Annotated in this window: 39 protein-coding genes; 11 read left to right on the forward strand and 28 right to left on the reverse strand. The window is 60.6% G+C overall.

Annotated features, from left to right (window positions below):
* Positions 1–91 precede the first annotated feature (91 nt).
* Entirely contained in the window at positions 92–3,661 is a 3,570-nt protein-coding gene (mobF, locus tag ACFRAU_RS22220) for a MobF family relaxase (protein ID WP_378001506.1), read from the reverse strand.
* An 886-nt stretch (positions 3,662–4,547) separates the two neighbouring features.
* Here mobF and ACFRAU_RS22225 point away from each other — a divergent pair.
* The 3 genes from ACFRAU_RS22225 (at position 4,548) to ACFRAU_RS22235 (ending at position 6,895) form a co-directional block, all read left to right on the forward strand.
* Positions 4,548–4,700, forward strand: coding sequence for a hypothetical protein (locus tag ACFRAU_RS22225; RefSeq protein WP_378001507.1), 153 nt, complete (start codon positions 4,548–4,550; stop codon positions 4,698–4,700).
* A 66-nt stretch (positions 4,701–4,766) separates the two neighbouring features.
* Positions 4,767–5,186 (forward strand): hypothetical protein, encoded by a 420-nt coding sequence (locus ACFRAU_RS22230; RefSeq protein WP_378001508.1) that lies wholly within the window; start codon positions 4,767–4,769, stop codon positions 5,184–5,186.
* A 110-nt stretch (positions 5,187–5,296) separates the two neighbouring features.
* Positions 5,297–6,895, forward strand: coding sequence for an ATP-dependent endonuclease (locus tag ACFRAU_RS22235; protein WP_378001509.1), 1,599 nt, complete (start codon positions 5,297–5,299; stop codon positions 6,893–6,895).
* Positions 6,896–7,265: 370 nt separating this feature from the next.
* Here ACFRAU_RS22235 and ACFRAU_RS22240 read toward each other — a convergent pair whose 3' ends face one another.
* From ACFRAU_RS22240 to ACFRAU_RS22330, 19 genes are all read right to left on the reverse strand, one after another.
* Positions 7,266–8,381 carry a hypothetical protein gene (locus ACFRAU_RS22240; RefSeq protein ID WP_378001510.1) on the reverse strand — a complete coding sequence of 372 codons (1,116 nt, stop codon included), beginning with the start codon at positions 8,379–8,381 and terminating at the stop codon, positions 7,266–7,268.
* A 510-nt stretch (positions 8,382–8,891) separates the two neighbouring features.
* Complete coding sequence (locus ACFRAU_RS22245; RefSeq protein WP_378001511.1) at positions 8,892–9,230, reverse strand: hypothetical protein; 339 nt, start codon at positions 9,228–9,230, stop codon at positions 8,892–8,894.
* A complete protein-coding gene (locus ACFRAU_RS22250; RefSeq protein WP_378001512.1) occupies positions 9,212–9,721 on the reverse strand; it encodes a hypothetical protein in 510 nt (169 codons plus the stop codon). The genes ACFRAU_RS22245 and ACFRAU_RS22250 overlap by 19 nt, the downstream gene beginning before the upstream one ends.
* 791 nt (positions 9,722–10,512) lie before the next feature.
* The gene (locus ACFRAU_RS22255; protein ID WP_378001513.1) at positions 10,513–11,670 is read right to left on the reverse strand and encodes a DUF4192 domain-containing protein; all 1,158 of its coding nucleotides are present in this window, start codon (positions 11,668–11,670) and stop codon (positions 10,513–10,515) included.
* A 286-nt stretch (positions 11,671–11,956) separates the two neighbouring features.
* A complete protein-coding gene (locus tag ACFRAU_RS22260; protein WP_378001514.1) occupies positions 11,957–12,961 on the reverse strand; it encodes a hypothetical protein in 1,005 nt (334 codons plus the stop codon).
* On the reverse strand, positions 12,961–13,443 hold the full coding sequence (locus ACFRAU_RS22265) for a hypothetical protein (RefSeq protein ID WP_378001515.1): 483 nt from the start codon (positions 13,441–13,443) through the stop codon (positions 12,961–12,963). Before ACFRAU_RS22265 ends, ACFRAU_RS22260 begins: the two co-directional genes overlap by 1 nt.
* Positions 13,430–14,323 (reverse strand): oxygenase MpaB family protein, encoded by an 894-nt coding sequence (locus ACFRAU_RS22270; RefSeq protein WP_378001516.1) that lies wholly within the window; start codon positions 14,321–14,323, stop codon positions 13,430–13,432. Before ACFRAU_RS22270 ends, ACFRAU_RS22265 begins: the two co-directional genes overlap by 14 nt.
* Positions 14,324–14,426: 103 nt before the next feature.
* A complete protein-coding gene (locus ACFRAU_RS22275; RefSeq protein ID WP_378001517.1) occupies positions 14,427–14,960 on the reverse strand; it encodes an SRPBCC family protein in 534 nt (177 codons plus the stop codon).
* 290 nt (positions 14,961–15,250) lie between these two features.
* Positions 15,251–17,401 carry an FAD-binding and (Fe-S)-binding domain-containing protein gene (locus tag ACFRAU_RS22280; RefSeq protein ID WP_378001518.1) on the reverse strand — a complete coding sequence of 717 codons (2,151 nt, stop codon included), beginning with the start codon at positions 17,399–17,401 and terminating at the stop codon, positions 15,251–15,253.
* Positions 17,402–17,408: 7 nt separating this feature from the next.
* Positions 17,409–17,969, reverse strand: coding sequence for an FAD-binding oxidoreductase (locus ACFRAU_RS22285; protein ID WP_378001519.1), 561 nt, complete (start codon positions 17,967–17,969; stop codon positions 17,409–17,411).
* A gap of 612 nt (positions 17,970–18,581) precedes the next feature.
* Complete coding sequence (locus tag ACFRAU_RS22290) at positions 18,582–19,544, reverse strand: PDR/VanB family oxidoreductase (protein ID WP_378001520.1); 963 nt, start codon at positions 19,542–19,544, stop codon at positions 18,582–18,584.
* Entirely contained in the window at positions 19,534–20,736 is a 1,203-nt protein-coding gene (locus ACFRAU_RS22295; RefSeq protein ID WP_378001521.1) for an aromatic ring-hydroxylating dioxygenase subunit alpha, read from the reverse strand. The genes ACFRAU_RS22290 and ACFRAU_RS22295 overlap by 11 nt, the downstream gene beginning before the upstream one ends.
* Before the next feature lie 118 nt (positions 20,737–20,854).
* Entirely contained in the window at positions 20,855–21,601 is a 747-nt protein-coding gene (locus tag ACFRAU_RS22300; protein WP_378001522.1) for a VOC family protein, read from the reverse strand.
* Positions 21,594–22,748, reverse strand: coding sequence for a PucR family transcriptional regulator (locus tag ACFRAU_RS22305; RefSeq protein WP_378001523.1), 1,155 nt, complete (start codon positions 22,746–22,748; stop codon positions 21,594–21,596). The genes ACFRAU_RS22300 and ACFRAU_RS22305 overlap by 8 nt, the downstream gene beginning before the upstream one ends.
* Positions 22,749–23,412: 664 nt before the next feature.
* Positions 23,413–24,183 (reverse strand): SDR family NAD(P)-dependent oxidoreductase, encoded by a 771-nt coding sequence (locus tag ACFRAU_RS22310; RefSeq protein ID WP_378001524.1) that lies wholly within the window; start codon positions 24,181–24,183, stop codon positions 23,413–23,415.
* A gap of 1,011 nt (positions 24,184–25,194) precedes the next feature.
* The gene (locus tag ACFRAU_RS22315; RefSeq protein ID WP_378001525.1) at positions 25,195–26,697 is read right to left on the reverse strand and encodes an APC family permease; all 1,503 of its coding nucleotides are present in this window, start codon (positions 26,695–26,697) and stop codon (positions 25,195–25,197) included.
* A 41-nt stretch (positions 26,698–26,738) separates the two neighbouring features.
* Positions 26,739–28,067 (reverse strand): flavin monoamine oxidase family protein, encoded by a 1,329-nt coding sequence (locus ACFRAU_RS22320; protein WP_378001526.1) that lies wholly within the window; start codon positions 28,065–28,067, stop codon positions 26,739–26,741.
* Positions 28,068–28,083: 16 nt separating this feature from the next.
* Complete coding sequence (locus ACFRAU_RS22325) at positions 28,084–28,431, reverse strand: cupin domain-containing protein (protein WP_377992899.1); 348 nt, start codon at positions 28,429–28,431, stop codon at positions 28,084–28,086.
* Between the two features lie 89 nt (positions 28,432–28,520).
* The gene (locus ACFRAU_RS22330; RefSeq protein ID WP_378001527.1) at positions 28,521–29,984 is read right to left on the reverse strand and encodes an aldehyde dehydrogenase family protein; all 1,464 of its coding nucleotides are present in this window, start codon (positions 29,982–29,984) and stop codon (positions 28,521–28,523) included.
* Between the two features lie 361 nt (positions 29,985–30,345).
* Between ACFRAU_RS22330 and ACFRAU_RS22335 the strand changes: the two genes are divergently transcribed.
* Positions 30,346–30,645, forward strand: a complete 300-nt coding sequence (locus ACFRAU_RS22335) for a YciI family protein (RefSeq protein WP_378001528.1) — start codon at positions 30,346–30,348, stop codon at positions 30,643–30,645.
* 128 nt (positions 30,646–30,773) lie between these two features.
* Here ACFRAU_RS22335 and ACFRAU_RS22340 read toward each other — a convergent pair whose 3' ends face one another.
* Positions 30,774–31,643 (reverse strand): LysR family transcriptional regulator, encoded by an 870-nt coding sequence (locus tag ACFRAU_RS22340; protein WP_378001529.1) that lies wholly within the window; start codon positions 31,641–31,643, stop codon positions 30,774–30,776.
* Positions 31,644–31,751: 108 nt separating this feature from the next.
* Here ACFRAU_RS22340 and ACFRAU_RS22345 point away from each other — a divergent pair, with 108 nt between their 5' ends.
* The 6 genes from ACFRAU_RS22345 (at position 31,752) to ACFRAU_RS22370 (ending at position 39,129) form a co-directional block, all read left to right on the forward strand.
* The gene (locus ACFRAU_RS22345; RefSeq protein ID WP_378001530.1) at positions 31,752–32,690 is read left to right on the forward strand and encodes a dihydrodipicolinate synthase family protein; all 939 of its coding nucleotides are present in this window, start codon (positions 31,752–31,754) and stop codon (positions 32,688–32,690) included.
* Positions 32,683–34,470 (forward strand): NAD(P)-binding protein, encoded by a 1,788-nt coding sequence (locus ACFRAU_RS22350; RefSeq protein ID WP_378001531.1) that lies wholly within the window; start codon positions 32,683–32,685, stop codon positions 34,468–34,470. Before ACFRAU_RS22345 ends, ACFRAU_RS22350 begins: the two co-directional genes overlap by 8 nt.
* Complete coding sequence (locus ACFRAU_RS22355) at positions 34,467–35,234, forward strand: SDR family NAD(P)-dependent oxidoreductase (RefSeq protein ID WP_378001532.1); 768 nt, start codon at positions 34,467–34,469, stop codon at positions 35,232–35,234. The genes ACFRAU_RS22350 and ACFRAU_RS22355 overlap by 4 nt, the downstream gene beginning before the upstream one ends.
* A 239-nt stretch (positions 35,235–35,473) precedes the next feature.
* On the forward strand, positions 35,474–36,805 hold the full coding sequence (locus ACFRAU_RS22360) for an MFS transporter (RefSeq protein WP_378001533.1): 1,332 nt from the start codon (positions 35,474–35,476) through the stop codon (positions 36,803–36,805).
* 178 nt (positions 36,806–36,983) lie between these two features.
* On the forward strand, positions 36,984–37,229 hold the full coding sequence (locus ACFRAU_RS22365) for a hypothetical protein (protein ID WP_378001534.1): 246 nt from the start codon (positions 36,984–36,986) through the stop codon (positions 37,227–37,229).
* Between the two features lie 259 nt (positions 37,230–37,488).
* Positions 37,489–39,129 carry a sigma-54-dependent Fis family transcriptional regulator gene (locus ACFRAU_RS22370; RefSeq protein WP_378001535.1) on the forward strand — a complete coding sequence of 547 codons (1,641 nt, stop codon included), beginning with the start codon at positions 37,489–37,491 and terminating at the stop codon, positions 39,127–39,129.
* 1,398 nt (positions 39,130–40,527) lie between these two features.
* Here ACFRAU_RS22370 and pxpA read toward each other — a convergent pair.
* The 5 genes from pxpA to ACFRAU_RS22395 are packed head-to-tail and all read right to left on the reverse strand — an operon-like array spanning position 40,528 to position 46,520.
* Positions 40,528–41,271: a 5-oxoprolinase subunit PxpA gene (pxpA, locus tag ACFRAU_RS22375; RefSeq protein ID WP_378001536.1), complete on the reverse strand. Its 744-nt coding sequence runs from the start codon at positions 41,269–41,271 to the stop codon at positions 40,528–40,530.
* Positions 41,268–42,767 (reverse strand): amidase, encoded by a 1,500-nt coding sequence (locus ACFRAU_RS22380; RefSeq protein ID WP_378001537.1) that lies wholly within the window; start codon positions 42,765–42,767, stop codon positions 41,268–41,270. Before ACFRAU_RS22380 ends, pxpA begins: the two co-directional genes overlap by 4 nt.
* Positions 42,768–42,775: 8 nt before the next feature.
* Entirely contained in the window at positions 42,776–43,825 is a 1,050-nt protein-coding gene (locus tag ACFRAU_RS22385) for an ABC transporter permease (protein WP_378001538.1), read from the reverse strand.
* Positions 43,822–45,423, reverse strand: coding sequence for a sugar ABC transporter ATP-binding protein (locus ACFRAU_RS22390; protein ID WP_378001539.1), 1,602 nt, complete (start codon positions 45,421–45,423; stop codon positions 43,822–43,824). Before ACFRAU_RS22390 ends, ACFRAU_RS22385 begins: the two co-directional genes overlap by 4 nt.
* Complete coding sequence (locus ACFRAU_RS22395; RefSeq protein WP_378001540.1) at positions 45,423–46,520, reverse strand: sugar ABC transporter substrate-binding protein; 1,098 nt, start codon at positions 46,518–46,520, stop codon at positions 45,423–45,425. The genes ACFRAU_RS22390 and ACFRAU_RS22395 overlap by 1 nt, the downstream gene beginning before the upstream one ends.
* A gap of 118 nt (positions 46,521–46,638) precedes the next feature.
* On the opposite strand from ACFRAU_RS22395, the gene ACFRAU_RS22400 reads away from it, so the two are divergent.
* Positions 46,639–47,466, forward strand: coding sequence for a FadR/GntR family transcriptional regulator (locus tag ACFRAU_RS22400; protein WP_378001541.1), 828 nt, complete (start codon positions 46,639–46,641; stop codon positions 47,464–47,466).
* Positions 47,467–47,926: 460 nt separating this feature from the next.
* On the opposite strand, the gene ACFRAU_RS22405 is transcribed toward ACFRAU_RS22400, so the two are convergent.
* Together ACFRAU_RS22405 and ACFRAU_RS22410 are read right to left on the reverse strand one after the other, a co-directional pair.
* Positions 47,927–48,436, reverse strand: coding sequence for a hypothetical protein (locus ACFRAU_RS22405; RefSeq protein ID WP_378001542.1), 510 nt, complete (start codon positions 48,434–48,436; stop codon positions 47,927–47,929).
* Between the two features lie 397 nt (positions 48,437–48,833).
* A complete protein-coding gene (locus tag ACFRAU_RS22410; protein WP_378001543.1) occupies positions 48,834–49,895 on the reverse strand; it encodes a CE1758 family FMN-dependent luciferase-like monooxygenase in 1,062 nt (353 codons plus the stop codon).
* Between the last annotated feature and the right edge of the window lie 182 nt (positions 49,896–50,077).

Here is a 50,077-nt window from a genome sequence, read left to right on the forward strand (position 1 = left end):
GCGATCGGACAGCTCGAGTCCCTGGGCTACCAAGTCATTCTCGAACCCTTGCAACAAGCCGGCTAAGAAACCACAACCGTTAATTTTCATGTCAGAGCTGCCAGCCGACATTGATAAGGCTGTCTGCTTGAGTCACCGGTTCTCCAACCCAGCAGTTCCCCTGAGGCTGCCCGGTAAGCGGGAGAGCCAGCTGGCCGATGAGCTGGTCAATGCCCGCGCGTTGCTCCCGTTGCTCCCACTCATATGGTGCCGGAACCGGCCCCAGCGGAAGCGGCGAATCACCTACGCCCCATCGGTCTCTGAAAATCGCGACTCGGCGTACGATGTCGTGTGCATCCTCCGACCGGATGTCCGGGCCCAAACTCTCCACAAGGTTCCGTTTCCATCCTGGGTCGTGCATGAAGGCATCCCTAGTTATGTTGTCCATTCTTTGTCGTATCCGCTCCTGAATCTGATCGACCATGTGAGCCAGGTCCGGGCGCGCGGAGTTCACAGGCGCCAGCGGATCTTCCTCGATGACAGGCATCGCAGTCAGGAAGCGCCGGAGCCGGGAATGGACCACGGCTGCCAGGTCTTTGGCCGATTCGCTGGTTCCCATGGCGGCCTTCACCACGCGCTGGGTACTTGGACGGCTGACTTGAACAGAGCGGCGCCAGGCCGCAACAGTCGCGCCCCAGGATGGAGACTGCTGCAGCTCAGCCACTGAATCGGGGGAGTACGCCTCGAGGAAAGCCGAAAGGTCCTCGGCAGCGGCGATTTGCGCGAGATAGTCGAACTCAGCACTGAGGCGCTGCAAACTATCCGCTTTCGTCCTCTCCGCGTCGCGGACTTCGTGGGCCGTCCGTTCAGCGCCCTCGGCTGCAAGGACTTCGCCGAGGATCTGCTGCCATGTGGCTTGCAGGGCGGGATCCAGAGGCTCGTCCTCCAGCGGATCGTTCTCGCTGATATAGGCATGGTTTCCCACGCGTCCACGGGTCATGCTCACATACAACAGCTCTCGTGTGAGACGACTCTGCGTAACTAGGGTGTGCCCTGTATCCACGGTGAGCCCCTGTGAACGGTGGGCAGTTGTCGCATATCCGAGCTCAACTGAACTCTCGACGTAGGCGCGGGTCAGGGAAATGGTTGCACCGGTGTCCCGCCGCACGGCGGTGAGGGAACCGTTACGCCGGTCTACACGGACGACGTCGAGCATGGTTCCGTTCCGGATGAAGTCTCCGTTGCTGTCCATGTTTGTGCGGTCGTTCTGGCGGGCGATGACGGAGTCACCTCGGCCTGCGCGTGATCCATCGCAGATCGGCACGGCTTGCTCGGCATCCACGTCACCCTGGATAACCCGGTCGGCCTGGGCGCGCCGATTGAGCATGCTCACCGTGTCGTTCTCGGCTGCAATGAGAATGGAGGACTTCCCCGCTTTAATGTCTGCCTGCCAGCTGAGATACGCCTGATCGACCATGTCCGGGTACGAGCCATGTCGAAGGCGTCCGTGACGGTTGTACTCGGCAACTGCGGAGAAATCGCCCGACCGGAGCATCAGCGATGCACCTTGCTCCCAGGCCTGCTCGAACCGCCAAATAGTTGTCAGCCGGGACGTCTTGCCTTGACGGTCCAGCCAGCCAAGGATTCCGCCGGCATCAATAGCGTCCAATTGTCCCGGGTCGCCCACCAGCAGGACCTTCGCCCCGGCGTCTCGCGCCTGCTGTACCAAGGCGGCTAGCTGAAGAGTGGACACCATCGAGGCCTCGTCGACGACGATCAGCTGATTCCGATGGAAACGCCACCTGTCCTGTTCGGCAGTGAGCCATGCGGCCTTCTGTGCCAGTCGGACGGCGTGGGGGTTCCTGTCGGCCTGGTGACGAGTAAGACGCTGCTCCACATCGAAGAACTGGGCCGCCCGGTTGCCGGCTCCCTGGCCGGCGGACTCGTGGAGCCACTTAGCGACATTCTCGGTGGTCAGCGCTAGCTCTCGCCCCAGAACCTCGGCGCTCGCTGCCGCCGGTGCTAGACCAACGACTGTGCCGGCTCCGAATGCTGTCTCCCATGCTGCTTTGACGGCACCGAGTGTGGTGGTCTTGCCGGTACCGGCGGGGCCGACGATGGCGTCGAGGTGATTGCCGCTGACCAAGGCAGTGGCCGCAGCCGCGCGCTGATCCAGGTGCAGTTCAAGACGCCCGTGGTGCTTGTAGTTGGCAAGCGATTCCATGGTGACGTCCGCGCACACGGCCGGACCGCCGTCGTCGTTCCTTGCATCCATAACAGCATCCTCGGCGGCAAGAGTCCCCGCATCCGTGAATAGGTGGGAGCCTTGGAAATCGAAGACCGAATGTCCCGCGAAATGAAGGTCAGAATGCGCATTGACCGGGACCGTGTAACGACGCTCGTTGAGCGACACGGATTGGGTTTCCGCGGCCGTGGCCACGGCATCGATCATGGCTTTACGATCCTCCGCTGTCTTGCAGCGAATTTCAGCGCAGACACGTTCGGCTTCCGCGAGGAGGTTCCACCGGTTCCAGGTGGCACGTTTCATGGCCACACGCTCCCGTGCCAGTGATCCGACGGCGTCGATCCAGGACGGTGCGAAGTCAGGAGCGCAGAATGGGGTTCTGTGGGAGCGCCGTACGGTTGCGGCGAGAACATGGCTCGGGCTGAAGCCCTGGCTGATTGCCCGTTTCTGCCACTGTGCTGAGAGTTCGTGGAGCGGCGCGACCGTTTCCGATTTGGCTGCACGGGTTGAAAGGGTGGCCTGCTGTCGGAGCTTGATGATGGTTGTCGCGGACGGGGGAGTGCCGTGGCCGGCGGTCCATTCGGCAACGAGCCGGTCGGTTTCGAGATCGATGAGGCGGGAGCGATTGGAGAATTCGCGAATCAGCCCATCGTCGACGCCGGTGAGTTGTTGGCTGGGATTGTGTGTGTTCGCGGCTGGCTTGCGGAAATCGGTCTCGGTGCCGAGGTTCCGGCTGAGAGCGTCGAAGAGGAGGCCGTTGTAGCGCTCGCTGGCCGCGACTGCCGCCTTGTACAGCGTCCGAGAATCCAGTGTCACCCATGCACCGTCGGTGATGCGCTGGATCCGGTTGGCGATGACCATGTGCGTGTGCAGCTGAGGATCGCCTGCACGTGACTCCCAGTGGTCGAAGGCGGCCGCGATAGCCCCACGGGTGCCGATGTGGGCGACGCCGTTGCGGCCCGCCCTTGTGTGGACGACCGACGCTTCGAGCCATTGCAGGGTGGCGGCGACCGCTTGGTGGTGGGTCTCGAGGATCTGGTCCTGGATGCTTCGTGGGCTGAGAGCCCAGAGGACCGAAACGGATTTGGGAACGCTGAAAGTCAGGTCGAATCCGACGACGGCGTGGCGCATTTCGGTTCGTCCCCCGCTCCTTTGGACGAGCGTCGGCTGGCCATGAGGACGGCCCAGGAGAGTGCCGATATCCGGGTGAGCGGCATGGTCGAAGACGGCCTTGGCGTCAGTTTCCGTAACGACGTCCCCGGTAGACCGACCTATTCCTTGTACGCCGGAGCCTATCCAGCGGCCGGGCGGCGTTCCCGACTTCATGTAGTACGTGGTCGCATCTGCGGGAGTGACCCTTAGGTCGTCCATCATGGTGGTTTTGAAGAGATACTTCAGGCCGGACTGGGCCGAAAGCCGGGCAATGGACATGGTCATGGCTGTTGTCCTCTGCCGCCCGTGTTGCTCCATCCCTTGCGGCGGAACAACTCCTTGGACTTCGGGTCGAGTTCCACGCAGGCTGCCCGACTGAGGGCCAGTAGCTTGCTGGCTAGGTGGAGCAAGTCTTGGGCATCAGTCTTCTGAATGGTTTGGAGCCGGTCTAGGTCTCGGTGAAGGTTCTGGACGGTGGCCCGTTGCTCCGCGGCCTCAGCTTCGAGACGGTCGATGTCGACGGCTTGAAGTCGAAGCTGGGCGTGGAGCGAATCCACGACTCTGCTGCCGGGGCCTTGGACGCGAGTCAGTCCGCCTGTTGCTCGGTCGCGACGCGTGGGCGGTGCCGGTTCGGAGCCGTTTCGTGGTGGGGCGGAGGGGGTTGGTGTTGACCCCGAGAGGCGCTTCCGACGTCGACGATCACGCTGTCTGTTTGCGCAGCGCGTAGAGCAGAAGCGTTGCGAAGAGCGGCTCGGCTCGAAACCCTCCCGGCATTCGGCACAAATTCTCTTGCCCACGTCGGTTCATCAGCGGGGACCCACCTCGCGACATGACCTGCCGTGAGTGGACCTCACGGCCACTGCCTTGGATGCCAGAGGTGTGAGGCAGTTGATTCGCTGGCAACAGAACCGGACCGTCGGGCAATCCAGTATTAGGACCGGGGTCGGGTGGGGTCTCGGGGGCCGCTGCTGAGAAGGCATGGCTTCGGCAGATTGGCCAGGAACGGAACGCAGCGGCCGTGCGGGTGCCGGCAGCGCAAGACCGGCCGCAGGCCATGTCCACCTTCGGTAGGCGGTTTGCCGCCGCTTCCTCGTGGCGCTCCCTCGATGCCAGCGGCCTGCTTCTAGGCATGGTCCGCCGGAGACACGGGAGTGTTTAGCGAGGAACTGGAGTGGGCCGCTATGAATACCTGGGGCTGACGCACCTGACTGCCCAGCCGTTCCAACTGCCGCTGTTAGGTAACCACACTGTCGCCCTGACCTCGGCCGGTTCGGGAGCGGCCGACCGGACGCTCGCCGTCGCCCTGCTGGTCCATAGGGGGTAGGCGTCAGCTCTACCAGGTAAAAAGTCGCTTCTTCCGGGGCGGCTTTTTGAGTGGGAACATGTCCGCATGGTCACCGTTTCCAGGGAGTTTTTTCAGGCTGGCGCGACCGCCATTCCGGCCATACTCATTGCTCTGGCAGTTGGAGCTAAGCAGGGCATCAGGTGGGCGCAGGATTTGCAGGGAAAAAGCCGGCTCGGCCGGGTTCTTGTAATCATGATCGTTCTGTTCTGCATACTGGCCGTCTTGGGTGGTGAAGCCGTAGCACTCGTCACTCTGCTCACCCAGAATTACACCGTTGATGCAGCAAATTTGGTGTGGTCTGGGTTGATGATCGGGCTATTGGTGCTCATCACAGAACTGATCAGGCCTGTCTCGGACGGTCTGCCCAAGCGCGAGAGACCATTCCTCTTGGTCGGGGCAATCCTCATATGGGTATTGATCAATGTTACTTACATAGGCGGTTTGTATTTCTTGTATTTCAAATGATCCCGGTGAGGGTTGCCTCGTTATTGCTAAGGACCACGCTCTAGCGCTCGCCGGGGACGACAGGGCCGCGCTAGAGCGGAATCAACCCCAACTCCAATAGGCTTGCGAGCATGAGCGTTCACGTACGGATCGACAGACTGTCATCTAAGGGCAAGCAAGAAATAGTGATGTCCCAAGCTGGCGTGACGTGCATCGTGGGAGGCAACAATGCCGGCAAGTCACAGATTCTCCGTGATCTTCTGGCCTTGCTCCGTAACGAAGATGCGCACACCGTGGTGCTGGACAACATAAAGCTCGCTAGGAACTCGCCGACGCGTGATGAACTAGTCGACTGGCTTGGCGCCAATGCAGTTCAGCACGATGTCGAGATCGGGTACCCGATCATGTACTCGCCGTATCTTGAAGATCTGCACGACCCTGGACACACTACGGTCACTGCCGAGAACTTGATCAGCCTGCAACGAGATAACTCGTTGACCCAAGTGGCGAGTTTTTTTGTCAAGCACCTCACCGCGGGATCTATGGCGGCATCCGTGAGTGTCAGCTATATGCACGGCGGAATGGGAAACCTAGGTACTGCTATGCAGCAGTTATACGCAAACGGTGAGCTCGAACAAGAGCTATCGCAGTTGTCTCAAAAGGTCTTTCAAATGCCCCTCACCTTGGATCGCATCAACCGGGAAGTGATGCTTCGCGTTGGGGAAATCCCCGAAACGGTGACGATTCCTCCGCTGAATCGCCCGACCAAGGAGTACGCTGACGCTGTCTTCGCCTTGCCGTCATTGCACGAGCAGGGGGACGGAGTAAAGAGCTTCATCGGTCTAGCACTCACGGTTCTCACTGGCCACGCACAAATGCTGCTCATTGACGAGCCCGAAGCGTTTCTGCACCCCGCACAGGCCAGGGCCTTGGGCCGATGGATCGGGCAGGAGGCCAAGAAGCGTGATCTGCAGGTCATCATCGCAACTCACGACCGCGATTTCATACTTGGCCTCTTGAATGCCGAAGAAAGCTCACCCGTACATCTGATTCGCGTCGTTCGTGATCAGGACTCCAGCCGGCTCTACGAATTGCCGTCCGAGAAGATTCGAGAAACGTGGACGAACCCGGTGTTGCGGTACTCGAACATTCTCCAGGGCCTCTTCCACAGCCGCGTGGTGGTCTGTGAAGCGGATGCCGATTGTCGTTTCTTCGGCGCTGTCCTCGACCAGCTAGCAGACGAGACCAACCAGAGGAAAGAGGCGGACGACGTCCTATTCGTCCCTGCGGGAGGGAAGCACGGCGTGCCGGCACTGGCGGGCGCCCTGGGTGTGCTCGGCGTTGAGACCCACGCCTTGTTAGATTTCGATGTTCTGCGGTGCAAAAAAGATATCAACGCGATCGTGGAATCAATGGGCCACGACTGGAATGGCTTCGACACTGACTACAACTCATTCTTTAATCCCATGAAGAGTGAGAACAGGGTCGATCTCTCCAAGAAGATTGGTCTGAATGCCGTCCCGGCAGGACCGCCTTCGAGGGCGGTCCTGCGCCTGATGGAGCGGCTGCATGGCAGCGGGATACACGTAATCCCCGCAGGTGAGATGGAGGCTTTTGACCGCACCGTCGACGGGCATGCCTCGCAATGGGTCACGGGGGCGCTAGAGAAAAACCTGCATAAGACTTGCCAGGAGGTCAAAGATTACGTCGGCAAGGTGCTGGCAAACTAAAATAGTAACTATTGCCGCCAATTCGCTATGGTCGCATTAATGTGAGCAATGGCAACCACCCTACAAGCTGATTCATTTGCACCGGCAAACATTAAGGAGTGGGCCGTTCTTGCTGCTGACGTAGCGGGAGGGGCACAACCAAACTGCGCCTCCTCCGTGTAGAGGCGCAAAAAGTATTCAGACACCGTCATCTGGGCGTAGCGCCGCTTGAGATCACCCAGCATTAGCTCGATAGAATCTGCCACCATCCCCCAATAACCCTCTACTTGTCTGCAGCGCGAAAACAACTCTCAGCGCAGACACCTGAATTCACGCCGCACAGAATCGTCTCACAGCGGGAAGAAGACGGTGAGATCTGCTGCGGCGACGACTATTCGTCCGGTGGAGGGCTGAGATGGTCAAAAAGCGATGATCCGTCAGCGCCAGGCTCAGCGAGCCAAGCGCCGATTCCGTGTGCGACCCGGTCCAGACTTCGATCTACCAAGGCTGCGAAGGCCGGAATTTCCAGCTCGGTATAGGCGAAAACCGGGCTGAGGACGTTGGGGAGGCCCGGAAGGGCCGCGGCTATGTCTCCCAGACCAATATGGAGCCAGCCGTTCCGTAGACGGCGGAAGGGCTGCGACGTCACCGTCTTCAAATCCGCAGACCCGGCCAGTGAAGAGACGTGGTCAAGCGCGATAGGAGCAAAGTCATCGGCGCGTGAGTACAGTTGCTGGATCGAGCGGGCCGCGTGGTGCAGCACGACGAAACGATGCTTAAGTGCTGCAGCATCGCAGGACCCGCAGCACTCGACGTTTGCCCACCGTCGGGCGGCCTGCACAGTCGAGTAGATGCTGATCACCCCGAGTGCGAGCTCTGTTGTGAGTTCTCCGCCGAAGGTCGCCGGAATCACCTCGGAGATCTTCCCGTCCCACCAAGCTACTCTCGTGTTGCTGTGGTTGCCGTGCATGGAGAAGTCCCCGACACTCTCGCTGACCAATATCGAGGCCAATTGCCCAATCCCGCTGGCAAGCGTCTTCATATGAGGACCCCATGAGTCCATGTCAATACCGCGATGCGGCGGCAGGCCTGCCATGAAGTGGCCAGTGACGTTGGTGAGCAGCAACTCGGGGCCATCGGAAATGACTGAGAGATCGTCGCGCAGAAAATCGAACCCGCGCCCAGGCCGGTCGTCGGGATAAAAAGCTGCATGCGTGGCCTCAATGAGCTCCCGGAAGTCGGTGACGACGCTATCAAATTGTTTCGCGCGTCCGTCGAAGAACTTTCCCCCGTGCCTGGCCGCAGCTGCAACGTCGTCCTCCCAGTCGAATTCCAGCTCAATTTTATGAACGTCGCGTAGGTTCTTTTGGGCCTCGTAGGTGACCATGGTTCCCCACTGCAGCATCGGCCATGACCGTGGATGGGCTCCTGCGCTGAGAGCGCTGCCCGCCACGTATCGCAGGTCGGTCGCAGCGATGGCCACTGAGACCTGTTCGTGGAGTTCCATGGAATCCGATGCTACATGGAGCGCGGTCGGTCACGGGCCGTGGCTCTGACAACCAGGGCTTACCAGGGCCGCTCTCAAAATTCGATAGGCTTCGACTGGCCCATCGTTCGCCCTGCGGAAGCCTAAGTGCAGCCCAAGATTGCAGGGCCGTAGGGGTCAGGCGACCACACGAATATCGTGATGGCCGGCATATCACCGGCCGGCGGTCTAGCGTTTGCTGCCCACTATGTGTTCGATGGCCTCTGCCTCGCGTTGCGGGTCCCGTTCCGGGGCGATACGCCGCGCACTTGCGCTGGTTCCCGGTACCTGGCTGTAACTGGTGTGCCTCCGGTACTGCCGCTGACACCGATTCCGTCCCCGTTCCGACACCATCGCCCGGCCGCTGACAAGCGCCGGGCGGTGGCGGTAAGAAGCAACATACAAGACCCGCCAACACACATGCCGCGGAGATTGCAATCACGCATCATGGCACTTCCTATAGACGAGGATCCCCCCTTCCACACTCCACTCCTAGCCAGACGTTTCTTGGCTAGCACGGAAGGCTTGCAGGCACGAAAAGCCCTGCCAGTAGTCCTCCACATCCATATTCGCAAGGGCGAAGGCGAAGGTCTGCGATTCGCCGAGGGCAAGGCCAAGCCGGGTGGGACCGACAAATTCCAGCAGGATCCGAAGTACCAGGACCCAGCGCCCGGAGATACTCGCGATGTGATATTGGGTTATTTCTTCCTCATAGAAGTGCTCGAGCAACTGATGGCTCTGATCGTTTCGGATACTTCTCATGGACTTGACCCAGTCCGATAAGTCAGGCCCACAAAGGCCTGGCGCAACTTCTACCACCGGAGATGCCATTTCCAACAAGCGTTGCTGATAGCTTGGCTGTCGATGTTGCTGAGTGCCTCGCTGAAAAGCCTGGCGACAAGGGTCTCGTCATCGAAGCCGTTTTCCACCAGCTTCTGGACGCCGGCCTCCCGCGCTGCTCGGGTTGCTCTCTTCACTGCACCGGCACTAATTGGGGCGAATACCCGGGGATCACCGAGCAGGCGACGGTGCAGACCTTCGAGGGCAGTGGCCACGGCCTGTGCGTCAATCTGGAGTACACCGGCTTTAGCAGAGGCTATGTAGGGCAGCGGATCGAGCCGGAATGCTACAGGGAGCCAGCGTGCCAACGATTGCAGGGTGATTTCATCTAGTGGCAGAAGCTTCGTTCTCGAATATTTTGCCGCATCTGATGGAGGGGCAGAGCACTCGTGCCAATTTCCGTCGCTCAGCCGGATCTCTACGTGGCATGGGGCTATCTCGCACCCTGTCCACAACACCAAAAATTGTGTGGAGGCTGCCATGACTCCTTGTCGAAGAACGCGTAGCTCAACTGGTTCCGAAAGTCGGAGTTCAAAAACCGGGCTGCTTATCGAACTCCCAGGATTTCAACTGTCCGCGCACAGGATCATTGGTAACGTGAGCTGCTGGATCCTGATGCCAGCCGGCATGGCTGGTCGAAAAATCGTAGGTCCATCTAATGCCATGTACCTCTTGGTCTTCTCCCTCGATGTGAGCGTTGAGGACATAAGAGGACCCAGTAAAGCTCTGAACCAGAGGGCCAAACATGACAACGTCTGTATCCATGTGCGCACCCAGGAGGGTTACTGGGCCCGCGCCATCTAACTCGCCGTAGATTGTGCGAGGCGCGAAATCAGCGGTGATTGCTGCAGGGTCGCCGCTGATGCCAATAAACCCTGGTTGAATGTCCCAACTTTAAGGAGTGAAGCAGAACCCGTTGAGTTCTAGAGAGTAAGTACTGGACTCTAGCTTCAACGTCCCTTCGATCCGTGGACCGTTCGCCAGCCAGAATGTTCCTGATCCTTCATGGTTCACGCGGTAACGATATCCGAACAAGCCGCGGCAGCCCCGCATCCATGGCTGTCGGAGTCATCTGTTCTGGCCGAGCATATAGAGATTGCAGCCCGGTCCTGGGGCCTCGCTACTCGTCGCCGGATGCAACAACTCATGGCACTTTGCTGATGGGTGACGGGCGTCCGGGCGCGACCGCCAGCGCTCAGCCGTTGCCCTCGATAAAAGCCACCGCGCTGGACCGTGACCGGGATGCCCACGCGATGTTATTCCATGTGCCCAATCACTCGTCCGCCGGACGGACGCTGGTTAGTTGAGCGAGCACGATGCGAGCTGGGCATATGTCGACCCACTTCGTTCTTGAACGTTCGTCAATCAAGCTCCCCCAGATGCTCTCTCGGACTGTCGCTATCGTCCTCCGGTCAAGCTCGGCCCGGTACGCCGTGCCCTTGTCCATGTTCCAGCCGGCAACCACTCCGGACCCGATCATGATGTCGCTGACCCTCGCCAGATGGTAGGTGGGGTCGGCCTCGAGGGCGAGCTGGAGGAACTGGTGCGCTTTGCTGCCTCTGCCTTCCCACCAATTGATGAAGGCCACGGCAGTGAGGATGGGGGCTGAGTGCTTGGTGCTGCTGTGGGTGTAGGCGTGGAGGAGGAGTTGCTGCGCCCATTCGACTCGAGACCATTCCGGCTTGTCGTGGGTCTGGGCCAGGAGGATCCGGTCCATGCGCTCGTCAATGCCCGGGATGTCGGCCATCAGCCTGTCGCGAATGACGGGGAACTGCAGATCCGCAATCAGGTTCACGATTTCATCCCGGTCCGGGTAGCTGTGCGACTCAAGCATCTCCATCCAGCGCGCCCTAGCCTGCTCGAGCGCTTCCCCTACTTTCAGGCCACCGAGTGCCGCTACACGGTCGCGGACAGCATCCGTGGTTTCGGTTTCCTTGGTTGAGGCGGGCAAGGTGATCCGATTTGTCGGTTCGATGGTGCTGCCGCGGTAGACGAACTCCGCGTTGATTTGGCTGGACTGCGTTGCAGCCAGCGGGAGCGACCGACCGTCCTCGGGGCTCCCATCGTACTGAGAGACCCGCTCGTTCCCGACCAAGAGTCCATCGCGGATAGTCATCCCGCGTTCGGCGAGGGCACCAGTCAGCGCGGCGATGGTTGCCGCCTGGGGCTTGACCGTCCCGGCCTGCTCGCCTTGGGAGGTATAAATGGCAAAGAGCACACTTTCAGCATTGGTGTCGTGGGCAAGGTAACCCGCGACCGTCTGCGCGTAGCTGATCTCCGTGCCTGGCTTCGGCAGATCAACGCGGAGGGTCGCGCCAACGTGCTTATCTGACAAAGTGATGCACACCAGGCTTTCGCGAGGCCAGAACCCCAGGGTGTGGCCAACGAAACTGAGAACGTCGGCTGGGGTGCGGATGGTGAGCTCTTCCATGATCCTTCTCCTTCATCGGCCGGCGGACCGCGGATGCGCCCGTCAGATTTCGGCGTCATTCTGATGGGAGAGCCACCGCTGGGCTTTCGAGTCCGGACGAAGCGACGGAGGTGCACCGAACGAACTCGTGGTTCGTGACCGGTTCGCAGCGCCTCAGGTGCCCGGAGGACCCGCCCAAGCAATGATCGGGATCAGAATGACAAACAGCGAAGTTGCTTTTGCTCATTCATGGGCAGGTGTGGGCACCGCGGCATGACCCTAGAGGCCGCAGTTCCGTTGGCGGGGATTATTGGGTCAACTGCGCGCCGGATCGCCTTTCGAGTGCCTGTTCGGCGCGTTCGACGACGGACCGGTCGTGGGCGGCCAGGCGCCCGGAAGTTTCGGGGTTGGCCATTTCACAGTCACGTATTTCTACGAGGCGCCGGTGAAGCTGGGTTTCGGCGTGCCGGCAGAGGAACGACAGCCGGCTGGCGCGTCGGTCCTGCAGGACTAACTCGTGCTGGCCAAAGGCTATGCGGTTCCAGATAGGAGTGGTCTCCCAGAGAAACAGCCTGGTGCGGAGCCCGAAAGTGCCATGCTTGAGATGGCCTGACAGCCGGGGGAGAAGTAGCCCGAGACTGACGAGGAGAACGGCGCATGTTTCGCCCACCCAATACAAGCTGGTGAGGAGAGCAGCCGCCGGGCTGGCGGTGCCTTCAACCTTGATGACCGCGCCGTAGAGCAGCCGGTCGAGCAGGACCAGAGCGAACAAGACGCAACCGACGGCGATGAGGGTGAACGCCGATCGAAACGCCGGAGTACGCATGTGAGGAATGTTGCTCTTGCAGACCCGGGCTATGTCGACGCAGATCCACATGATGAAGGCCGAGCCGGTCCAGAGGAAGACTGCCATCCCGGGCTGGTCACCGTATGTCAGGGGCAGGTTGGGATCGGTGACATCTACGCGGCTGGTGAGAAATCCTGCAGTAACTGCCGCGCAGGCGGCACCCGCACCCCAACGGCCCAAGGTGAGTTGCCGCCGTCGTACTTCTTTATGCGCGACTGCAGCCAGCAGGATGGCAGTTCGGAACTGCCAAAACCCAAGAAGCAGAGACAGGAGGGTGGCAAGCCCTACGCGGTTCTGGCCGCCGAGCAGCGGATCGATGCCGTAGTAGACGGCGGGAACATACAGTGTGCAGGCAATTGCGGCCAGGATAGTCGCGCGAAACACGCTGCCGCGGTCAGGATCTCGGGCGATGGGCAGCCGAAGGACAGTAAGCACCCACAGCGCGGCTGCGGGGACGGCTTCCATCAGCCGAACACTCGGCGAAAGGCCAGAGGCTCGGGCAGACCGGGGACCTCGCTGTTGATGATGCGCGTTGCAAGCTGGTCGGCGAGGGCCTCGGCTGTGAATTCGGCGTCGTCTGTGTAGCTGCGGCGGCCGAGAGCGCGGAGAACCTCGACGCCGAGGTCTGGAAGGAATGCAGTGACCAAGTCTTCACTTGGTTCCTCGAGGTCGTGCTGAAGGATCATGTGGCTGAATTCGTGCAGGATGATCTGTTGCCGATGCCAGCTGGATTTCACCGTTGCATGCAGAACTATGTCGCGGTCGGCGCAGATGAGCCAGACACCGCACAGTTCTGATCCGCACATGCCGGGGAGCTCGTCGACGATTATGGGCCGGCCGCGATGCATTTCCAGTTTGTTCTGGATGTACAGAAGCGTTGCGTCGTCGGGCAGACCGAAGCCGTGCTCCGCTCGCCGGGCTATTTTTTTGGCTTCACGATAGTTCATTGCTTCGGGCCGCGGGGGAGTGGGGAATATTGACCGGACCGATCTGGTCCAGGGAATACCCGTTCGGGTATAGGGACGAACCGGCTTTGCCCGGCGTGAAATGCGGCTGCTCCTTGAGCGGCCGACGACGGCGGATCGCGTTGCGAATTATCAGTCCAGTTTTGAGGGCGGCTCGGGAAGTTCGGGAGGAGTTGGGGAGGCCGAGCGCCGCGGTGAGGCGGTCGTCGTCGAGCATTGTGCTGATGATCTGTTTCGCCAAGGGGCGCAAGGGAGCGGGCAGCCGGCTTTGGAACACCTGGACGGTGGCGTCCATCAGACGCTGGCCTTCAGGGGAAGGCGCGACATGCGCGATCTCGTAGGCGTCGAAGAACGCCTCGGCGCCACTGTATGTGGTGGGCATGCCGGCGATGTTCATCCTGGAGCCCAGCTCGGCGAAAAAGCGTGAAGCGGCCGCGAGCTCTGCAGTTGTGGGCTGGCGCCAGGCGTGCTTCTGGGTCCAGCGGATCGGAACTACCAGCAGCGTGAGGAGGACGTAGAGGAAATCGTCTTTGCTGCCGGGGACGTTGCGGTGCACCCGGTTGAGCAGGGCGACCATTTCGCGGCCGCGCTCGCTGTCCAGTCCGGTGGCGATGAGCTCGTAGATGACGATGGCGGTGTCGTACGAGCGCTTCATGGGGCGCTGCTGGATTTCAGCGTTGCTGTGCAGTGTCGAAGCGATGCTCGGGATGGCGAAATTGCGGTAGTACGAGAGGAAGAAGCCGAGTTCCGTGTCCGCGGCGAGATCGAAGAGAGCCATGTTGCGGAAAGTGGCTTCCCACTCTTGCGGCTGGGCATTTTCCTGACGGCGGAGGCTCGCGGCGAGAGTCTCATGAAGATTCATCGTTGCCCCCTTCGCGTTGCTTGTGAGTCCGCGCTCGAAGGAGGGGCTCCAGCTCCCCAGCTCGGCTGACCTCTTCCATGGTAGGACTGTTGGATCAGTGTGACTAGTCGAATGCAGACGGGTCTACTTTGCGTCCGTCAGCGTCTGGTTTTGCCAGGGCTTTTACCAAGCCCTTTTCTCCCTGCCTCATCATGAGAGCGTGCGCGGTCGTGAAGGCCGGGGCGGCGATCGGCGTAAGCAGATTCATCCACCGTTGCGTCGGGCGCACCCGCCAGTCGATGTCCATGCGCGTTGCTTCGCCTTGCTTCTCCGGGGTGAGCACTACTCGCCCTGCGCCTTTCAAATGACCACCGGCGTTGAAGTCGATCTCTCGAGGTGCGGCGACATCTGTCGGGTGGATGCTGATGGTGAGCGTGTAACCCAGCGACGCCTTGAAGTTGAGGTGCGCGGTGGTCGCCTTGAGGATGTCCTCCTGGGAGTTACTCGGAGGTTTGGTGCGCACCAGCGGCCCCGCGAAACTGCAGTGCGGCCACCAACTGGGCCAGCTCATGTTGATGTCGGCGATGATTGCCCACACCTTTTCTGGCGGCACGGGGAGGTGCCAAGTGGAGCTAAGGTCGAAGAGGCGCGGGGGCATGTTGACATCTTGGCACGATCTCCGCGCCCGCAGACTTAGGTTCTCGTCTAACAGACGCAATCGGGGTTGAGGCGGCGGATAGCAGATGATCTGTCGAGGGCCGCGTCAGGGACTGCCCACAGGTGTCAGATTGAAAGCCAGGAGACTCTCAAGATGTTGTCAGAAAACAATGAACCGAACCCTGCTCTGACAGCCCGGCTGCTATCTTGGCGACGTCAGGTTGGGGTGTACTTCAAATCGACTGGAGCCTCTTCCAGAGGACGCCCGCCGGCCCGTCTTGGTGGCCACGGCTAGGCGTGTGGCTCCCTTGGCGGTCGGGTTGCCATCTCGAGCAGTTCGAGGATGTGCAGGTATTCCTTTCCCGTGGCTCGTTTCATTCCCAGTTCGCAGGTTCTGTTCGCTGAAGCGTAAGCGGCAAATTCCGTGGCCCTTACAGACGTGGATTCTCGCTGGGTTGCGGATGCTGCCAGCTCCGGGTGTAGAAGGGCGTGGTCCCCTGCAAAAGCACAACACCCCCACCCATCCGGTGTGACGACATCGCGGGAGATAGTGGATGCGATTAGGTTTAGCGCATCGTTAATTCCAAGTCGCGTTGACGAGCATGTGGGGTGCAGGGCGAGGGATCCTAGTCTGTCCTGAATTTTGAGCTTGGGCAGGACCTGCTCGGCGACGAATGCGACCGCGTCCACCACGGGTACGTTTTTTGCGACTCGTTCTAGTCCTTCAGTGCAGGATGCTGCGTCACAGGCGACTGGGATCCTCCCGCCATCACTCGCTTCGGTCAGTGCAGGGATGAGCCTGTCGGCCATTGTCCTGTATCCCTGGGTTAGGCCCTTTGATTTCCACGGGGTGCCGCAGCACATGCCGTTGATTCCTTCGGGGATAGAGACTCGGACTCCGGCACGTTCGCAAAGTGCCAGAAACGCCTTGGTGACCCCTTCCGATCCTTCACCGGGTCCGAAGATGGAACCGATGCACGCGGCGAAAAATACCGCGTCCGGTTCTGCTGCCTCCATGGGGCTACGTGTGGATCCCCCTTTTGGAAGGTCGAGATCCCACTGGGGAACGGTGTCGGCGCCGAGGAAAGCGCGGCCCACTGAAGTGGCGGCCGAGAGGGCAGGATTAGGGATCTTCTCGGCGATATTCAGGGCGGCCGACTCGGCCTTCACAACTCTGGACCAATTTCTTGCAGCGTGGTTCCACGCGGCTTGCTCGACGGCTCCCCGCGATTCAGCCCTCAACCGTTTGACGAGTTCGCCGGTGTCGATGAGCACGGGGCACGCGGTTTGGCACATGCCATCTACGGCACAGGTGTCGAGGCCGTCGTACCGGTAGTCTTTTTTGAGTTCCGCCAGCAATTTGTGGTCCCCGCACGCTTCAGCGGCAGCCATTTCACGACGGAGGACAATCCTCTGTCGGGGGGGCAGCGTGAGGTCAGCGCTTGGGCAGACCGGTTCGCAGTAGCCGCATTCGACGCACCGGTCTACTTCTTCCTCCACCGTGACCGCGGTCTTGAGATCGGCCACGTGCGAGGCGGGATCCTCGTTGAGCAGAACGCCAGGGTTGAGGAGGTTGGCAGGATCGAGGAGGGCTTTAATCTGTCTCATGACGTCGAAAAGTTCGTCACCGTACTGCCGGCGCACAACGGGCGCCATGATGCGTCCCGTTCCGTGTTCAGCTTTAAGGGTTCCGGAGTTCCCCAGTACCAGTGTGACCATGTCTTGGGTGAATCGCTCGTAACGGTCAGGGTTTTCCGGATGCTCGAAATTCTCGTTGAGCAGGAAATGGACGTTGCCGTCTTTGGCATGGCCGAAGATGACGCTGTCCTGGTAGCCATGCCGGCCAAAGAGTCCCACGAGTTCCTCGCAGGTATCCAGCAGTGCGGGGACGGGGACAGCAATGTCTTCGAGCAGCGCAGTTGTGCCACTGGGTCGGTTGCCCGCAACGGTGGCGTACAGGCCTTTACGGATGTGCCATAGCCCCGCCCGAACCGTTGGGTCGGACGACAGACTCGCTGGTACCGCCAGGGGACGCGTCTGAAGGAGTCGGGCGCTGTTGGCGGTGCGCTCGAGCAGCTGGTCCGGTGACATCTCCTGAAACTCCACCAGCAGTGCCGCGTGCTTTTGCACCTCGATGGCCCGGAGCGTGGCATCGGCCCGGGCGTCGTTTTGGGCCACCGTTAAGGAGCCGGAGTCCAGCAGCTCGATGGTTGCAAAGCCTGCGTCCACCAGTTCCGGCAGCGCGCCTGTCGCGGCATTGAGGTTGTTGAACAGCAGCAGTCCGGTGGAGGCTTTGGGCTTCAGCGGGATGGTGCGGAAGGTTGCCTCGGCGATAAAGGCCAATGTTCCTTCGCTGCCTACCGCCAAGTGCGCCAGAATGTCTGCGGGGGAGTCAGAGTCCAGGAAGGCGTTCAGGCCGTAGCCCATAGTGTTTTTGATCACGAAGAGCTTATTGATGAATCCGCTGTGACTCGGCGTTGCCCCGTACCCGGTCGCGCAGCCTGAGCAGCCCGTCATGGATCTCGGGTTCCAGCTGCCTGAGCTTGCTGTCAGCGTCGCTGGCGTCGGTATCTATGACGGTTCCTGACGGCAAGACGAGCACCAGGGACTCCAGGGTGCTGTACGTGTTGTTTGCGGTTCCGCAGGCCATGCCGGAGGAGTTGTTGGCAACGACTCCTCCAACGGTGCAGGCTGCCTCGCTGGCAGGGTCAGGCCCAACTTTGCGTCTATAGGCGGCAAGGCGTGCATTGACTTGTCTGACTGTCACGCCGGGTTGAACGCGCACTTTGTTGCCGTCGTCCAGGACTTCCAACTCCCGAAAATTCCGCCTGGTGTCCACGAGGATATGCCCGGTCGAGGACTGACCGCTCAGGCTGGTGCCGCCGGAACGGAAGGTTAGTGAAAGGCGGTGTGCACTGCTGGCCCGCAGCAGCGCACCAACCTGATCCGCTCCGGTCGGCGTCACTACAGCTTCGGGAGTCAGGAGATAGTGCGACGCGTCATGGGCCATTGCCAACCGATCCGAGGCTCTGGATCTGACAGCCCCCGCGGGGCGGCCGATTCCAGAATGTCCAGGATCCTCCGGGGCGTTGGGCTGAGCCTGCGTCGGGACGTGGCGGGCATTGTCTCTGGACTGTTCCTTCGCAAGAATCGGATCCTTCCGTGGTTGAACTTTTGTGGAGCCGTGCTTTTCATGAGACCTTTAAAGGCGGCTAGTCTGGCTCGAGTCCGTGAGGATCTCTCTTTGCGCCCGTGTGGGCACCGAGTAGGAACTTGCCTCCTCGAAAGAGTCGTCGCAGCCACAAACATAGAGAACTCCGCATCCGTGGCTGGTCCTTGGCCCGCCAAACCGACGCCGAATGGGGAATCACTTCGCGGTCTGGCGGCCACCAAATATCGCAAGACTGACCCTTCCGGGCGGCGCCGTTACAGGGTGACAAATCGGCATAGCGGTGCCAGGGGCGAAGGCAGTAGGAAGGATTGTCCCTTCCTACTGCCTTCGCCCCAGAATCCTACGGGCATCCGGAGCGCCGTTCATGGGGTTTAGGCCGCCGGGCCAACCAGCTGACTGGTTACGCTCGAGCTTGGCTAGCGGGGGTCTTCATTTTGTATATTCCTGGCGCTATACGTCGAGGACGAGTTCCTGGGATTTTGCCCTTGACACGCAGGTCAACATAGTCGCTCCGGATTCGCGGTCGGCATCGCCGAGGAGGAAATCCCGGTGGTCGGGAATACCGGCGAGCACCTTGGTCTCGCACGTCCCGCAAATACCCTCCTTGCATGAGGTCGGCACATTGATGCCGATGCGCCTCAAGGCATCCGTGACCGACTCGCCAACTGCGACCTGACAGGTCTTGCCACTGCGTTCCGCCACGACGGTGAACGCACTTGACTCCGCATCCGCGCCGTCCGCTGGGCTTCCGGCAGCAAATCTTTCCAGATGCAGAGAGCCGGTTGGCCATGTGCCGCAAAGTTGCTGGACGGCGTCCAGAAGTCCGGTAGGTCCGCAGCAGAAGACCTTCGTATCGGGCTGAGGTTCACCTAGGAGTCCCTGAAGATCAATTGGGCCGAGTTCGTCCTGGGGGACTATCTGGACCCGTGACCCATAATTTTGGAGTTGGTCAAGATAGGCCATCGACTCGCGGGACCGGCCACCGTAAATGAGGCGCCATTCGATGCCTGACTCTTTGGCTCTCCTCATCATGGGCAGGATCGGGGTGATGCCGATTCCGCCGGCGATGAAAAGCACCCGTTCACCGCTGCCCACTGAGAAAGGAAAGTTGTTCTTGGGCCCGCGCACCGTCACTACATCGCCGACCTGAAGGTCATTGTGCATGTGTGCTGATCCCCCACGGCTTTCGGGGGCCAAGAGCACTGCGACCTCATAGGAACCGGTTTCATTCGGGTCACTACAAAGCGAGTAATGGCGGATCAGCCCATTGGGCAGGTCAAATTCGAGATGCGCACCCGCTTCCCACCTGGGGAGGGGAGCACGGTCGCCGCGCGCAAGGCGCAGCGACCGCACACCGGCGGCCACGAGGGAGCCCGCCGTGATCTCAAGAGAGATCTCCTGATCAGACCACATGGTCCGCGCCCAGGCTGATCTGCAGTGGCTTTTCCCAACGACCCGTCAGATAGGCCGTTGCGAGCTGGGCCTGGAAGGCCCGGACGCCGTCCTCGCGCTCATCGAAAGGCCCCGGCCGGTAACCGTCGGTGAGCATACCCTGATAGACGGACTCGCAGGCACCAAAGTCCTGCTTGTTGGTGATATCCCAGAAGTCTGCGGCGAAGGACGGGTCAAAGCCCGGACGTTCGGCGACCTCGCGCGGGAAGTACCAGCTGCATTCCACCCACGTCTCACCGGGGGAGAGGGGCACAAGCCGGTGCGTCATCACGTAGTCCGGTTGCAGCGTCAGCAGCAGGTTGGGCGCGAGCATGAAGTAGAGCGTCCAGCGGGCCTGCTCGTCGTCGATTCCGGCGATGCGGTCTCCGCCACTGCGGCCATCGAGGCTGTTTGTGTCGGCATCGTCACGGAACTCCAGGCCGCCGCCCAGCCACATGCCCGTCTGGTGCAAGCCCATGGCAGATTCGGGAGGGGCGACGCGGCAAAGCTCGGGGTGGATTGAGGGGCAGTGGTAGCACTCAAGGTAATTCTCAATGACCGTCTTCCAGTTGGTCTTGAGAGTGTAATTGTGTGACTCGCCGACAACCATGTCCGTGGGATCCCAAGGGGTCACCACCTCGGTCAGATTACCGACCCACTCGCTGAATTCGGGCGCATCTCCGGAGGCATTGATGAAGATCCAGCCGAACCATTCGACGGAGCGGACTTCGATGAGCGGCCACTCCTCCTTATTGAAGTTCTCGGTGTCCATGAACTGGGTCGCGGACCGCAGCTCGCCGTTGAGGCCGAAAACCCAAGCGTGGTAGGGACACTGGACCAGCTTCTTGTTAGTGCACGCGCCCACGGGAAGCAGTTCGTGACCGCGGTGTCGACATGCGTTGTAGAAGGCGTGGAGGGCGCCGGAATCGTCGCGGGTTAGCAGGATGCCCTGTGTTCCAATGCGGACAGCCTTCTGGTCACCAGCTTTAGCGACGTCGCTGCTGCGACCAACGCAGACCCAGGCTGCTTCGAGGAGGTGCTTGCGTTCCCAGTCAAGGATGTCTTGGGAAAGGTATGCGTCGGCCGGCAATGTGTGGGCATCCGAAAGCCGTTCTTCAAGCACGATTTCCAGATCGGATTTGGTGAGGGGTGCCGGTGGCAGTGAAGTGTTCACTTCTCGTCTCCATTGTCGATGGTCAAACTGACAATGGTTAACGCTATTCAGGCGGGTCTCACGGGAACATAGGCATGCGCACCGCGAATCCCCATATAGCTGTGCGGCCCGACATTCGCTACTGGGACTTACCGTGTTCGACGAGCAGAGTGTCAGAAGCTGGTGTTTGTAGTCCAAAAGTAACGCCGAAGGGGTCCGCGAGCAGGGCGAAAGGACCTAACGCTGAATCTGTGACCGGCACTCGAACCCGAGCCCCGAGGTCACTCAGTCGCGCGACTTCGGCCTCCAGATCAAGCACCCGCCAATAGGGGATCCAATGTGGCGGAACCGCTGCAGGAAGAACATCCAGCATGTCGACCACGCCGGCTACCGGCTCGTCGCCCCAGACCAGGAAGCGGTAATCGCCCGGGGTTGGAATGGTCTCGTGAATCACCCGGCAAGACAGAGCATTCGCGTAGTAGTTCGCAGCCTTCTCTGCCAGCGGAGTATAGAGGTCGATGAACGCCACGGCTCCGAGGAGCCGTGTACGTGGTCCCTGGTCAACGAGATCAGCAAGCGCGAAAAGGCCCTGATCGGGCGCCATAAAAAGACTCAGCTCACGCCCGTCTACGTCCAAAGTGGAGACAAGGTCGCCACCGAAATCCAAGACTTGGCGGGTCAGGGCGGTTTTGTCGCTGCTTCCGAAGCACGGAACCCAAGCACCCGAATCCGGTGTCGCTGAGCCGACGGGGGGAACAAAAAGCACCTGTTGGTCCGAGCCTGAACCCTGCCGGCGCATCACTAGGTTAAAAAATGCTCGTGTAGCGCCAGATTCTCCACCGACAAATAGCACGCTCTCGATTGCCACCCGGACGCCGTCAGACATCTCGTACCCTGCCTCGTTCGAACAGCGATGACAGGTTGGCCCCGGCGGCCAGGTCCAGACCTGAAGTTGCCAGCCAAAAGTGAGCGTAGTTGCTTGGCAATGACACGTCGCGCCCTGTGAGTTCCTCTACTAGTCGCAGCCTGTTGCGAAGAGTGTTTCGGTGTATGAAGAGCTCAGCGGCAGTCGCGCTCATATCGCCGTCTTTTCCGAGGTAGCAGCGGAGCGAATCCACTAATGACGTGTCGTTCTTCCGGTCATACTCCACAAGTGGCGCCAGGGCCTCGGCCGACAAATCGCCTAGCGGTGCCCCCGCCTCCACACTGGCAATCAGAAGGGCCGTAGGTAGGTCCTGGCTCCGATGCACTTGAACACCGTACCCCTCAGTCAGCGCGTTACGCGCTTCGAAGTAGCCAAGTCTCAACCCTCTCACGCCAATGCGCGGCTTGCTGACGCCAACCCGGGCGTTCGACCCGATGCCGGCCAAATGTTCGTGGCAGAGCCTGGCCACAAACAGACCAGCGTGTTCCGGGACAACCAGGACCAACCTGTCGTCGACGATCGTGCGCAGGTGCGGATCGTTCTGCTGAGTAAGCAGCGTATGCAGGTTCCAGGGATACGACCGCAGCCGGCGAGGCGAACCTTCAGCGGTGCCGACGACGACTTCGTGTGGCTTTGTCACGTCCAAACCATGCTCAAGGAGCCGTCGGGTGCCTTCTTGCTCGCCGAGGTAACCGGCAATCACGTCTTCAAGGACTTGGCCGAGAAGCTCTCTTCGCCCGCTCAGGATGGCATGCCGGCGTGAAAGCTCAATTCCGGCCAAGGAAGCTGCGAATGACAGGAGCTCCGGCGAGGCGCCTTCCCCCCGCATGGCCAGCACGGCGACTGGTTCCCCTTCCAACTCTACGGATCGCAGGACACAACCAGCCACCGGGCCGTCCGCGGGGGGAGAAACGGCAACGAGCTCTTTCGCCATCCATTCTGCTCGTTCAGGAACGCTCACCAGAACGCCACCACGCCGATCGATTACGGCGACCGGCGCGGAGGAGATGCGGTGCAAGGCCCTCACCAGGGCGTGGAGTGGCCGTTCCGCAGTAAGTGCGTCTGCCAGGGCCCTGTGGTCGGCGAAATCAGAATCGGTCGCCGTCATGACTCGAATCATACCTTCTAGAGGGTTTTTGAGAGCTAATAGGACGGCGGTACCTGGCGGACACCGTCCTGCACTTGCCACAAGTGTTCCAAGTCCCGAATTACGGGGCCGCTCAGCCTACATGTTCCCCGTTTTGTCTGGACCATCAGGCCGGGGAATCTGGCGTGTACGGTTAGATTCCAGTTCTGTCCAAGCTGGGACGGTTCACTCCTGAACTGCGTTCGCGCACGCGGGGCAAAGCGTTTCAGCCTCTGAAATGGCAAGATGGAAAAAAATTGGCCACGTTTGGGCGGCTGTTCCGCAGACGGTAAACGCGGAACCGACTCGTCGCAGGTGGGCAACTCCGAAAGGGAGCTCCAGAGGTTGGTCATGTAATGCATGCGTTTTCGCCGCCGACTCCGGCCTTCGATTAATCTGACGGAATTTCGCAGTCAGGCACAGCTGTTGCGCCGAAACGGCGTCGCTGTGCTTGCGGTGCTGCGTCATTCGGGACTCCACGCCGGTCGTCTGGTACTGGTGCTGCAATGCCAGGCCTGGGTCCTGGCGAAAACGGTCACGGCTGGATGTGAAACGCAGTATCCAGGCAACATCTTCCGAGCGCTGATCCGGGTCGAGCCAATAGCGCTGAGCCAACGGTCTCTGTTCGATGACATAGTGTGGCTGGCTACAGGACTGGCTGGCGTGCCAGCGTGCCGCCATCTACCGTGAGCGTTTCACCGGTCATGTATGCCGAGGCGTCCGAGATCAGAAAGTCAACAACCGTAGCGATCTCTTTGGGCAGCCCGAACCGGCGCATCGGTGCCCAGCGTGCGACCACATCATCTGATAGGCCCGCGATCCACGGTTCTGCCATCGGTGTTCGGATCAGACCTGGGGCAACACAGTTGACTCGTATGCCCGCATCTGCGAACTCAATCGCAGTTGTCCTGGTAAGCGATATGAGACCTGCTTTAGAAGCGTTGTAGGCAGCGAAATTCGCCTCAGGTGCCAGTCCATTGATGGAGGCGATGTTGACGATACAGCCGCTGCCGGCATCCCTCATCACCCGGGCTGCCGCGGCGGAAGTTAGCGCCGGCCCCCGTAGATTCGTATGCATCGTTAAGTCCCAGTTACCGGCTGTGACGTCGACAAGCGAAGTTGACTCGAAAATCCCCGCGTTGTTGACGAGGGCATCGACGCCGCCGAATAGGTCTACACATCGCCCGACCATTTTGAGGCCCACTTCCGGGTCAGCAAGATCGGCTGCCACTCCTTCGACGGATCCGCCGTACTGATTGAGTTCTGAAGCTACGGCTTCCGCTTCGGAAGCGCTACGAGAACATACCAGGACCCGATCTCCAGCTCGGGCAAAGAGTTCTGCGCACGCTCGCCCAATTCCTCTGGTACCTCCCGTAACTATCACTCGCCGGCTTGCATGTTTCTCCGTATCGGCCACGCGTACTTCCTTTCGGTTGAGTTGTTAATGTCTTGAAGATCGGTTTGGGCGGACCACGTGCTGCGCGGGCCTGCCGATCGCAGTTCAGAGTTTGATCGATCTAATCTCAGCGCGGTCGGTGGCGCATGATGGATGTCAGACAACACCGGCATCAGACTTGGCAGTGATTCCTGCGGGCCTCAAAGTCTGCTGGCCGCGATTGACCACACAAAATGAGTCAGGGCATCGGGTAGAGGATAATGGGGTTAAAACTTCCGCGATTCTGCTGGTTGCATCCCTGAGCGTCAATCCGTGATTCATAGCCGTCGGTGGTTTCAATAATCGACGTATCGTGTGTGGTATCCGCCGGGAGCAAAAGGTCCGGGGAGCCGTGCATCACGGCGTCTGGAAACCCCGAGTTGGTGGACCGGTCCTTTCGCTGTATCTGTACGTATGCCCTGACAAGTCGGTGCCATGCCAGACATTTTGCTAATGCCATGCTCAGCGTCCTCCACGTTTGTTCTTTTTCTGGACACCAGGCAATCCCATATCTCCCGCATTGCCTCCTGGCGCTGAACAACCGACATGCTTGGCGATACCTGTCGCTAACTCCGTGAATGCTCACGGATAATTCGGGGTGAGGAATTGAAATGATCGTTCATTCCGCCAGAAGGACGGCCGAGGCCTCTTCGACCGCTACCCGGGGCGAAAAATCATCGCCGCCTTGGGGCGGACTTGCCTTGGCGGGCTCGACCGATACCTTCGTAGATGCGCGGCGGATCGTCTCAGAGCCCGTAATCGCATTTGGGCATCTTGAAAACCAGTCGCGGGCCAAGTCCATTAGATGAGATCTATGGCTTCACCACGTCCTCTGTGGCCTCAAGGGTGAAGCCGAAGAGCGGCCTGACAGCGGCAAAAGTTGAATAACGCGCACGCAGATGCGGTGCTTCATGCAACGCCGGCCAGGCCGCCCTTCACATGACTACGGCCAACTTCACGTGGCGGCCAAGCTCTCCGGCGGCCTCACAGTCGCTAACGCCGCCGTGCACGCTCTGCCTCCACTTGTCGCATTTCCTCCGCAAGCGCGATCGCATCTTCGCCTTCTGGCACAGCAGGGGAAGGAAGGCGCCAGACTATCGGCTTCTTATCCTGGACCACGCGCCGATAGATGTAGAGCACGACCGACAGCAACAAGATCACGACGGCCACCAGCGTGTCCCGGATATCGCCGTAGCCTAGGAGCTCGGGGTTGAGGACACCAACAACGGTGATGAACGTATTGAATGCCACCAGCACCACGACTACCGGGATCCAGCCACGTCCGCGGCGGATTGGACGCGGCCACTGCGGTCTGTCCTTTCGCAGCAGAAGGAAAGCTGACAGGCCGAGGATGATTGAAAGGAGGTAGCCGAGGTTGCTGGCCAACAGGATGCTCACGGGTTCTCCAACAAGCACCATGACAGTCGCGTTCAGAACCACATCCAAGGTGAGGGACCGCCCAGGTACGCCCCAACGGTTAACCCAGTGGAGCTGCTTGATTGTCATACCTTCCTCAGCCAGGCCGAAGAGCGCTCTACCCCCGTCGGCCGTCGTGGAAATGATAGCGATCAGCAGAGCGGAACCGATGACGATGGTTCCAATCCAGCTGGCCCCGCCGAAGGCCTGACCGAACGCTACCGAGACATACGTAACGGGGTTGTCGCGCACCGCGTCCTCGCCGAGCGTGCCAGCTAGGACGGTCGGAACCACACAGAACAGGACGATCATGAACAACGAGATGCGAGTCATGGCCTTGGAGGTGTCGCTTGACGTGTTTTTGTATTCCGGAGCGAAGGACGCGACGATCTCGCTCGCGTAAACCGCCCATGCTGTCACGTACAAGACGACTACGACCGTGCGCCAGTCACCGTCCACGTACCAGGTCATGTTGCTGGCCGACCACTTCATCGATGGGCTAACGAGGCACCCAACTGTCACAGCCGCCAGGCCTACTATGACGAACACGCCCAGCAACTTGTTCACAGCCGAGCCGAACTTGAGGCCGTAGTAGTTGAATGCCCACGCGAACGCCATGGCCCCCAGAGCGATAAGGTGCTTAAGGCCGAGGGGGTTTCCCAGAACGCTGAAGCTAATCCCGTTGCCCGGGAACCATGTGTCCTCTACCAATTCACCGAGGACCACAGACGCCATCGAGATCGACAGCGACCAGCCAATCCAGTAACCGAACGCAGCTATTGCACCAAGCGGTGCGAAGTACTTTTTCCAGCCCTCGATCGCGTAGCGGGCAACTCCGCCCGAATCCCGAGGGAACATGGCCGCCATCTCAGCGAAAACAAAGCACTGGAGCAGGCTGATGACAGCTCCTACGCACCACACGGTGATGGCAGTCCAAGCACCAACGACACCCATGAGGTATCCGAAGGTTACGAACAGACCCGTGGGCAAGGTCATTGCAAGCGCCATCCCGTCTCGCCAAGTAAGAGTCTTGGCGAGACGTCGACGCTCGGTACCGACGACGGTGTCGATCTCGATCATTTTTATAGTCTTTCTATGGGCTGTTTCTAAGGCGGAACGCCCTAGATTTGTTGTCCGAGCAGCTGTGCGCGGATCTCACGGCCGGCGCGGATGCCGGACTCGATGGCACCGTCGATGAAGCCGTTCCAGCCGTTCGCGATATCCGACCCTGCGAAGAACACACGGCCTTCGGCCTGTTGGAGTTCTGACAGGTGCTCAACCGTCTGGCCGGGTCGGAACATTGACCAGGTGCCTTGGGAAAATTCGTCGTTGGCCCAGTTGTGCCCGACGGTTTCTACAATTTCGAGGTCGCCAAAGATCTTGCCGAGTTCCTCACGCACCATTTCCGCGTCGTCGGCGTCTGTATTGGCCCCGTCGGGACCGAACGCGATCAGGATTTGGCCATCGTCGAAGATCTTGTCAGTGACGACATAGTTGATCAGGTGGCTGTCGGGGGCCACTGCAAAGAATGGCTTGGGCAGGTCCCCGCGGACCCGCACCCATACCTTCGACCCACGGCCGGCCTGCCGTTCGGTACTCATTGCCTGCTTGCCCTCAGAGAGTTCGGGCGTGAATTTGATGGAACCCAGGGTGTTGATCGGAACAGCCACGACGACGCCTGAAGCAGTCAGAACTTCGCCGTCGCGGGTAACGACGCGGACGCCGTCCTCGTTCTGTTCAACTGAAGCAACGGGCGTGCTGAGCCGGATATCTGCCAGCGAATCGTTGGCGATCGCAACAATCAGGGATCGGGTGCCGTCTTTGAACTTGTACCGTCCCACTGCGTCAAACATGGTTTCAATGTTGAAATCACTCAGGGCGTACCAGCGCATCGCGGCAACGACACCGACCTCACTGCATGGCGCTGAACCCATGGCACCCCAGAGACCGTTGGCAAGGTCCTTGTCCTCCTGGGAGATGTCCAGCGAGTCGATTCGGTCCTGGATGGACAGCTTGTCCACCTCTGCCAAGGCTTCCGGGTGCAGGAACGGCTGGAATGGCCGGTCGAACACCTCGCGGGCACCTTCGACCACTTTCTCCATAACGGAGTTGATGGTGTCGCCCACCTCGTCAAACTTACGGATGCTCTGCTTACCGCCAGACACGGTAGCTGCCAGTTCCGGGGCCGACACGCCAACGGTTTCGACCAGCTCGAGGCCGTAGCGGGTGATTTCGGAGTACACATGTGGTTGGAACCAGTGCACCCACGTGCCACCCAGCTCCAGGGAATAACCCGGAAGGGCCTCATCCTTGAACCAAGTTCGTCCACCCAGACGGTCGCGACCCTCGAGCAGGGCGACCTTGTAGCCTTGCCGCCCGAGTTCGCGCGAAGCGGTGACGCCGGCAAACCCGCCGCCAATGACAATAACGTCGTAAGACTTGTTGCTCATTTTCCTTCTTCTACCTTTATCCGCTGATTACAAAGAACTTCTTGATCGGCTCGTGAACGTGAACAACGGTCTTTGTTCCCTTTGGGAAGGATGCAACGTCGCCGGCGCTCAGGGAGACCGATTCGCCACCTATGACTTCAACGGTCATGCGGCCTTCCAACATGTAGACGGATTCGTCACCGAGGAGTTCGTCTTCGACCCCGCACGGATCGCATGTGAAAATGCCGACGTAGAGCTGGCCTTCACCCTGTGTGGACTGTCGGAGCCACTGAACTTTGGCGGCGGGTGTTCCGTAGAGAACGTTTTCCAGAGGGTAGTCCTCGGCAAGAGTGAGGTCTTCTGTTGCGACCGATAGCTCAATCATCTGTGTTTCTTACCTTCCTTATCATTCTGGTTCGCTGTGCTTTGTGTTACCAGACTGTCAGGCGAAAGACGGAGTTTCTCCTGGTTGGGTCAGTTGACCGAGTTCGTTCCTTTGGCGATGTGGATGACGGAGCTGTCCGTGAACTCCAGAAGTCCGTCGATCCCGAATTCAACGCCCAGGCCCGACTGTTTGCGGCCGCCGAACGGTACATCGGGCGCGACCGCGGAGTGCGTGTTCACCCACACCGTTCCACTTTCAAGTTGCCGTGCGATGGTCGTTGCGCGCGCCACGTCGCTGCCCCACACGGAGTTGCCCAAGCCGTAGTCGGTTCGATTGGCCCGTTCAATGACCTCATCAATGTCGTCGTACTTCAGGACGCTGCGTATGGGGGCAAATGTCTCCTCGGAAACCAGCGGGCTGGTCTCGTCGATATCGCGTACTACGGTCAGTTCGACGAAGTACCCCGGCCGATCGATTACGTTCCCGCCAGCGATGATTTTTCCGTCGCGGGCAGCAATGGCCAGGGCGGCCTTGGCTGCTTGGAGTTGGCGCGCGTTCTGTAGGGGCCCGAATTCGTTGTCCCGGTTCATTCCCGGACCGATCTTGGCTTTCTCAGCATGCCGGGCAAGTTCGGTGCAGAACTCGTCATACTGCGAAGCATGGACGTAAATCCGTTTGATATTGATGCACACCTGGCCTGTGTTCCAGAACGCCTTCTCGAATATGTCCTTGGCGACTGCCGGAATGTCAGCATCGTCGAGCACGACGGCAGCGTCGTTGCCGCCAAGTTCCAGAACTACTCGCTTGACGGTGTCGCCGCTGGCCATGACTTTTCGGCCTACAGCAGTTGAGCCGGTGAACGAAACTTTTGCAATGGTGGGGTGTGCGCTTAGGAACGGCCCAATGTCTCCGCCGTCGCCCACCACGTTGACGACGCCCGCCGGGACCAGATCATGGACAATTTCAGCAACAATCATCGCGTTAAGCGGGGTGGTTGGGGCGGGCTTAAGGACGATCGTGTTGCCGGCAAGCAGTGCTGGGGCCAGCTTGTAGATGGTCTGGAAGAAGGGGAAGTTCCATGGAATGATCCCCAGTACCACACCCAACGGCTTGCGGTGTATCTCAATGCGCGATTGCTCATCTTCGCGCAGAACCTCGGGGTCCAGTCGGAGGCCGTTGAAGTGCCGTAGCCACGTTACTGCAGCGTCGACATCACCTTCAGCCTCAGCAATCGGCTTGCCGTTCTCCAGGGTGATGATCTGGGCGATCTCCTGGCGGCGTTCTTCGATCCGCACCGCGATCTGCTCCAGGATGTGGGTGCGGTCACCGTGAGTGGTTTTTTGCCACCCTACGTATGCTCGCTCGGCCGCGAGGCAGGCTTCGTTGGCCTGGGTCTCGTTTGCGACCGGCGCGACGGCGAACGCCTCACCAGTCGCCGGATCGATGACAGGCTGGCTGGAAGCGCCCTCGAGCAGCCGCCCGTCAATGAGTTGCTTGAACGTCCTGGCGGACAGGCCGATCGTGGTCAGTGCGGGATCCGTCTGGAGCGTCATCTGGGCTCCCTCTCCATTGAGTGCTGATTTTCTTGGTAGCCGATCACCCGGATCGGCGATAGCGATATCGTCCAACGATTCCGGGGTGTGTAACTGTTCAGGAACCGGACATCTTGGTGTCGGTCCCTGGAAAACTAGAAAAGGGTTGAGGCCCCAGGAGGGGCATAGACCGCACTTGGAAGATGCTGCCCGCGTGAACTCGGGATCTCTCGGAACTCCTGTGCCAGGATCTGCCTCCCGCCAAACCGAATATCTTCCGTCGCATCGGGTGGTTGCAGCTGGCACCTGCAAGGCAAGTCTACGGCTTGGTCGCCGCCCGTCCCTGGGGCAGTGATTGAACGGCTCTGGTACGGTCTAGCGGATGAGTAGCCTATTTGTCATTGACCTGATTTACCTCGCGGATCTCGTGGAGGTCGAGCGGCACCTGAACGAACACCGAAATTTCCTCGAGCGACAGTACGAGGTGGGAATCTTCTTGGCATCTGGCCGTAAAGAGCCTCGGACTGGCGGCGTCATTCTGGCCGCAGGGAACCGCTCTGAGGTCTTGGCTGTCCTGGAAAATGACCCCTTCAAAACGCATGGCGTGGCCGAATACTCGATCACCGAGTTTGTGCCGACGAAGACTTCATCTGAACTTGCGCGATACCGGCATCCAGCCTGACTGGCCTGAGCACCCGAGGACCTAAAGACTTGGCCACACCCTGAACCCGGGATCTAACATCTGGCTCGTGCTGCCGGTGCCAGATGGCGAGTCACCCAGCTCGGCAATGATGATCGAGGCTACGCAAATCACGGCAACGATAACCTGACGGCTTCGGCGAAATCGGGGATGCTTGGATGTGGGTCACCTTTCCGCCACGCGAGGACAACAGGTACTCGCGGCGCATCCGATAGTGTGCGGAATGCGATCTGAGGATGACTGTAAAACCGTGCAGTCGACGCCGGAGTAACACCAATCCCCCGGCCAAGGGCAATTGCTTCCATCCATTCGTCGATGTTTCTTACGCGCACGATCTTCGTAGGCATGTCGGACTCATCCCACAAGTTGACGCTGGTGGTGCCCGCGAGGACATTGATCACCAGCGTCTCGCGCGAGAGCTCCTTCAAGGCGATGGTGTCTTGTCCAGCGAGTCGATGACTGGCAGGAAGCGCCGCCATCCTGACTTCCTCAGTCAGTGCAAGAGTTTCAAGCGCGGGGTTTTTCGGAGATCCGAGAAGAATAGCCAGATGGCAGCGTCCCTCTAAGAGCCTTGCCATTGGGTCGTCATAGCGGCGAATGTCCACTTCGATGCCCGGATGCATACCTTCAAACGCCTTGACGGCCGGCCCTGTAATCTCAGCGACAACTCCCGCGAAACAGATGCGCAGAACCAGGGGCGGCCCCGTGACCGCATCCGCGCCTTCCTGAAGCGCCGAGAGCGCGAGTTGAGCGTAAGCGAGGAGGCGTGTCCCGGCCGCAGTCAGGTTCACGGACTGACGGTCACGTCGCACAAGAACCGTTCCCAGAATTTGCTCAAGGCTGGCGATGGTCCGGCTCAGGGACGGCTGAGTGGTTCGCAGACGCTCCGCCGCCCGGGTGAAGTTCAAATCTTCGGCTACCGCAACCAGAGCGCGGAGGTGGCGGAACTCAATGTTGAGCACCCGATTTTCACGATTCATCCCTTATGCGTACCACGCATAAGGGATGTAAAAGCGGCATTTCACAGCAATTTGATGCAACCGTAACGTGAGTCACCTCAGAATCCATTCGATACAGAGGACACACCAATGACACGTTCACCCCTTTCGATTTCAGGCGTCATTCCGGCGCATCTGCAGCCGTTCACCTCCGATGGCCGCCTGGACGAGGCAAACCTCAGGAAGCATCTCCGTTCACTCCTGGATGTTCCGGGGATCTCCGGCATAACAACCAACGCTCATGCGTCGGAGACGGCAACCCTCACAGATGATGAACGTGCCCGTCAGCTGGACATTGTGCTCGAAGAAACCAGCGGGCGTGTGCCGGTTATCGCCGGAATCTATGAAGACGGTTCAAAGAAAGCCGCCGCAGCCGCGGTTCGGGCACATCGGGCGGGCGCTGACGGACTGTTGATCTTCCCGTCAGCTGTGTTGGACGGCGGCGGATACCAGAGGCCAGAAATGGCCCGGGGCCACTTCGCCGAAATCGCCTCGGTTACTGATCTGCCCCTGGTTGCTTTCATCTACCCCCATTTCTCGGCTCTGCGCTTCACCGTCGACGGCATCACTCAGCTTTGTTCAGAAATCGAGACCATAGCTGCGGTCAAGGAGTGGTCCAACGACATCGTCATTTACGAGCGCACGTGGAGGGCCCTCAAATCCCTCGACAGGGAAGTGGCCGTCCTATCCAGTTTCAGCCGATCGCTGTTCAGTTCCCTGTGCGTGGGGGCTGATGGGATCCTTTCCGGCCACGGCAGCATCGTGGCCAGTCTTCACGTCCGGCTTTGGGAAGCTGTCAACAAGCTGGACCTTGCCGAAGCCCGCAAGGTATGGGACCAGATCTGGCCGCTGGCCGAGGAATGCTACAAGGAACCTCTTCTGGACGGACACAACCGGATGAAGAACATCCTGGCACTGACCGGCAGCATCGATGAAGCCCACGTGCGCTCTCCGCTCCAGCCGCTTGGCGACGCTGAAAGGGAAGCCTTGCGCGTGGCGATCGCCGAGTCTGGGCTCGTCCATGCCTGACACGCAGAACGCGGCATTGTTTGCACCGATCTCCATCGGCGGCGTCGAGATCAGGAACAGGGTGGTCATGCCGCCCATGACGACTCGGTACTCCACGAATGCGGGCTTTGCTACCTCTGCCACAGTCGCCTATTACCAAGCGCGCGCCCGCGGAGGCGTTGGGCTGATTACCGTCGAAATGGCAGCCCCCGAAGTTGCCGGACGTCACCGGTTCCACGAGTTGGGCATCTACGACGACAAGTTTCTGCCGGGACTGGAAACGATCGTAAAGGCAATCCACGAAGAAGGTGCCCGCGCGTCTATCCAGTTGGGGCACGGCGGCAGCAGGGCTCGCCGCGCGGTTTCGGGTGTGCAGCCCGTCGCCCCCTCAGCCATACCAACTCCTGTGTTCGAAATCGAAAAGGAGTTAGCCCATCCGGAGGCGATGACCCAGGAGCGAATCGAGGAAACAATCGAGGCGTTCGTTGCCGCCGCCGGCCGGGCCAAAAAGGCCGGTTTCGACATGGTGGAGCTTCACGGCGCGCACGGTTACCTAATCACTCAGTTCCTCTCCCCATCGGAGAATACTCGGACGGACGAGTTCGGCGGATCGCTACGAAACCGCGCCCGGTTTGGTCTTCGAATCATCGAAGGCATTAAAGCAGCGGTTCCAGGGCTGCCCGTAATCTACAGGCTTGGCGCAGAAGACTTCTATGCTGGCGGCTTACACACTGAGGACGCCTACGTCGTGGCGGAGTGGGCCGTCGAATCAGGAGCCGACGCCATCAGCGTCACGGCGGGACACTACCGGTCCCAGCCCGGTGCCGAAATCATGATTCCGCCCATGAAGTACAAGGAAGGGATATTTCTGGACATGGCCGCCGCGGTCAAGTCCCGTGTCAACGTCCCCGTCATCGGCGTCGGGAGACTGGGCGACCCCGAACTGGCCAGTAGGGCAATACGTGAGGGAAAGCTGGATATGACAGCCATCGGCCGTCCCCTCTTGGCAGACGCGGAATGGGTGAACAAAGCCCAGTCCGGGAACCCTGTGCGGAGCTGCCTGTCGTGCAATCACTGTGTGAACAACATGCGAGGCGGCGATAACCTTTCCTGCGTTGTGAACCCAACTACTGGCCGGGAACTGGAGTTCGCCGCCGGCGGCCTGGCGACCGGGCGGAAAATCGTCGTCATTGGGGCCGGCCCCGCTGGTCTGTCATACGCGGCATTGACTGCAGCTGGCAATACGGTCTGCGTTCTCGACAAAAGAGACCACGCGGGAGGGAATTTTCTCCTGACCGGGAAAGCGCCGATCTTCAATGACGTTGAGGCCGCCGAACCGAGTTTTGTCGCTTACATCGCCAACCTGGAAAAAGAATGCAGACGGGCCGGCGTCAGGTTTCATCTTGGTAAGCCTGCCCACGCCAGAACCGAACTTCTGCAGGAAGCAGATCTCATCGTCATCGCCGCCGGAGCCCGATACCGCGGAGGAGTTGGACCTCTGGTGGAGAAAATCCTGAACACGCGCTTCATGAAGTCAGGAGCCGTGAAGAAGGTATTCAGCAATCATAAGGTTCGCGACTTCTTTTACTACAGGTTCCGCATCGGAAGAGGCAGTTCCCTCGTCCGTTCGCTGGGCCTGACACACCTTCCGAGCGACAGACTCATGATCATCGGGGACGCCGCCCAAGCCGGCAAGGCACGCGAGGCGATCACCAGCGCCTTCGAAGCAGCACTGAACCCGGTCGCGACCGCAAATACTGATTCTCTTCAATTCGAACGAAACATCGGAGTACAAAAATGAGTACGTCCCTTAGCGGAAAAAGTGCCATCGTCACGGGTGCCGGTCGCGGCATCGGCAAAGCAATCGCAGCCCATCTCGTCGCCCAGGGCGCAAAAATCGCCATCATTGACATCGACGCTGCGACCGCAGCCGAAACGGCCGCCGAACTTGGAGGTTTCAGCGTCGCCGCAGACCTCACGGACCCTGTATCGGTGGAAAAAGCAGTCGACGCCGCTTCGCGCCACCTGGGTGGCCTTGATGTCTTCGTGAACAACGCGGGAGTCTGCAACCCTGGAGAATTGCTCTCGGGCGACATCGGCCTCTGGGACAAACAGTTTGCCGTGAACACACGAGCGGCCTACCTATGTAGCGCCGCTGCCGCCCGAAAAATGATCGCCCACGAAACCCGGGGATCGATCGTGGTCATCACGTCCAACTGCGCAACCAAGCCTCGCCTCGACCTCGCCGCCTACTGCGCATCCAAAGCTGCCACCCAGATGATGGCACAGTGCCTCGCCTTGGAAGTAGCAGGCCAGGGTGTCAGAGTGAACACCGTCAATCCCGGATCCACCGAAACCGACATGCAGCGCGAACAATGGGCGCGGCTGGGAGTAGGACCCGAACGCCAAATCGAGGGCGACCTCAGCGTATTCCGGACAGGAATTCCGATGGGCAGACTCGCCCAGCCCCAAGATATCGCCAACGCCGTCGGTTTCCTGGCATCCGACGCGTCCAGCTTCGTAACCGGCCAGTCCTGGTACATCGACGGTGGACAAACGATCTAGTGATCGCCATGTAAGCAGGGCACAGCTAAACGGACCGGCGGTCACGTTGGCCGCCGGCCCGCTCGGTTCAGAGTTCTCCACAGAAGCACTTGCCGGGGCAACAGGCCACCTTGGAGTACTCACTCGCTGCTCCCAGAGCGCCGTCTTGGCCTATGGCAACCCACCTGAAGCGCGACGCAGAACAGCCTTCCCGGTTCCGTGTCCACATGCATCCAAAAATCACCTAACGAAGAGGCGCAATGACGAGCCAAAAAATAACCCGGGCAACCGGCATCCAGACGGGTGCCCCCGCCCGAAGAATCAACAAACGAAACGCCATGGCCCTCGGCGGCGGCATGGCCCTGGAATGGTTTGATTTCACCGTTTACGGGCTCATGGCAGCCCTCCTCGCTCCACACTTCTTTCCAGGCAGCGACCCTGTCGCCTCAACCCTGTCCGCACTGATGGTCTTCGCTGTAGGATTCGTTGCCCGGCCGTTGGCAGGGATCTTCATCGGCCCCATCGCGGATCGGATTGGGCATAAGAAGATCCTGGTTATTTCCATCGCTGCCATTTCTGGCAGCAGTTTGCTCATGGGAGTGCTGCCCACCTATGACCAGATCGGCGTATGGGCCGCGGCCGTGCTGGTCTGCGCACGCCTCATTCAAGGCCTCTCCACCGGCATCGAACAGGCTGTGGGAAACGCGGCGGCGGTAGAGATGGCAACGCCCGGACAGGAAGGTCGCTTCACAACCATCGTCTCGGGTTCAATCCTTCAAGCCGGAATCATGCTCGCCTCACTTGTGTCCTTCATCGTCAGCGCCTGCGTGGGCGGCGATGCCATGGCGGAATGGGGTTGGCGGATACCCTTCCTCTTCGGTGGGCTCGCTGGTGTCTTCGTAATCTACCTCCGTCGTTCGTTGCCCGAAACCGGAGCAGGTGTCCGATCCGGGGATGCACCGCCCACCACGGCAGAAGTATGGCGCCAAGTCTGGAAGAGTCGGCTGGGATTCCTCGCTGTTCTCTTCGTGGTGGCGGGGACACAGGCCGCTAACTATGCGTGGACAGTCGGCCTTCCCGGCCTTGCACGCGCCGCCTACAACGAAGACCCGACGCACATCTTCGCCGTCACAACAATGCTGGGCATCCTCATGGTTGTCGCTGGAACATACGTGGGGGCATTATGCGACAAGTACGGAAATCTGAAAGTGTTCACGATCGTCCGCTTCACTCTGGTTCCTGCTGTATTTCTCATCGTCTTGTACAACCAGCGTGGCATCTTGACGTTCGCAGCTGTGATGCTCATCGGCGGAATCGCCATAGCCCTCAACCAGACGCTGTTCAACTTCATCATCTCCACTCTCATGCCGCCCGAGTGCAGGACCACAGGCATGGCCGTCGCCTACGGCTTGGGAGTCGCTGTCTTTGGCGGAACCTCCTCGTACATTCTGGTGTGGGCCCAACAACAGGACATGGTTTGGGCCTTCTCAATCTATGCAGCAATTCTTTCCCTCATCAGCCTCTGGCTCTACAGCCTTGCCGTCAGAAAAGGGCAAGTTGCAATTCGGAAGGTAACCACAAACAACTCCTAAGTGTGAGCTCTTTTATCAAGGGGCCACGCCTGGCTCACGGTGACTGTTTTCGGCTGCCTGGGCTCTGAGAACGGGCTCCGAGGTGTCAGGCCGCTCCTTTATCAGAAACCAGGGACCGACGAGGCTGCCAGACGGTTCCCACGCTGGACCACCCAGCAATAGACCCGAACGGAGACCAATGAGTTTTCATATTCAGCCTGACTGGCTGCCCTTAGTGGGTGAAGTCGTCGAGGTGCGCCTCCACAACGAGTTCGTTCGACAGGGCATTGTCGATGCCGTCACCGACGACAACTCGATTCTGTGGCTTGCCGTCGACGGAGTAAATACACGCACCATGGTGCAAAGGTGGGAAGGCTATGAGATCTGGATCGACTACAAATGGGAAAAGACCGCAAAGTCCCCAGTAAGTCTTCCGGCACCGTAACGGACCCACTGCGGCTCCTTTGAGGCCAACCCGATGTCAGGGAGGTCGGCACTTTTGGCGGATGGTTCGCGAAGGCGCGACTAGTAATGCCGGCATGCACAGTCGTGATCACGCAAACGGTGCGCGTGCATATGTTGCTATGCCAGACGCTTGACTAGCCTTGATCACTATCAGTTCGCACTCAGCGGTGGCGCTCCGTGCGGAATCGTCGCCTGGAAGTTGAGCCATAATGTTCATCCGTGACCTCGCCGGAAGTCGCATGACTGAAAAGGATACGCCCTTAGACCCGGATATCCGACAGTCGTGGCATCGATCGACGCTAGCTGGGCTAAACCCCGGCAGCGGGATCGTCGTTGATCAGCTCGCTGAAATGAATCTCCAGTCGCGGCTCATGCGGGCAGCCACACCGATTCTCGAAGGTCTTGAGAATCAACTGCACGACTCGAATTTTGGGCTCTTGCTTGCCGACAACGAAGGCTACATCCTGCACCGTACATTTGGCACTACGCGTCTGGCTGCCGCGTCGGATCGCCTGGGCGTCGTGATCGGCGCCCAATTCACAGAACAAACAAGCGGCACCAATGCGATCTCAACGCCAATCGAGACCAGACGCGGTGTTTTTGTGCTCGGCGAAGAGCATTTTCTAGAATGCCTGCGCGACCAGATTTGTTTCGGCCTCCCGATTTTCCAGCTTGGCACACGGCGACTGGAAGGCGTGATCAACATAATGGGTCCAGGACGGGAAAGCCCGGCCCTCATGAAGCCCGTGTTGACCTCGGCTGTCCGGGAAATCCAGCAGAGGCTCCTAAACACCTATTCGGACGCGCAAGTTGCGCTCCTGCTCGCATTTCGCGCCGCATGTGAAGGTCACCGCCGAATGCCCGTGGTGGCGGTCGAGCCAAGCGAGACCTTCACGAACGGAGCGGCGGCCACGGAGCTAGGGAACAATGACCTCGCTTTGCTCAAGGAGTTTGCCGCGCAGCGTACTACAGTCTTCGGGGACCGAGTGCAAATGGACCTGAGCATGGGACAGCGAACTGTCCTTATAGAGCGGGTTTCGGATCAGGGCGCGGTGTTCCGCGTTCTGCGAGACGAAGAAGGTACGCCAGCCGTGCCGCGCGCTACGGTCCGCTACCGAACCGTAGGCGACGATCTTGCCGAGAAGCTCGTGCGGGCACGCAATGCCTCTGGACATGTCCTCATCTCCGGCGAACCGGGATCGGGCCGTACCGCGGCAGCTTGCAGCGTAACGGCTGACGATTCCGTCCAGGTGATTGACGCCAGCGACGCTGTAGTCGACGGCTCAAAGAAATGGGCAGCAAGTCTTCAGAGCCTGGCAGAGCAGTCCCTGACCAGCTTCGTTGTAGAGTCAGTCCACCTTCTTGATGCGCGGCTCCTCCGGGTGCTGTTAGATGCAATGGAGCAAACGAGCGCACGCGTCGTGCTGACGACTGATACCGGCATGGACTCAATCGCCCCGATCGCGACGCATTGTCGGTCAATTATCGAGCTACCAGCGTTGCGACAACGGCGACCCGAGCTGGCTTCGATAGTAGCGTCACTACTGGCGGACCGTGGCGTCAAGAACGTTCGATTCACGTCCCCGGCTCTGGCCGCCTTGTTAGCTCACGACTGGCCACGTAACTACAAGGAGTTACAGAGTGTGCTGGACGAGGTACTTGCTGCCAGGTCCGTCGGCGATGTGACTCTCAGCGACATTCCGGAGCGTTACCGCACCCGTGGCCGCCGCCGGAACCTAGGACTCCTGGAGCAAGCTGAGTTCGACACAATCCGCAAGGTATTGGCGCAGGTGAGGGGCAATAAGGTTCAGGCTGCTGAACTGCTCGGGATCAGCCGCTCCACCCTGTATTCGCGGATGAAAGCACTCGGGCTCCCCTAGCTAAAAGGGGTGGAGGGGCCCGCGAGACAGGATACTCCGCCAAATCTGCGAGCGATGTTACACAAGAACCAAGGATGGGACCGGTTCCACGTGCCGGTGAGGATCAATGTCGATTGGAGAACTAAGTTGACACGCGAAGAAGCATTTTCCCGTTGCCCGTCAGACTCCTATGTGGAGTACTACGGAAACCGGTGGGTGATAGTTCCTCTCGCCCCGGTCGAACAGCCCCATTTCTTCACATGCCTGCCGGCGGCCGAAATCACAGTCGCATAGGCCTCGGAGCCTTCGGTGGCGAAGGGAGGCCCTCCCGCAATCTATGCCGCATCCAGACGTAGGGTCATAGAAGAGTCCAGAGAACCCATACCGGCATCGGCGTAGCGGCCATGAGGCCGGTGATCCTGCTGGACGTCGAGGAGCCATGAACCCGGTGACAGGGGCCGGTGCGGCGTCGCGCCTTAGCCCCACTAGGCCGCAGCGTTCCTGATACGTGAGGTGGCGATGATCGGCGGTGTCTACCAGATCGTACGTTCGTGAATCGTGCCGTAGGGAATCTCAGCGCTCAAGGTGGCGGTGAAGGTAGCTGGTCCGCTGCGCGTGACCAGGATGCCCTTTTTCAGGGTTTTCGAACGTTCGGGAACGCGGCTGCTCCTGCATCGAGGGCGCCGTCCACCTCGTGTCGTTCTTGGACATCCACATAGATGTGTTCCGCGTTATCGCTGGTCACGGTCATTGACCCCTTGCTTCTAGTGATTGTACTTTCCAGGATTTCGGAGCCCCGCTCAAAACGGGCAGCCGGAGGAATTGGCTTCTTGGCTTGTAGGGAGAGCGCGTGCTCAGCGGCTAGGCTCCACTCGACCGCTTAGGTCCTCAAGCGGTCGTATCGAGTGCACCTGAATGTCTAACAGTCTGCGTTCTCCGGTGTCGGTACGAATCCAGGCGAAACCCAGATGCGGAGCCGATGATTCAACCGCCCCCTTGCCACAGGACGGTGCCCAGTTCGTCGAAAACCTCGACCAGGTCATCCACGACCAGGGACTGCAGGAATTCTATTTCGGTTCTAGTTAGCACTTCTTTCAACTGATTTCCCTTTCTAAAGATCACTGTCTCTTCTAGTTCGGACACATACCTAGGGGAGCGGAAAAGCGCAGGCGGCGCCACTGACGATCTTCCATCTCCGCGGTGGCATCGCGGGGATGGATACCCCGGCCACGATTGTGACGCCATGGTCCGCTGACAGGACGCTTCGACTGCAATGTGAGCGTTGGCTGGCCTCATGCGCCTTGCACCTCGGTTCAACTGCTGAAGTCTCGGGATCGAGGTCCATTCGGGCAATACCAAGCCACCGCTGGAGCCATGTGGTCATGACGTCATCGCTCCAGCGGTGGACGTTCGGCCCCTCTAGCCGAGCTGAAGGGATTGCCGCACGGCGGTGGCGAGCTCGACGGCGTTGGGAAGGTCCGAATGGATGCAGATAGTGTCCGGACGGGACGGGATTTGCTCGCCGGTCACGGCAGTGAGCGTTCCGCGCTCAAGAACCTGGCGGGTGCGGGTTGCCGCCAGGTCCAGGTCGACGATGTGCCCCGTGCGGTTCACCACTACGGTGCCGTCGGCCCGGTAGTCCAGGTCAACGTATAGCTCTGAAACGAACGGCACTCCGAGGCTGAGCGCGGTTGATTCGTGGCACGTGCCTGCAAGCCCGTAGACGGGAACGCCGTACTGCAGTGCGACTTCACAAAGTCCGCCCATAAGCTCTTCGCTGCGGGCCAGCATTGCGTACAGCGCGCCGTGGGGTTTGATGTGGTTGAGCGGGATTCCTGAGGCGCCGAGGAATCCGGAGAGTGCTCCCACCTGGTATCGAACTAGATCCCGTACTTCCTCGGCGGTGAGATCCATGGCCCTCCGACCGAAGCCGACGGGATCCTGCAGGCCTGGATGGGCGCCCACGAGGACGCCGGCTTCGGCCGCTTTGGTCACGATGGTGTGCATGGAGCCGGGGTCGCCAGCGTGCATCCCGCATGCGACGTTGATGGAATCCACGAGGGGCAGCAATGCGGTGTCATTGCCGAACGAGTGGATTCCGTACGACTCGCCCATGTCCGCGTTGAGGGTAACTGTGCGCCGGGCGGCGGTGTCTGTACTCATGCCGTGGCTCCGGGCAGGACCGGGGCGCGGCGCCCGGAGGTGGCGATTTCGACACCGCGGGCCAAACCCAGCAGTTGCGGTTCCGAATAGGGCAGTGCCATGAGCTCAAGTCCGACGGGAAGGCCGTCGTCCGTGAATCCGGCAGGGATGCTGATGGCTGGGAACAGCAGCTGGGAGGCGATCACTGTGTTCGTGGGGTAGGTGAGGCAGGTCCAGCGGTCGTTGAAGATGTCGTCATGGCTCGGCGCCGGAAGCTTGACGTCCGGGAAGCAGATGGCGTCGAGGCCCTGATCGATCATGATGCCGGCCACCAGGCGCTGGAATTCGCCCTGGAGGAGGACCCGGCCCGGGTAGGTCGGGTCATCCATGGGCGAGGCCGGGCCGGAGGCGATGCCGACGAACAAATCGAGTTTTTCGTGGAACTTTCCGGCGGCCAGCAGCTGCTCCATTGACTCGATGCCGATCTCCGGGCGGCTCGCCAGGAAATGGTTGATGTCCTGGCGGGAGCGGGAAAAGTACACCGAGGTGTCTGCCACGTAGCGGTTCAGGTCGGGAATTTCCACGTCCACGATCTGAGCGCCGGCCCTCTCGGCCGCTTGGATGGCTGTGCGGACGACGGCGTTGACGGCCGCCTCTTCGGGGTCGTCGTCCCGGCCGAAAGCCTGACGGAGGACTCCGATCCGTTTGCCTTCCAGCGCCGGTTCGGCGGCGGCGTCGGCGTATTTGCCGGTGTGGCGGGCAAGGGCATGGGTTACCGTGTAGGGGTCCTCAGCGTCGAACCCGACCAGCGAATCGAGCACGATGGCCGCGTCAGTGACGGTCCGCGTCATGGGTCCCGCCGTGTCCTGAGGGACCACGAGCGAGGACATGCCGGTCCGGCTGATCAGTCCGGGTGTCACGCGGAGCCCCACGAGGTTGCAGAAGGAGGCCGGAACGCGAATGGAACCGCCGGTATCCTCACCGATGCCGACCATGGCTAGATTCGCGGCAACCGCCGCGCCGGTTCCGCTGCTGGATCCTCCCGGGTCATGGGAGGTGTTGTAGGGGTTCAGGGTGATGCCGCTGCGGGAGGAGGTGGAGAACCATGAGGTGGCGAAGTCCGGCATGGTGGTCTTGGCCAGGATGATCGCACCGGCATCACGGAGCTTGCCGATGGCGGTGGCGTCCTTGCCCGGCGTGTAGCTGCCGGTCGCTTCGCTGCCGAAAGTGGTTTCGATGCCTTTGGTTTCGACCTGGTCCTTGACCACGATAGGGATGCCGTGGAGGGGACCGGCGAGCTTCCCGGTCTGTGCGAACTCGGCGTCCAGGGCGGCGGCTTCATCCAGGGCGGTGCCGGAGACGGCCAGAATCGAGTTGAGACGTGGGCCGTTCCGGTCGAGGCGTTCGATCCGATCCAGGTAGGCCTCCACCAGTTCACGGGCGGTGTACGTGCCCGCACGGAATGCCTCATGTGCCTCGGTGATGGTCAGTTCTTCGATGTTGCTCGGAAAGGTCATGGCTGTTCCTAGGAATTGGTAGTGGTAGTGATTACGGGAGGCGCGGCGGGGGATAGGCCGGGATCTGCTGTGGTGCGGCGGCTCAAATGGTGCCTGAGCGGGCCGGTGTTGACCTGGGTGAGTGCTGCAATAATGATGATCCCCTTGATGATGTTCTGGTAGTAGGCGTCAACGTCCAGCAGGTTGAATCCGTTCTGGAGGGTGGCGAGGATTCCGACGCCAATGGCGGTGCGCCAGATGGCCCCTTTGCCGCCGGCGAGCGAGGTGCCGCCGACGATGACGACCGTCAGGACGTCAAAGACGAGGTTGGGGTTGAGGTTCGGCTGGGCCGAACCGAGCTGTGATGCCGTGATGGCCCCGGCAATCCCGGCGCATGCGCCGGAGATCACGTAGGCGCTGGTGACGACGCCGGAGGTGCGGATTCCTGCCAGCCGGCTGGCTTCGCTGTTTCCCCCGACGGCGTAGATGGACTGGCCGAAGGGCGTGTAGGCCAGGATGCAGCCGGCCACAATCATGAGCAGGATCAGCACGGTTCCGGAGTAGGGGACACCCGCGAGCCTGCCGCTGCCCAGTTCCTTGAACGGCGCGAAGCTCACAACCAGTGCACGGTTTCCGGTCACCACGAGGGTGACGCCGGCGAGGATCAGGGAGCTGCCGAGTGTGGCGATAAAGGGATTGACCTTCAGGACCGTGACCACGATTCCATTGACGGCACCGGCCGCTAGCCCGGCGGTGATGGCTAGGGCGAAGGCCACGACGGGCGCTTCGGTGCGTCCGACGCCTGCGGCCACCACCGCGCAAAGGGAATAGACGGCGCCGACTGACAGGTCGAAGCCTCCGGTGATCACCACATAGGTCATGCCGATTCCCATGATGCCCACCGGCGCCCATTGGCTCAGGATGTTGGCGAGGTTGCCGCCGGCAAGGAAGCCGGGCTGGACCGCCGTGATGATGGCGGTCAGGGCCAAGAACGCGGCCACCACTCCGTACCTGCGGACAAACGAACCGATCTTCGGCAGTACCCGTGAGGATGCCGGTGGTGAGATTGCTGTTGTCATGATGTCGTTGCTGCTTCTGTGAGGCTTGGATGGATTTTGGTGGGGTTTTCGCCGCCCGGGGTTCTTTCACGGGTCGCGGCGTAGCTGAGGTCCAAGATGTCCTGGACGCTGGCTCCGCCGGGCAGTTCCGCGATGGCCCTCCCCGCCGAGAGAACGATCATTCTGTCGCTGTGCTGTACGACCTCTTCAAGGTCGCTGCTGCACCATAGGACGGACAACCCCTCATCGGCAAGGGCGCGGACGGTCTCGAAGATCTGGGCTTTTGCTCCGATGTCGATTCCCCGGGTGGGCTCGTCGAGCAGGAGGCAGGTGAGGTTTCTGTCGAGCCAGCGGGCAAGCAGCAGCTTCTGCTGGTTGCCGCCGGAGAGCTCCCCGGCGTGGGATGCGAGTCGGCGGGGGTCGAAGCCCATGCGAGACGAGGCGGAGGATGCCCATGCACTGGCACGGGCGTCTTGCAGCGGTTTACCGCCCGCGGCTTTCCTAAACTGGCCCAGTGCCACGTTCCATCCGGCTGATCGGTTAAGGACGAGGCCCTGCCCTTTGCGGTCCTCGGGCGCGAGGGCGATACCTGCCCTGATGGCGGACCGCGGCGACCCGGGCCATGGCACGGGCTGACCTTTGATGCTCAGCTCGCCCTCGGTGACCGCGGCAGCACCTGCGAGGGAACGCAGGAGCCGCGTGCGGCCTGAACCGACCAGACCTGCCAGCCCCACGATTTCGCCGGCATGGATGTCGACGGCCGGCAGGTCAACTCCGGGAGCCCGCAGGCTACGCACGCTGAGCACCGGAGGACCTTGGCGCAATACAGCAGGACGCTGCTGCGCGGGCGTGACATCGTTTCCGAGCATGGCCCGGATCAGCTGCGGTTTGGTCCAAGTGGTGCCCGGGCGGCTGTCGATGACAGCTCCTTCCCTGAGGACAGTCACGGTGTCCGCGAGCGCCAGCACATGGTCCAGGTCATGCGAGATGTAGATGATGGCATAGCCCCGGCTGCTAAGGTCGCGCATCACCGTGTGCAGGTGGGCGCTGTCCGACGGACCCAGCGATGCGGTGGGTTCGTCCATGATGATGAGCCTGCGCTGGCTGGCGAGGGCGCGCATGATCTCCAGCATCTGCTGCTGGGCAGTGGAAAGCGTGCCGGCCGGGGTGCGGGCCTTGATGCTGACGCCGACTGCCTCTGCGGCGGCGTCGTACTGCCTGCGGGCATTGCGGCCGTCAACGAAGCCGAGCTTGGCGGGCAAACTGCCCAACAACACGTTGGCGAGGGCGCTCATCCCCGGAACGATGGTGAGTTCCTGGTAGATCACGGCAAGTCCGGCCTTGGAGACGTGGGCCGGTCCGGCTCCCGTGACGTCCCGGCCCCACACGGCGATGGATCCGGCATCGGTATCGATGGCGCCAGCGACCGCCTTGATGAGAGTTGACTTTCCTGCCCCGTTTTCGCCCACGAGGGCATGGATCTCCCCGGCTCCGACCGTAAGGGAGACGTCTTTCAGCACCCGGGACGCACCGTAGGACTTGTTCAGCCCCACGACGCGGAGGGCCTCCGCCGCGGGATCCGTGCCCGGACCTTGTGTGTGAACTGTGGGCGTATCCATCAGTACTCGGCCTTGAACTTGCCGGCATTGGCGGCGGTGATGAAGATCGATCCCGGGCCGTCCTTGATGGCCGGGGCCTGCGCCAGGTAAGTGAATCCGGGGGTGTCCCGGCCCGTTGTCAGGGCCTTGGCCAACTGTGCCACGCCATAGTACGCCTCCTGGTAGGGGAGCAGGACGGATGTTGAGGTCCATGCGCCCTCTGCGACCTTTGCGATGCCCGCCGCGGTTCCGCCGACGCTGTATATCCGCACATCGGCTCCGGGTTTCTTGCCTGCATCGCGGACGGCCTGTTCGACGCCGCGGGTCATGTCGTCCCAGGAAGATACGACGAGGTCAACGCGGGCGTTCGCGCTCATGGCGTCCTGGACCACGCTCAGTGCCTTGGCGGGATCGAAGTTTCCGGGCTGGTCCGCGACGATCCTGACGTTGGGGTACTCCTTTGCCGCTTCCTTGAGGGCAGTTTCCCAGCGAGTGAAAAGGTCAGAACCGACAAAACCGCCGACGGCGACCACGTTGCAGGCCGCGCTGCAGGACTTGAAGGCGTTGGTCAGGTGCTCCTTGAAGTAGCCGGTGGTCTGCATCCCGACGAAGCCCGCCGTGCCTTCGGTGTAGTCCGGGTTTCCGCACATGGGGCTGTTGATGTTACTGACGGGCTTTCCGGTGGCTTTGAGCAGATCGAAGTTCGAGCAGCCGGGGGAGTCCGCCACGGGCGAGAGGATGTAGCCGTCGAAGCCGCGCTGGATGGCATCCTGCACCTGCTGGAGCTGGGTGGTGGTGTCGAAGTTCGCGTCGAAGACTGTGAGGTTCATACCGAGCTTCTTGGCGGCGTCCTGGGCACCGCGCAACCGGGCCTGGCAGTAGGCGTTGGCAGCGGCGCATTCGGTGACGTAGGCGACTTTCTTGCCACGTGCGTCGGGGTTTCCCGCGAGATAAGCGAGCGTCTGGGCCATGGCGGAGGAATCCCCGGAAGCTGGGTACTGCGTGCCGGCGGCGGACTCTTGGCTAACCGCGGTCTGGGGCGGTGCTGTGCAAGCGGTCAGGCCGAGGGCGCAGGCAAGGGCGACGCTGCCCACAACTGTGCTGAGTTTCGTGTACAAAGGGCTACTCCAAGGTCTTCTTGTCTCTGTCATCAATTGTCTAACATTGGACATTATGCAAAGAGTAAGATGAAGTTGTAAAGGGTTTATGAAAAATGGACTGACGGGATAGACCACCATGGAGAGCACATTCGTTCCGTTGAGGCTCGAGCGGAAAGACGCGTCCGGCCAGATTGCGCGCCAGCTTAGGCATGCCATCAGTGCTGGCCAGTGGCTTCCTGGCGAGCGTCTGCCCTCCGAGCACGAGCTGGCGGAGACTTATGACGTTGCCAGGGCCACGGCTCGGGAAGCGTTGAAGTCGTTGTCCGCCACGGGCCTGGTGGTTTCCGCACGCGGCAGTAAGGGCGGTTCGTTCGTGGCCGTTCCGGACGCCGAAAGTGTGGCTGAGCAGCTCAGCGACTCGATCCGGCTCTGGTACCGGGCTGGCAATGTGTCACTGCACGACGTCGATGAGGCCCGATGGGTGCTTGAGATGCAATGTGTCGATCTGGCGGCGAGGCGCCGGACGGAGGATGATCTCGAGGCGATCCATCGCCCCATCGAGAGGGCCCTGGACGAGAGCCTGAGCACCGAGGCATGGCTCCAGCTGGACATCGTTTTCCACACCGCCATCACCAAGGCGGCCAAGAACAAGATTCTGGAACTCGCAATGACATCCGTCCACCTCATGCGGCCCGCCACAAACACCGTGTTCGTTGACCTCCTGGACCGGGATGCGATCTGGCGCCAGCACGAGGCCATTTACCAGGCAATCGCCGAACGCGACCCGGAAGCGGCCCGGAAGGCATTCCAGTCCCACGTGGGCTATCTCGACGACACCCGGCTCAAGGCCCTTGCGGACATCGACGCCGCGGACGTGTTCGTGGCCAGCCTCCCGGACGTCAGCAGGATGGCGGCCCGGCGGCCCACCACTGCCGAGGTCGACGAGACCCCCGGAGACTCATAAGCGTGAGGTTACAGCCCGTCGGCGGCCTCCTACCAACGTGGAAGTCAACGGCGGCACGGCAAGCGACTCTTGGCTAGTGCAAAAGGAATGTGTCGGACAATGCCTCACCCGGCGGTCGTCTCGGTGCTCAGTCCTGGGCTGAGGGATGGACGAACTGGAACCCTACAGTCCGGGGGAACGCCCTCTGCGCATCTCGCTAAATCGTTGAAAGTCAGCGACTTGTCGGAAGGGGGTGTTTCGCAAAGCGCCATATGCAGCCACCTCCGTGTGAGCAAAGTGCTCCCTCATGGCTGCTTCCGCGGCCAACTGGTCCCCGCTACGTAGTTTGTCGTACACATCTTCATGGGCATCAACTTCCCAAAACTCAGGTTTGCTGAGGTCAGGCGGAGAGGAAGAAATCATGATGAACTCCTGCACCCGTTCGACCTCAAGGTCGGCCAGATGGAATAATCCCTACGGCTTAGCCCGGGGTATAAACCGTTAGGTTGGCCTCTTCGTCGTTGTGGGCATAGCGTGCCCGGTTGAATTCGACGATGATATGGGCAGGGGAGGCGCCGAACTCCTGGCTGCAGATGTGGCTCCACTCACATACCGCATCGGTCAGGAAATCGCAGAACCCCTGTTCCGGCTCAAGTGCTGCTTTTCCAACCGGTAAGCACGTTCCTCGAACGAGTTCTCCTCGGATGCCGCTTTGTCTCGCAAGTGCTGCCATTCCAGCGGGCGTTTGAGGAGCCACTCGCCGACTCCCATGTGGTCCGGCCATCCACCACGCCGAGGAGCTGCCTGGTGTCCAGATCAACGATGGTTGAACGGACGCGTCGAGACGCATGAACAGGCGCTCATTGGAGGTCAGTACGTCATCAATGGCAGCAATATCAGTGACGGAGCCGGCCAACACTCCAACAGTGTCTCTGGTCCAGGAGATCTGAACCAGTCCTTCAGTGCTGGAGCGGGACCAGGAGCTGGACATCCTCCTCTCCGGCCTCGCCGCGCGGCTCACATCCAGGGCAGGGTAGCCGCTTCGGCGGCAGTCTCGGCGAGGCTCGTCTCCACGGTTCGAGCGTGGCCAGCAGCTGCGTTTGCTGGCCACGTTCGAGGTCGCGGATGACGTCGTTCTCAAGTTTCCCCCAGGCTTTGTCCCAACTCGTTCCGTTGGGTCTGCCTGCACATGATGGAAAGTTCCGAGGCTGAACTGACCACCAGCCTGCGGAGCGTCTGGACAGGGTCGTCCGTCCTGCAGTGCGCGCCCGGCCCGTCGCCGCCCGGATCGCGTTGCCACCGTTCGCAACTGGGGGTGTGAGTCTCCAAGCTCACCAGATACCAAAAAAGCCCGGCCCGGGTTCCGGCCGGGCTTTCTTGTTGGGGTTTTAGGTCGTTGTTGCGGGGTGGGTGGGCCCTGGGGGTACTTCTTTGGGGCGGTTGGCGGCGAATTCGTGCCGTAGCGTGGGGAGGATTTCGCCGAAATGGTCGAGTTGTTCCAGTGCGGTTTTGAGGGGGATGCCCCCCATGTCCAAGGAGAAGAGCTGGCGCTGGTAGTCTCCGAAGGTTTCGCGGAAGGTCAGGGTTTTGTCGATGACTTCCTGGGGGCTGCCTACGGTCAGGGGTGTGTGGTCGGTAACTTCTTCCAGGGAGGGGCCGCCGCCGTAGACGGGGGAGTTGTCGAAGTAGGGGCGGAAGTTGCGTAGTGCCTGTTGGGAGTTTTTGTGCATGAAGACCTGGCCGCCGAGTCCGACGATGGCCTGGTCGCGTGTGCCGTGTCCGTAGAACTCGTATCGGTCGCGGTAGTGGTTGACGAGGTTGACGAAGTGGTTTTTGGGGAAGAAGAGGTGGTTGGCGAAGAAGCCGTCGCCGTAGTACGCGGCTTGTTCGGCGATGTCGGGGCTGCGGACGGAGCCGTGCCATACGAACGGCGGGATTCCTCCCAGTGGTCGGGGGGTGGAGGTGAAGGCGGTGAGGGGTGTGCGGAACTTTCCCTGCCAGTTGACGACGTCTTTGCGCCAGAGGTGGTGCAGGAGGGCGTAGTTTTCGATGGCGAGCGGGATGCCGTCGCTGATGTTTTTCCCGAACCACGGGTAGACGGGGCCGGTGTTTCCGCGTCCCATCATGAGGTCGACGCGGCCGCCGGAGAGGTTCTGCAGGACGGCGAAGTCCTCGGCGATTTTGACTGGATCGTTGGTGGTGATCAAGGTTGTTGAGGTGGAGAGGATGATGCGTTTGGTTCTGGCGGCGATGTAGCCGAGCAACGTCGTTGGTGAGGATGCCACGAAGGGCGGGTTGTGGTGTTCTCCGGTGGCGAAGACGTCGAAGCCGACTTCCTCGGCCTTCTCGGCGAGGGCCACCATCATCTCCAGGCGTTGCTGTTCGCTGGGAGTCTGACCGCTGATGGGGTCGGTTCTGATGTCACCGACCGTGAAAATACCGAACTGCATGATGGTGAAGCCTTTCCGGGGGAGGGTGAAGTAGGTTCCGGGCTGACCCCGGCGGGGATATCGATGGCGGGTGGTGGGTGGCGGGTGGCGCCGGCTTGGGTGTGTCCGGCCGGCGCCGCTGGACCGCGGGTGGATGTTTCGGTCTTGTGGTTACTGCTGGGGCAGCAGTTCGCTGAGGATGG

It is taken from the genome of Arthrobacter sp. NPDC056691, from assembly GCF_042791415.1.
Classification (GTDB): domain Bacteria; phylum Actinomycetota; class Actinomycetes; order Actinomycetales; family Micrococcaceae; genus Arthrobacter.

Excerpts from the sequence above, each read along its gene's own strand:
- mobF (WP_378001506.1), bottom strand. The coding sequence starts at position 3,661 with ATGACCATGTCCATTGCCCGGCTTTCGGCCCAGTCCGGCCTGAAGTAT.
- ACFRAU_RS22230 (WP_378001508.1), top strand. The coding sequence starts at position 4,767 with ATGGTCACCGTTTCCAGGGAGTTTTTTCAGGCTGGCGCGACCGCCATT.
- ACFRAU_RS22235 (WP_378001509.1), top strand. The coding sequence starts at position 5,297 with ATGAGCGTTCACGTACGGATCGACAGACTGTCATCTAAGGGCAAGCAA.
- ACFRAU_RS22240 (WP_378001510.1), bottom strand. The coding sequence starts at position 8,381 with ATGGAACTCCACGAACAGGTCTCAGTGGCCATCGCTGCGACCGACCTG.
- ACFRAU_RS22245 (WP_378001511.1), bottom strand. The coding sequence starts at position 9,230 with ATGGCATCTCCGGTGGTAGAAGTTGCGCCAGGCCTTTGTGGGCCTGAC.
- ACFRAU_RS22250 (WP_378001512.1), bottom strand. The coding sequence starts at position 9,721 with ATGGCAGCCTCCACACAATTTTTGGTGTTGTGGACAGGGTGCGAGATA.
- ACFRAU_RS22255 (WP_378001513.1), bottom strand. The coding sequence starts at position 11,670 with ATGGAAGAGCTCACCATCCGCACCCCAGCCGACGTTCTCAGTTTCGTT.
- ACFRAU_RS22260 (WP_378001514.1), bottom strand. The coding sequence starts at position 12,961 with ATGGAAGCCGTCCCCGCAGCCGCGCTGTGGGTGCTTACTGTCCTTCGG.
- ACFRAU_RS22265 (WP_378001515.1), bottom strand. The coding sequence starts at position 13,443 with ATGAACTATCGTGAAGCCAAAAAAATAGCCCGGCGAGCGGAGCACGGC.
- ACFRAU_RS22270 (WP_378001516.1), bottom strand. The coding sequence starts at position 14,323 with ATGAATCTTCATGAGACTCTCGCCGCGAGCCTCCGCCGTCAGGAAAAT.
- ACFRAU_RS22275 (WP_378001517.1), bottom strand. The coding sequence starts at position 14,960 with ATGCCCCCGCGCCTCTTCGACCTTAGCTCCACTTGGCACCTCCCCGTG.
- ACFRAU_RS22285 (WP_378001519.1), bottom strand. The coding sequence starts at position 17,969 with ATGGCCCATGACGCGTCGCACTATCTCCTGACTCCCGAAGCTGTAGTG.
- ACFRAU_RS22290 (WP_378001520.1), bottom strand. The coding sequence starts at position 19,544 with ATGTGGTCTGATCAGGAGATCTCTCTTGAGATCACGGCGGGCTCCCTC.
- ACFRAU_RS22300 (WP_378001522.1), bottom strand. The coding sequence starts at position 21,601 with ATGTCTGACGGCGTCCGGGTGGCAATCGAGAGCGTGCTATTTGTCGGT.
- ACFRAU_RS22305 (WP_378001523.1), bottom strand. The coding sequence starts at position 22,748 with ATGACGGCGACCGATTCTGATTTCGCCGACCACAGGGCCCTGGCAGAC.
- ACFRAU_RS22315 (WP_378001525.1), bottom strand. The coding sequence starts at position 26,697 with ATGATCGAGATCGACACCGTCGTCGGTACCGAGCGTCGACGTCTCGCC.
- ACFRAU_RS22320 (WP_378001526.1), bottom strand. The coding sequence starts at position 28,067 with ATGAGCAACAAGTCTTACGACGTTATTGTCATTGGCGGCGGGTTTGCC.
- ACFRAU_RS22325 (WP_377992899.1), bottom strand. The coding sequence starts at position 28,431 with ATGATTGAGCTATCGGTCGCAACAGAAGACCTCACTCTTGCCGAGGAC.
- ACFRAU_RS22330 (WP_378001527.1), bottom strand. The coding sequence starts at position 29,984 with ATGACGCTCCAGACGGATCCCGCACTGACCACGATCGGCCTGTCCGCC.
- ACFRAU_RS22335 (WP_378001528.1), top strand. The coding sequence starts at position 30,346 with ATGAGTAGCCTATTTGTCATTGACCTGATTTACCTCGCGGATCTCGTG.
- ACFRAU_RS22340 (WP_378001529.1), bottom strand. The coding sequence starts at position 31,643 with ATGAATCGTGAAAATCGGGTGCTCAACATTGAGTTCCGCCACCTCCGC.
- ACFRAU_RS22345 (WP_378001530.1), top strand. The coding sequence starts at position 31,752 with ATGACACGTTCACCCCTTTCGATTTCAGGCGTCATTCCGGCGCATCTG.
- ACFRAU_RS22350 (WP_378001531.1), top strand. The coding sequence starts at position 32,683 with ATGCCTGACACGCAGAACGCGGCATTGTTTGCACCGATCTCCATCGGC.
- ACFRAU_RS22355 (WP_378001532.1), top strand. The coding sequence starts at position 34,467 with ATGAGTACGTCCCTTAGCGGAAAAAGTGCCATCGTCACGGGTGCCGGT.
- ACFRAU_RS22360 (WP_378001533.1), top strand. The coding sequence starts at position 35,474 with ATGACGAGCCAAAAAATAACCCGGGCAACCGGCATCCAGACGGGTGCC.
- ACFRAU_RS22365 (WP_378001534.1), top strand. The coding sequence starts at position 36,984 with ATGAGTTTTCATATTCAGCCTGACTGGCTGCCCTTAGTGGGTGAAGTC.
- ACFRAU_RS22370 (WP_378001535.1), top strand. The coding sequence starts at position 37,489 with ATGACTGAAAAGGATACGCCCTTAGACCCGGATATCCGACAGTCGTGG.
- pxpA (WP_378001536.1), bottom strand. The coding sequence starts at position 41,271 with ATGAGTACAGACACCGCCGCCCGGCGCACAGTTACCCTCAACGCGGAC.
- ACFRAU_RS22380 (WP_378001537.1), bottom strand. The coding sequence starts at position 42,767 with ATGACCTTTCCGAGCAACATCGAAGAACTGACCATCACCGAGGCACAT.
- ACFRAU_RS22385 (WP_378001538.1), bottom strand. The coding sequence starts at position 43,825 with ATGACAACAGCAATCTCACCACCGGCATCCTCACGGGTACTGCCGAAG.
- ACFRAU_RS22390 (WP_378001539.1), bottom strand. The coding sequence starts at position 45,423 with ATGGATACGCCCACAGTTCACACACAAGGTCCGGGCACGGATCCCGCG.
- ACFRAU_RS22400 (WP_378001541.1), top strand. The coding sequence starts at position 46,639 with ATGGAGAGCACATTCGTTCCGTTGAGGCTCGAGCGGAAAGACGCGTCC.
- ACFRAU_RS22405 (WP_378001542.1), bottom strand. The coding sequence starts at position 48,436 with ATGTCCAGCTCCTGGTCCCGCTCCAGCACTGAAGGACTGGTTCAGATC.
- ACFRAU_RS22410 (WP_378001543.1), bottom strand. The coding sequence starts at position 49,895 with ATGCAGTTCGGTATTTTCACGGTCGGTGACATCAGAACCGACCCCATC.